Source organism: Sphingomonas bacterium, from assembly GCF_903642285.1.
Lineage (GTDB): Bacteria > Pseudomonadota > Alphaproteobacteria > Sphingomonadales > Sphingomonadaceae > Sphingomonas.
In genome coordinates this window covers 1-52,586 of sequence record NZ_CAHJWJ010000022.1, presented here as the reverse complement: position 1 = coordinate 52,586, position 52,586 = coordinate 1, and the positions used below count along the sequence as shown (strand labels likewise).

Annotated in this window: 47 protein-coding genes, 1 tRNA gene and 1 pseudogene; 27 read left to right on the top strand and 22 right to left on the bottom strand. The window is 68.0% G+C overall.

Going from position 1 to position 52,586, the window contains the following annotated elements; all coding sequences use genetic code 11:
- Positions 1-87, bottom strand: a tRNA-Leu gene (locus HUU99_RS11800).
- A gap of 111 nt (positions 88-198) precedes the next feature.
- Here HUU99_RS11800 and HUU99_RS11795 point away from each other — a divergent pair.
- The 6 genes from HUU99_RS11795 to gltB all read left to right on the top strand — a co-directional run bounded on the left by HUU99_RS11795 (position 199) and on the right by gltB (position 8,823).
- Positions 199-1,152 carry an NAD-dependent epimerase/dehydratase family protein gene (locus tag HUU99_RS11795; RefSeq protein ID WP_174286780.1) on the top strand — a complete coding sequence of 318 codons (954 nt, stop codon included), beginning with the start codon at positions 199-201 and terminating at the stop codon, positions 1,150-1,152.
- Positions 1,153-1,179: 27 nt separating this feature from the next.
- Positions 1,180-1,989, top strand: a complete 810-nt coding sequence (locus tag HUU99_RS11790; protein ID WP_174286779.1) for an undecaprenyl-diphosphate phosphatase — start codon at positions 1,180-1,182, stop codon at positions 1,987-1,989.
- Positions 1,990-2,121: 132 nt separating this feature from the next.
- The gene (locus HUU99_RS11785; protein ID WP_174286778.1) at positions 2,122-3,552 is read left to right on the top strand and encodes an NAD(P)-dependent oxidoreductase; all 1,431 of its coding nucleotides are present in this window, start codon (positions 2,122-2,124) and stop codon (positions 3,550-3,552) included.
- Entirely contained in the window at positions 3,549-3,845 is a 297-nt protein-coding gene (locus HUU99_RS11780) for a nucleotidyltransferase domain-containing protein (protein ID WP_174286785.1), read from the top strand. The genes HUU99_RS11785 and HUU99_RS11780 overlap by 4 nt, the downstream gene beginning before the upstream one ends.
- Positions 3,842-4,321, top strand: coding sequence for a hypothetical protein (locus tag HUU99_RS11775; protein WP_174286777.1), 480 nt, complete (start codon positions 3,842-3,844; stop codon positions 4,319-4,321). The genes HUU99_RS11780 and HUU99_RS11775 overlap by 4 nt, the downstream gene beginning before the upstream one ends.
- Positions 4,318-8,823, top strand: a complete 4,506-nt coding sequence (gltB, locus tag HUU99_RS11770; RefSeq protein WP_174286776.1) for a glutamate synthase large subunit — start codon at positions 4,318-4,320, stop codon at positions 8,821-8,823. The genes HUU99_RS11775 and gltB overlap by 4 nt, the downstream gene beginning before the upstream one ends.
- Positions 8,824-8,837: 14 nt before the next feature.
- Here the strand turns inward: gltB and HUU99_RS11765 are convergent, their stop codons facing one another.
- Both HUU99_RS11765 and HUU99_RS11760 read right to left on the bottom strand, forming a co-directional pair.
- Entirely contained in the window at positions 8,838-9,305 is a 468-nt protein-coding gene (locus tag HUU99_RS11765; protein WP_174286775.1) for an AAA family ATPase, read from the bottom strand.
- A 22-nt stretch (positions 9,306-9,327) separates the two neighbouring features.
- Positions 9,328-9,510: a hypothetical protein gene (locus tag HUU99_RS11760; RefSeq protein ID WP_174286774.1), complete on the bottom strand. Its 183-nt coding sequence runs from the start codon at positions 9,508-9,510 to the stop codon at positions 9,328-9,330.
- Between the two features lie 41 nt (positions 9,511-9,551).
- On the opposite strand from HUU99_RS11760, the gene HUU99_RS11755 reads away from it, so the two are divergent.
- Positions 9,552-10,223 carry a glutathione S-transferase family protein gene (locus HUU99_RS11755; protein WP_174286773.1) on the top strand — a complete coding sequence of 224 codons (672 nt, stop codon included), beginning with the start codon at positions 9,552-9,554 and terminating at the stop codon, positions 10,221-10,223.
- Between the two features lie 57 nt (positions 10,224-10,280).
- On the top strand, positions 10,281-11,027 hold the full coding sequence (locus tag HUU99_RS11750; RefSeq protein ID WP_368039957.1) for a DUF72 domain-containing protein: 747 nt from the start codon (positions 10,281-10,283) through the stop codon (positions 11,025-11,027).
- On the opposite strand, the gene pepN is transcribed toward HUU99_RS11750, so the two are convergent.
- Positions 11,024-13,627, bottom strand: coding sequence for an aminopeptidase N (gene pepN, locus HUU99_RS11745; protein ID WP_174286772.1), 2,604 nt, complete (start codon positions 13,625-13,627; stop codon positions 11,024-11,026). The two genes, HUU99_RS11750 and pepN, sit on opposite strands and share 4 nt — an antisense overlap.
- 236 nt (positions 13,628-13,863) lie before the next feature.
- Between pepN and HUU99_RS11740 the strand changes: the two genes are divergently transcribed.
- A complete protein-coding gene (locus tag HUU99_RS11740; protein WP_174286771.1) occupies positions 13,864-14,691 on the top strand; it encodes an NAD(P)-dependent oxidoreductase in 828 nt (275 codons plus the stop codon).
- On the opposite strand, the gene HUU99_RS11735 is transcribed toward HUU99_RS11740, so the two are convergent.
- The 4 genes from HUU99_RS11735 to HUU99_RS11720 all read right to left on the bottom strand — a co-directional run bounded on the left by HUU99_RS11735 (position 14,601) and on the right by HUU99_RS11720 (position 20,160).
- Positions 14,601-15,521: a DMT family transporter gene (locus HUU99_RS11735; protein ID WP_174286770.1), complete on the bottom strand. Its 921-nt coding sequence runs from the start codon at positions 15,519-15,521 to the stop codon at positions 14,601-14,603. The genes HUU99_RS11740 and HUU99_RS11735 overlap by 91 nt on opposite strands.
- Positions 15,518-16,519 carry a threonine aldolase family protein gene (locus tag HUU99_RS11730; protein WP_174286769.1) on the bottom strand — a complete coding sequence of 334 codons (1,002 nt, stop codon included), beginning with the start codon at positions 16,517-16,519 and terminating at the stop codon, positions 15,518-15,520. Before HUU99_RS11730 ends, HUU99_RS11735 begins: the two co-directional genes overlap by 4 nt.
- Positions 16,520-16,718: 199 nt before the next feature.
- Positions 16,719-18,875, bottom strand: a complete 2,157-nt coding sequence (locus tag HUU99_RS11725; RefSeq protein ID WP_174286768.1) for a transglycosylase domain-containing protein — start codon at positions 18,873-18,875, stop codon at positions 16,719-16,721.
- Between the two features lie 226 nt (positions 18,876-19,101).
- Positions 19,102-20,160, bottom strand: coding sequence for a YeiH family protein (locus HUU99_RS11720; protein WP_254603144.1), 1,059 nt, complete (start codon positions 20,158-20,160; stop codon positions 19,102-19,104).
- 130 nt (positions 20,161-20,290) lie between these two features.
- On the opposite strand from HUU99_RS11720, the gene HUU99_RS11715 reads away from it, so the two are divergent.
- Entirely contained in the window at positions 20,291-20,875 is a 585-nt protein-coding gene (locus HUU99_RS11715; RefSeq protein ID WP_174286767.1) for an NADPH-dependent FMN reductase, read from the top strand.
- A 54-nt stretch (positions 20,876-20,929) separates the two neighbouring features.
- Positions 20,930-21,499, top strand: coding sequence for a hydrolase (locus HUU99_RS11710; RefSeq protein ID WP_174286766.1), 570 nt, complete (start codon positions 20,930-20,932; stop codon positions 21,497-21,499).
- A gap of 100 nt (positions 21,500-21,599) precedes the next feature.
- On the opposite strand, the gene HUU99_RS11705 is transcribed toward HUU99_RS11710, so the two are convergent.
- Complete coding sequence (locus HUU99_RS11705; protein ID WP_174286765.1) at positions 21,600-22,841, bottom strand: M20 family metallopeptidase; 1,242 nt, start codon at positions 22,839-22,841, stop codon at positions 21,600-21,602.
- A 79-nt stretch (positions 22,842-22,920) separates the two neighbouring features.
- Here HUU99_RS11705 and HUU99_RS11700 point away from each other — a divergent pair, with 79 nt between their 5' ends.
- On the top strand, positions 22,921-24,963 hold the full coding sequence (locus HUU99_RS11700; RefSeq protein WP_174286764.1) for a S9 family peptidase: 2,043 nt from the start codon (positions 22,921-22,923) through the stop codon (positions 24,961-24,963).
- Positions 24,964-25,085: 122 nt separating this feature from the next.
- Here HUU99_RS11700 and HUU99_RS11695 read toward each other — a convergent pair whose 3' ends face one another.
- Genes HUU99_RS11695 through HUU99_RS11685 form a run of 3 tightly spaced genes read right to left on the bottom strand, consistent with a single transcriptional unit; the run spans position 25,086 to position 27,239 of the window.
- A complete protein-coding gene (locus tag HUU99_RS11695; RefSeq protein WP_254603143.1) occupies positions 25,086-25,889 on the bottom strand; it encodes a TrmH family RNA methyltransferase in 804 nt (267 codons plus the stop codon).
- Positions 25,886-26,818: an oxygen-dependent tRNA uridine(34) hydroxylase TrhO gene (gene trhO, locus HUU99_RS11690; protein WP_174286763.1), complete on the bottom strand. Its 933-nt coding sequence runs from the start codon at positions 26,816-26,818 to the stop codon at positions 25,886-25,888. Before trhO ends, HUU99_RS11695 begins: the two co-directional genes overlap by 4 nt.
- A gap of 43 nt (positions 26,819-26,861) precedes the next feature.
- Positions 26,862-27,239, bottom strand: coding sequence for a ribonuclease HI (locus HUU99_RS11685; RefSeq protein WP_174286762.1), 378 nt, complete (start codon positions 27,237-27,239; stop codon positions 26,862-26,864).
- Between the two features lie 278 nt (positions 27,240-27,517).
- Between HUU99_RS11685 and HUU99_RS11680 the strand changes: the two genes are divergently transcribed.
- From HUU99_RS11680 to HUU99_RS11665, 4 genes and pseudogenes are all read left to right on the top strand, one after another.
- Positions 27,518-28,732: an NAD(P)/FAD-dependent oxidoreductase gene (locus HUU99_RS11680; RefSeq protein WP_375380087.1), complete on the top strand. Its 1,215-nt coding sequence runs from the start codon at positions 27,518-27,520 to the stop codon at positions 28,730-28,732.
- A gap of 51 nt (positions 28,733-28,783) precedes the next feature.
- Positions 28,784-30,526, top strand: coding sequence for a DEAD/DEAH box helicase (locus tag HUU99_RS11675; RefSeq protein ID WP_174286760.1), 1,743 nt, complete (start codon positions 28,784-28,786; stop codon positions 30,524-30,526).
- Positions 30,527-30,677: 151 nt separating this feature from the next.
- Positions 30,678-30,809 (top strand): annotated as a pseudogene (locus HUU99_RS11670) (YaiI/YqxD family protein); the annotation flags it as partial.
- Between the two features lie 137 nt (positions 30,810-30,946).
- Complete coding sequence (locus HUU99_RS11665; RefSeq protein ID WP_174286781.1) at positions 30,947-31,405, top strand: YaiI/YqxD family protein; 459 nt, start codon at positions 30,947-30,949, stop codon at positions 31,403-31,405.
- Positions 31,406-31,408: 3 nt separating this feature from the next.
- On the opposite strand, the gene HUU99_RS11660 is transcribed toward HUU99_RS11665, so the two are convergent.
- Positions 31,409-32,323 carry a hypothetical protein gene (locus HUU99_RS11660; protein WP_174286759.1) on the bottom strand — a complete coding sequence of 305 codons (915 nt, stop codon included), beginning with the start codon at positions 32,321-32,323 and terminating at the stop codon, positions 31,409-31,411.
- 80 nt (positions 32,324-32,403) lie between these two features.
- On the opposite strand from HUU99_RS11660, the gene recQ reads away from it, so the two are divergent.
- From recQ to HUU99_RS11640, 4 genes are all read left to right on the top strand, one after another.
- Positions 32,404-34,182 (top strand): DNA helicase RecQ, encoded by a 1,779-nt coding sequence (recQ, locus tag HUU99_RS11655; protein ID WP_174286758.1) that lies wholly within the window; start codon positions 32,404-32,406, stop codon positions 34,180-34,182.
- Between the two features lie 184 nt (positions 34,183-34,366).
- A complete protein-coding gene (locus tag HUU99_RS11650; protein WP_174286757.1) occupies positions 34,367-34,798 on the top strand; it encodes a TIGR01244 family sulfur transferase in 432 nt (143 codons plus the stop codon).
- The gene (locus HUU99_RS11645) at positions 34,795-35,271 is read left to right on the top strand and encodes a hypothetical protein (RefSeq protein WP_174286756.1); all 477 of its coding nucleotides are present in this window, start codon (positions 34,795-34,797) and stop codon (positions 35,269-35,271) included. Before HUU99_RS11650 ends, HUU99_RS11645 begins: the two co-directional genes overlap by 4 nt.
- The gene (locus HUU99_RS11640) at positions 35,268-35,579 is read left to right on the top strand and encodes a hypothetical protein (RefSeq protein WP_174286755.1); all 312 of its coding nucleotides are present in this window, start codon (positions 35,268-35,270) and stop codon (positions 35,577-35,579) included. The genes HUU99_RS11645 and HUU99_RS11640 overlap by 4 nt, the downstream gene beginning before the upstream one ends.
- 133 nt (positions 35,580-35,712) lie before the next feature.
- On the opposite strand, the gene HUU99_RS11635 is transcribed toward HUU99_RS11640, so the two are convergent.
- From HUU99_RS11635 to HUU99_RS11620, 4 genes are all read right to left on the bottom strand, one after another.
- Positions 35,713-37,170 (bottom strand): ammonium transporter, encoded by a 1,458-nt coding sequence (locus HUU99_RS11635; protein WP_174286754.1) that lies wholly within the window; start codon positions 37,168-37,170, stop codon positions 35,713-35,715.
- Between the two features lie 13 nt (positions 37,171-37,183).
- A complete protein-coding gene (locus tag HUU99_RS11630) occupies positions 37,184-37,522 on the bottom strand; it encodes a P-II family nitrogen regulator (protein WP_174286753.1) in 339 nt (112 codons plus the stop codon).
- A gap of 140 nt (positions 37,523-37,662) precedes the next feature.
- Positions 37,663-37,866, bottom strand: coding sequence for a putative signal transducing protein (locus tag HUU99_RS11625; protein ID WP_174286752.1), 204 nt, complete (start codon positions 37,864-37,866; stop codon positions 37,663-37,665).
- A gap of 10 nt (positions 37,867-37,876) precedes the next feature.
- Entirely contained in the window at positions 37,877-38,428 is a 552-nt protein-coding gene (locus tag HUU99_RS11620) for a pyridoxamine 5'-phosphate oxidase family protein (protein WP_174286751.1), read from the bottom strand.
- Positions 38,429-38,478: 50 nt separating this feature from the next.
- On the opposite strand from HUU99_RS11620, the gene HUU99_RS11615 reads away from it, so the two are divergent.
- Complete coding sequence (locus HUU99_RS11615; RefSeq protein WP_174286750.1) at positions 38,479-38,724, top strand: type II toxin-antitoxin system CcdA family antitoxin; 246 nt, start codon at positions 38,479-38,481, stop codon at positions 38,722-38,724.
- Complete coding sequence (locus HUU99_RS11610; protein ID WP_174286749.1) at positions 38,724-39,020, top strand: CcdB family protein; 297 nt, start codon at positions 38,724-38,726, stop codon at positions 39,018-39,020. The genes HUU99_RS11615 and HUU99_RS11610 overlap by 1 nt, the downstream gene beginning before the upstream one ends.
- Positions 39,021-39,023: 3 nt before the next feature.
- Here the strand turns inward: HUU99_RS11610 and tldD are convergent, their stop codons facing one another.
- Positions 39,024-40,466 carry a metalloprotease TldD gene (gene tldD, locus HUU99_RS11605; protein WP_174286748.1) on the bottom strand — a complete coding sequence of 481 codons (1,443 nt, stop codon included), beginning with the start codon at positions 40,464-40,466 and terminating at the stop codon, positions 39,024-39,026.
- A gap of 19 nt (positions 40,467-40,485) precedes the next feature.
- Entirely contained in the window at positions 40,486-40,719 is a 234-nt protein-coding gene (locus HUU99_RS11600) for a zinc-finger domain-containing protein (RefSeq protein ID WP_174286747.1), read from the bottom strand.
- Between the two features lie 211 nt (positions 40,720-40,930).
- On the opposite strand from HUU99_RS11600, the gene HUU99_RS11595 reads away from it, so the two are divergent.
- A complete protein-coding gene (locus HUU99_RS11595; protein WP_174286746.1) occupies positions 40,931-41,857 on the top strand; it encodes an ABC transporter ATP-binding protein in 927 nt (308 codons plus the stop codon).
- A gap of 28 nt (positions 41,858-41,885) precedes the next feature.
- On the opposite strand, the gene HUU99_RS11590 is transcribed toward HUU99_RS11595, so the two are convergent.
- On the bottom strand, positions 41,886-42,113 hold the full coding sequence (locus HUU99_RS11590; RefSeq protein WP_174286745.1) for a GCG_CRPN prefix-to-repeats domain-containing protein: 228 nt from the start codon (positions 42,111-42,113) through the stop codon (positions 41,886-41,888).
- 373 nt (positions 42,114-42,486) lie between these two features.
- Between HUU99_RS11590 and nadB the strand changes: the two genes are divergently transcribed.
- From nadB to HUU99_RS11570, 4 genes are all read left to right on the top strand, one after another.
- Entirely contained in the window at positions 42,487-44,067 is a 1,581-nt protein-coding gene (nadB, locus tag HUU99_RS11585; RefSeq protein ID WP_174286744.1) for an L-aspartate oxidase, read from the top strand.
- Positions 44,068-44,335: 268 nt separating this feature from the next.
- A complete protein-coding gene (locus HUU99_RS11580; protein WP_174286743.1) occupies positions 44,336-45,442 on the top strand; it encodes a serine hydrolase in 1,107 nt (368 codons plus the stop codon).
- Positions 45,443-45,516: 74 nt separating this feature from the next.
- Entirely contained in the window at positions 45,517-48,282 is a 2,766-nt protein-coding gene (gene polA / locus HUU99_RS11575) for a DNA polymerase I (protein ID WP_174286742.1), read from the top strand.
- Between the two features lie 124 nt (positions 48,283-48,406).
- A complete protein-coding gene (locus HUU99_RS11570) occupies positions 48,407-49,915 on the top strand; it encodes a lipopolysaccharide biosynthesis protein (RefSeq protein ID WP_174286741.1) in 1,509 nt (502 codons plus the stop codon).
- Positions 49,916-49,953: 38 nt separating this feature from the next.
- Here the strand turns inward: HUU99_RS11570 and purH are convergent, their stop codons facing one another.
- Both purH and HUU99_RS11560 read right to left on the bottom strand, forming a co-directional pair.
- The gene (gene purH / locus HUU99_RS11565; RefSeq protein ID WP_174286740.1) at positions 49,954-51,519 is read right to left on the bottom strand and encodes a bifunctional phosphoribosylaminoimidazolecarboxamide formyltransferase/IMP cyclohydrolase; all 1,566 of its coding nucleotides are present in this window, start codon (positions 51,517-51,519) and stop codon (positions 49,954-49,956) included.
- A gap of 19 nt (positions 51,520-51,538) precedes the next feature.
- Positions 51,539-52,586, bottom strand: a 1,048-nt coding sequence (locus HUU99_RS11560; RefSeq protein ID WP_174286739.1) for a heparinase II/III family protein, incomplete at its 5' end; no start/stop codon positions are given.

Below are 52,586 nucleotides of genomic sequence, written 5' to 3'. Positions count from 1 at the left end.
TGGTGCCCAGAAGAGGACTCGAACCTCCACGACCTTGCGATCGCCAGCACCTGAAGCTGGTGCGTCTACCAATTCCGCCATCTGGGCACGGGGTAGGTCGGCGCGTCTAGGGGAGGGGTGGGAGCCTTGTCAACCGGGGGGCGGCTGGGGCAAGGGGGCGACGAATGGGACAGGGGTCCCGGATCGAAAGGGTGCTACGTGGACGATCGGCTGGTCACGCTGTTCGGCGGCGGCGGATTTCTCGGGCGCTATGCGGTGCCGGCGCTGTTGGCGAAGGGGTACCGCGTCCGCATCGCGCAGCGTGATCCGCGCCAGGCCTGGTTCCTGAAGCCGCAAGGCGGGCTGGGGCAGACGCAGTTCGTCGCCGCCGACATCGGACGCCCCGACACCGTGCTGCGCGCCGTCCAGGGGGCGGATGCGGTGGTGAACCTGGTCGGCGTGCTGCAGGGCGCATTCCAGCGTGTGCATGTCACGGGCGCGCGGACGGTCGCCGAGGCGGCGGCAAAGGCCGGTGTCGCCACGCTGGTCCATGTCTCCGCGATCGGGGCGGATCCGGCGTCGACCTCCGCTTATGGGCGGTCGAAGGGTGAGGGCGAGGCGGCGGTCCGCGCGGCGTTCCCTGCAGCGACGATCCTGCGGCCATCGGTGGTGTTCGGGCCCGAAGACCAGTTCGTGAACCGCTTCGCGGGCATGGTCGCGAAGACGCCGGTGGTGCCCGTGCTGCGTGCGGGGGCGAAATTCCAGCCGGTCTATGTCGCCGACGTCGCCGCCGCGGTGGCTGCCGCGATCGCGACGCCCGATATCTATGCCGGCCGGACGCTGGCGCTTGGCGGCCCCGATATCATCACGATGGAGGGGCTGATCCGCTATATCGCCCGCACGATCGGCCGCAGCCCGGCGATCGTGGCGCTCCCCGACATGGCGGGCGCGATGATCGCACGGGCCGGGTTCCTGCCCGGTGCACCGATCAGCTGGGACCAGTGGCTGATGCTCCAGCACGACAATGTCGTCGGCGATCTCGGGCAGGGGCAGGAGGACGGGCTGGCGGCGATGAGTCTGACTCCGACCCCGCTCGCCGCGGTCGCGCCGGACTGGCTGGTTCGCTACCGCCGCCAGGGCCGCTTCGCACGCCGCGTCGAAGATATCGCCTGATCCGATCCGCTCCACCTGGAGAATGCCGTGACCGACCTGCCGACCGTCCTCCTCCTCGGCATCGTCGAGGGGATCACCGAATTCCTGCCCGTATCTTCCACCGGCCATCTGATCCTCGCGGGCGCGCTGCTCGGCTATGACGAGGCGCAGTGGAAGGTATTCAACGTCGTCATCCAGCTGGGCGCTATCGCCGCGATCGTGGTGCTGTACTGGCGGACGTTCTGGGCGGTGCTGATGGGGCTGGCGAAGCGCGAGCCGCAATCGATCCGCTTCGTGCGCAACATCCTGGTCGCGTTCCTGCCCGCCGCGGTGATCGGGCTGGCGCTGCACAAGCAGGTCGAGGCGCTGCTCGGCAACGCGCTCGTCGTGTCGATCGCGCTGATCGTCGGCGGATTCGCGATCATCCTCGTCGAGCGGCTGGCCCCCAGGGCGCGGATCGAGGGGGTCGCCGCCATTCCGATCGGCACCGTGGTCGGTATCGGGTTCCTGCAATGCCTAGCGATGATCCCCGGGGTCAGCCGTTCGGGCGCGACGATCCTCGGCGCGCTGGCGCTCGGGGTTGAGCGGCGAACCGCGGCGGAGTTCAGCTTCTTCCTCGCGATCCCGACGATGCTCGGGGCGAGCGCGCTGGAATTGTTCAAGAATCGGCATGAGCTGGCGAATGGCGCGGGGGTCGGGCCGGCGGCGATCGCGATCGGAATGCTGGTGTCGTTCGTCGTCGCGTTGCTGGTCGTGCGGTGGTTCGTCGGGGTCGTGACGAACCATGGGTTCGTACCGTTTGCAGTGTATCGTATCGTTGCGGGCGGCGCGGCGTTTGCGTGGCTGATGCTGCGATAGAGCCGTACCGGGCATATAATTACGGTGCACCAGGACCTCGGTAGCGGGTTTTCCGATCTACGGATATATTGGGTCAGTAATCCTGTCTTGTTCTTTCGGCGCGCTAGGGTAGGACGATTCCCGGAGGGCCCGATGGCAACCGAATCGATGCTGAAGTTCGTCGACCGCGCGCAGACCTATCCGGTGAAGCGCGAGGCGGACTTGCGCGCCGAGGATTTCCGCGAGATCGCCGATCGCTATCCGGTGCCGGGCGCCGAGGAGCAGGCCGGGCGGTGTTCGCAATGCGGCGTGCCGTATTGTTCGGTGCATTGCCCGCTCCACAATCACATCCCCGACTGGCTGCGCCTGACCGCGGAGGGTCGGTTGCGCGAGGCGTATGAGCTGAGCAACGCGACCTCGACGATGCCCGAAATCTGCGGGCGCATCTGTCCGCAGGACCGGCTGTGCGAGGGCAATTGCGTCATCGAATTCTCGGGCCACGGCGCGGTGACGATCGGCGCGGTGGAAAAGTTCATCACCGACACCGCGTGGGAAAACGGCTGGGTCGAACCGCTTGTCCCGGGGCGCGCGCGCGGCCAGTCGGTGGGGGTGATCGGTGCAGGACCCGCCGGACTGACCGCGGCGGAATATCTGCGCGGCAACGGGTATGACGTGCATATCTACGACCGGCACGACCGGGCGGGTGGGCTGCTGACCTATGGCATCCCCGGCTTCAAGCTGGAAAAGCCAGTCGTGATGCGCCGGATCGAACGGTTGGCGGCGGCGGGTATCGTGTTTCATCAGGGCTTTGCCGCAGGCGCGGATGCGAGCCTGGACGATCTGCGCCGCCGCCACGACGCGGTATTGATCGCGACGGGGGTCTACCGCGCCCGCGCGCTCGAGCTGGCCGGCGCGGACGCCGACGGCGTGGTCGCCGCGCTCGACTATCTGACCGCATCCAACCGCAAGGGGTTCGGCGACGACGTGCCTTTGTTCGATGACGGCACGCTCAGCGCCGAGGGCAAGCATGTCGTCGTCGTCGGTGGCGGCGACACCGCGATGGACTGCGTCCGTACCGCGATCCGGCAGGGCGCGGCATCGGTCAAATGCCTGTATCGTCGCGATCGTACGAACATGCCCGGATCGCAGCGTGAAGTCGCGAATGCGGAAGAGGAAGGCGTCGAATTCGTCTGGCTGTCGCAGCCTGCGGCGATCGAAGGCCGGCAGGTCCGGGTCCGCCGGATGCGGCTCGGCGCACTCGATGCGAGCGGACGGCGCGCGCCCGAAGTCGATCCGGGCGGCGATATCGCGATCCCGGCGGACATGGTCGTCAAGGCGCTCGGCTTCGATGCCGAGGACCTGCCGACGCTGTTCGGCGCTGGCGGGTTGGGGGTCAGCCGCTGGGGCACCGTGCTGGTCGACGGCAAGACGCTGATGACCAGCCTGGACGGGGTGTTCGCGGCGGGCGACATCGTGCGCGGGGCCTCGCTGGTGGTATGGGCGATCCGCGACGGCCGCGACGTCGCGGCGAGCATGCACGCGTGGCTGAAGACGAAGGCGGCGAGCGAGCGGGTGGCGGCGTGAGGCTGACGGCGGAAGAGGTGGCGGCGATCAAGTACGCCGCGCGCGAGGCTTTCGGAGACAGCGCGGTCATACGCCTGTTCGGGAGCCGAACCGACGATGCGGAGCGCGGGGGGGACATCGACCTGCACGTCGAGATCGATTCGCCTGCCGATGAATGGTACGCGCGCGGCGTCTTCGAGGACCGGCTGTTCCGTCGCATCGAGCCGCAGAAGGTGGACCTGATCGTCAGCAAGCGTGGCGGGACCCCGCGCGGTTTCGAACGCATCGCCTATCGTGACGGGATCGTGCTGTGACGCCCGAGCAGGACGTGTTGGCGGATCAACTGGCGGCGATCGCCGCGGTGACCACATCGGCCCGCCAGACACTGCCGCTGATCGGCGCAATGCCGCTCGACGATGAGGCCTTCGCCGCGATGACCCCGATCCAGAATATGGCGGCGACCGCGATGCTGAAGCAGTTCGAGCAACTCGAAGGCCTGTTGTCAGGGCTTTTCCGTGCTGTGCTGCGCCTTCTCGGCGTACGTCTGAAGGGGTTGTACGCGCAGGATATCGGCAATCGGATGGCAGAGCTCGCGATTCTCGACGATGCTACGCGTTGGGTGGCCATCGTGAAGCTGCGCAACGAGCTGGTGCATGAATATCCGCTCGGCTCGTCGGATCGCTATGACCGTTTTGCGACAGCGCACGATGCGTTTCCCTTTCTGTTCGATGCCGCCGAACGGGCCGCGCAGGTCATCGCCGATCGACGGCTGTTGGAGCCCGGCACATGATCGATCAACGCGCCCGCCTGGCCGCGGAGGGCATGTACCGCCCCGATTTCGAGTCCGACGCTTGCGGGGTCGGGCTCGTCGCCGCGACCGATGGCACCGCGTCGCGCCGCGTCGTACAGTCGGCGATCGATGCGCTGAAGGCGGTGTGGCACCGCGGCGCGGTCGATGCGGACGGCAAGACGGGGGACGGCGCCGGGCTGCATGTCGACCTGCCGATCCGGTTCTTCGACGACGCGATCGCGGCGGGGGGGCACAAGGTGCTGCCCAACCGGCTGGCGGTCGGGATGATCTTCCTGCCGCGCACCGATCTGGGCGCGCAGGAAAGCTGCCGTACGATCGTCGAATCGGCGATCATCGAGGCGGGCTATGCCATTTATGGCTGGCGGCAGGTGCCGGTCGACGTATCGGTGATCGGGCTGAAGGCGCAGGCGACGCGACCGGAGATCGAGCAGATCATGATCGCCGGGCCGCTGCCCGAAGAGGCGTCCGCGGAAGAGTTCGAGAAGAATTTGTACCTCGTCCGCCGCCGGATCGAGAAGCGCGTGATCGCCGCGCAGATCCAGGGCTTCTACATCTGCAGCCTCAGCACGCGGTCGATCGTCTACAAGGGGCTGTTCCTCGCGGAATCGCTGTCGCTGTTCTATCCCGATCTGCAGGACCAGCGCTTCGAGAGCCGGGTCGCGATCTTCCACCAGCGCTATTCGACCAACACCTTTCCGCAATGGTGGCTGGCGCAGCCGTTCCGCTGTCTGGCGCACAACGGCGAGATCAACACGATCCGCGGCAACAAGAACTGGATGCTGTCCCACGAGATCCGGATGGCGTCGCTCGCGTTCGGCGAGAATTCGGAAGACATCAAGCCGGTGATCCCCGCGGGCGCATCCGATACCGCCGCGCTCGATGCGGTGTTCGAGGCGATCTGCCGGTCGGGCCGCGACGCGCCGACCGCCAAGCTGATGCTGGTCCCGGAGGCGTTGGACGAACGCGGCGACACGCCCGACGCGCACGCGGCGATGTATCGCTATTACGCCAGCGTCATGGAGCCATGGGACGGCCCCGCCGCGCTGGCGATGACCGACGGCCGCTGGGCGGTCGCCGGGATGGATCGCAACGCGCTGCGGCCGTTGCGGTATACGCGGACGTCCGACGGACTGCTGATCGTCGGATCGGAAAGCGGTATGGTGGTCGTGCCCGAAAGCACGATCCTCGCCAAGGGGCGGCTCGGGCCCGGTCAGATGATCGCGGTCGATCTCGACGAGGGCGTCGTGCTGGAGGACCGCGCGGTGAAGGACCGGATCGCGGGTGAGGCGGATTACGTCGCGATCACCGGCGCGTTCGTGACGATCGACGATTTGCCCGCGTCCGACGCGATCATGCGCTACGACCGTGCCGAACTGGCGCGGCGTCAGGTCGCGGCGGGGCAGACGCTGGAGGATATGGAGCTGATCCTGTCGCCGATGGTCGAGGCCGGCAAGGAAGCGATCGGATCGATGGGCGACGACACCCCGCTTGCGGTCATCAGCGACAAGCCTCGGCTCATAAGCCAGTTCTTTCGCCAGAATTTCAGCCAGGTGACGAACCCGCCGATCGACAGTCTGCGCGAGCGCCACGTTATGTCGCTGAAGACCCGGTTCGGGAATTTGGCGAACATTCTCGATACCGAGGATCGGCGGACGCGCGTGCTGGTGCTCGATTCCCCGGTGCTGACTTGCGCGGCGTGGGACCAGTTGAAGGTGCATTTCGGGTCCGCGGTGGCGGAAATCGATTGTACCTTCGATGCCGGTGGCGGCCCCGAACGGCTGCGCGCCGCGATCCAGCGGATCAGGAACGAGGCCGAACAGGCGGTGCGCCAGGGCAAGAGCGAGTTGTTCCTGACGGACGAGCGCGTAGCGGAGGACCGGGTCGCAATCGCCGGCGTGCTCGCCGCGGCGGCGGTGCACACGCATCTCGTGCGCAAGGGGCTGCGCTCCTATGCATCGATCAACATCCGCAGCGCGGAATGCCTCGACACGCATTATTACGCGGTGCTGATCGGCGTCGGCGCGACGACGGTGAACGCGTATCTCGCCGAAGCGTCGATCGCCGATCGGCATGCGCGCGGGCTGTTCGGCGACCTGTCGCTCGACCAGTGCCTGGCGCGCCACCGCACCGCGATCGAGGAGGGGCTGCTCAAGATCATCTCGAAAATGGGTATCGCGGTCATCTCGTCCTACCGCGGCGGGTATAATTTCGAGGCGGTGGGGCTAAGTCGCGCGCTGGTGAACGACCTGTTCCCGGGGATGCCCGCGAAGATCAGCGGCGAGGGCTATGCCTCGCTCCATCTGAACGCCATACTGCGCCACGATCTCGCGTTCGACGCAAGTGTCGTCACGTTGCCGATCGGCGGCTTCTACCGGCAGCGTAGCGGCAGCGAGACGCATGCCTATTCGGCACAACTGATGCACCTGCTCCAGACCGCGGTCGCGACCGACAGCTATTCCAGCTATCTGCAATTCTCGCGCGGGGTCAGCGACCTGCCGCCGGTCTATCTGCGCGATCTGCTGCAATTCAACTTTCCGGCGGAAGGCGTCGCGGTCGACCAGGTCGAGGCGATCACCGAAATCCGCAAGCGCTTCGTGACGCCGGGCATGTCGCTTGGCGCGTTGTCGCCCGAGGCGCACGAGACGCTGGCGATCGCGATGAACCGGATCGGCGCGAAGGCGGTATCGGGCGAAGGCGGCGAGGCGCGCGAGCGCTACACGCCGTACGCGAACGGCGACAACGCGAATTCGGGGGTCAAGCAGATCGCCAGCGGGCGCTTCGGGGTGACCGCAGACTATCTGAACGCCTGCGAAGAGATCGAGATCAAGGTCGCGCAGGGTGCCAAACCCGGCGAGGGCGGGCAGCTGCCCGGCTTCAAGGTCACCGAATTCATCGCGAAGTTGCGCCACGCGACTCCGGGGGTGACGCTCATCAGCCCGCCGCCGCACCACGACATTTATTCGATCGAGGATCTGGCGCAGCTGATCTACGATCTGAAGCAGATCAATCCGGTCGCGCGCGTGTGCGTGAAGCTGGTGTCGTCCGCGGGAATCGGCACCGTCGCGGCGGGCGTCGCGAAGGCGCATGCCGATGTGATCCTGGTCGCGGGGCATGTCGGCGGGACGGGGGCCTCGCCGCAGACCAGCATCAAATATGCCGGCACGCCGTGGGAAATGGGGCTGTCCGAAGTCAACCAGACGCTGACGCTCAATGGTCTCCGCGGGCGCATCCGGTTGCGCGCGGACGGGGGGCTGAAGACCGGGCGCGACATCGTGATCGCGGCGATCCTCGGCGCCGAGGAGTTCGGAATCGGCACGCTCAGCCTCGTCGCGATGGGCTGCATCATGGTCCGGCAATGCCACAGCAACACCTGCCCGGTCGGCGTCTGCACGCAGGACCCCCGGTTGCGCGACAAGTTCGTCGGCACGCCGGAAAAGGTCATCAACCTGATGACCTTCATCGCCGAGGAAGTGCGCGATATCCTGGCAAGGCTCGGTTTCCGAAGCCTGGACGAGGTCATCGGCCGCACCGAACTGCTCCGGCAGGTCAGCCGCGGTGCGGAACATCTCGACGATCTCGACCTCAATCCGATCCTGGCCAAGGTCGATGCGACCGATGCCGAGCGGCGCTTCTCGCTGTCGACCTTCCGCAACGCGGTGCCCGACAGCCTGGACGCGCAGATCATCAAGGATGCCGCCGCGGTGTTCAGCCGCGGCGAGAAGATGCAGCTGACCTATTCGGTGCGCAACACCCACCGCGCGGTCGGCACGCGATTGTCGAGCGAGATCACCCGCAAATTCGGCATGTCGGCGCTGGCCGATGGTCACGTGACCGTGCGCCTGCGCGGATCGGCCGGGCAATCGCTCGGTGCCTTCCTGTGCAAGGGGATCACGCTCGAGGTGTTCGGCGACGCCAACGACTATGTCGGCAAGGGGCTGTCCGGCGGACGGATCGTCGTTCGTCCGGCGGTGTCGTCGCCGCTCGCCAGCCAGGACAATACGATCATCGGCAACACCGTGCTGTACGGCGCGACCTCGGGCAGCCTGTTCGCGGCGGGGCAGGCGGGGGAGCGGTTCGCGGTGCGCAATTCGGGTGCGACGGTCGTCGTCGAAGGCTGCGGCGCGAACGGGTGCGAATATATGACCGGCGGCGTCGCGGTGGTGCTCGGCGGGGTGGGTGCGAATTTCGGCGCGGGGATGACCGGCGGGATGGCGTTCGTCTACGATCCGGACGATGCGTTCGGCCGACGCGCGAACGGCGACAGCATCGTCTGGCAGCGGCTCGCATCAGCGCATTGGGAGGGCGTGCTGCGCGCGCTCGTCGAACGCCATGTCGCAGCGACCGACAGCAAATGGTCGAAGGGCCTGCTGGAGGATTGGAACCGCGTCGCTGCTCATTTCTGGCAGGTGGTGCCGAAGGAGATGCTGACGCGGCTGGCCAATCCGCTGGACGATGCCGTGGAACTGGTCGCGGCGGAGTAGGCTTGGCAGGCGCGTTAAGGCACTACCATTGAGACACGGGACAATCCCTCCGCCAGCGTAGGTTCTTCAAACTGTCGCTCGACCGAATATATGCTGTCCTCGGGTACGATCTTATCCGGGTCTCGGCGGCGATTTCGCTCCAGCGCGATCGTCAAGGGGATGCGGATCCATATCGCTTCGACGGGAACGTGGTAGCGCTGCGCCATCTGTATTATGGGTTTGCGGTGTCGGATACCTGGTAGCGCAGCATCGAAATAGATGACCCCTTGGTCAGGACGCTGTCGATCGATCCAGGTCGATTTTCCGGCACCTTGGAGGCCACACACAATAACGACCCGATTGAGGGGCAGGGTCGCATCGGACAGAGCCGAGTCCAAAGCGGCGAACGCACATTCCCACGCCGCCGCGTCGCGTTCCGGCGACCAGACCCGCCCCTCGCCCGCAGTTTCCAAAAAGTCATCGGGATTTATTCGGCGTGTCATGATCGATGCTGATAGGGTCTCGTCACCGCGGTGGTTCGGGTCGCTTCCAATCGTCTCGTTTCAGCGCGCGGCGTAATGTGATCCCGAGCGCGTCTTCTGGCGTCGTTTGCCACCGCTCCGCAAGCAAATGCAGGTCAGCTTCGATTTCCGGGTGGTCGATGTGAATCACACCGTCGATGATCCTGACGCCTTCATCGTCGTCCATGCCACTTCCCTCCAGTCGCGTGCTCTCCTACCACGATTTGCATGTGGCAACTCTTCCAATTCCCCTTATGCCCGTTCAGCCGCAAGGTGCGCCTGCTGCTGGGGGAGAAGGGCGTCGGCTACGAACTGGTGCGCGAATCGCCGTGGCTGCGGCGCGACGAGTTTCTCGACATGAACCCGACCGGGCAGACGCCGGTGATGACCGATGCGTCTCGCGGTATCCTGCTGATCGATTCGATGGCGATCTGCGAATATCTCGAGGAGACGGTCGACAAGGCGGCGATGATCAACGGCCCGTCGATCAACCGCGCGGAGATCCGTCGGCTGGTGTCGTGGTTCGACACGCAATTCTACCGCGACGTGACCGGGCCGTTGCTTCACGAACGCATGGAGAAGCGGCTGTCGCAGCAGGCGAGCCCCGATGCCAAGGCGCTGCGCGAGGCGATGAAGGCGGCGATCCGGCATCTCGATTATACCGATTATCTGCTCGATCACCGCAACTGGCTCGGCGGGGCGACGCTCAGCCTCGCCGATCTCGCGGCGGCGGCGCAGATTTCGGTGACGGATTATCTGGGCGGGATCGATTGGAAGAGCCACGAACAGACCGCGCGCTGGTATCGCGGGCTGAAGAGCCGGCCGAGCTTCCGCCCGCTATTGTCGGAACGCATGGAGATGGTCGGGCCGCCGTCGCATTACGACAATGTCGATTTCTGACGCAGGCGATCGCGCGTCGATCGAGGATTTCCTCAACATCGACATCCGGTCGACACGATCGTCGCGGCCGAACCGTTTCCGGAAGCGGCTGTTCTGAGCGCGCGGGTCGGCGTCGCCGGCTGGTCGATCCCGACGGCGCTCGCGGATCGCTTCGCCGACGATGGCACGCATCTCGAACGCTATGCCCGGGTGTTCGATTGCGTCGAGATCAACAGCAGCTTCCACCGGCCGCATCGCCGAACGACGTATGAACGCTGGGCCGCGAGCGTTCCCGCCGGATTTCGCTTCGCGGTCAAGGTCCCGAAGGCGATAACGCACGAGCGGCGGTTGGTCGATTGCCCCGACCTGCTCGCGCGCTTCGCAGACGAGGCAGGCGGGCTCGGCGAGCGGCGCGGACCGACCCTGGTACAGTTGCCACCGAGTCTGGCTTTCGACCCATCCGTCGCCGCTCGCTTCTTCGACGATCTCGCCGGGTCGCTTGCCGGCCCGATCGTCTGCGAGCCGCGCCATCCGAGCTGGTTCGAGGCCGCGGCCGACGCGCTGCTGACGGCACACCATATCGCACGCGTCGCCGCCGATCCCGCGCGTGTGGCGGGGGCCGACCGACCGGGCGGCTGGTCCGGCCTGCGCTATATGCGGTGGCACGGTGCGCCGCAGGTCTATCGGTCGGCCTATGACGATGCCGTGATCGACCGCCACGCCGATGCCGCGCGGTGCGGCGAAAGCTGGACGATCTACGACAACACCGCCGCCGGGGCTGCGCCCGCGAACGCGCTGACGCTGATGGCCCGGCTGGCCGGTTAGGCCAGGCTTTTCGACGCCTGCTCGAACAGATCCTTCGATACCCCCGGCACGCGCACGATCCGTTCCAGCGCGCCGCGCATCGCCTGCGCACGTGTGCCGTCGAACCGACGCCAGCGCGCAAGCGGCGGGAGGAGTTTCGCCGCGGTCTGCGGATTGAGCGTGTCGAGCGCGATCAGCTGATCCGCCAGGAACACGTAGCCCCAACCGCCCGCGGCATGAAACGCACGCTGGTTGGCCGAGAATGCGCCGATCAGCGACCGCACGCGGTTGGGATTGGCCAGCGAGAAATCGGGATGGCGCGCCAGGTCCGCCACCATCTGCGGCGTGTCGGTGCGTGACGACAGCGCCTGGGTCTGGAACCATTTGTCGAGCACCAGCGGGTTGTCCGAATGCCGGTTATAGAAGATGTCCAGCGCCGCCTCGCGCTCGGCGAAATCGCCCCCCGCGAGAATCGTCAGCGCCCCCTGGCGATCGGTCATGTTGTCGGCGGCTTCGAATTGACGGAAGGCGAGCGTGCCGATCGCTCGCGCGCCGTTCGCCGCCAGATAGCCGAGCGCGACCGATCGCAGCCGGCGCTTGCCCTTCGCCTCCGGCGTATATGCATACGCCGCCTGTTGCGTGACATGGTGCAATTGTCGCCACTGCGCCGCCAGCGCATGGCCGATCTCGCGACGCAGCCCCTCGCGCGCGGCGTGGATCGCCTCGGGATCGACCACCGTCAGCTGGTCGCCGATGAAATTCTCCGACGGCAGCAGCACGACTTCGGCGAGGAACGCCGGGTCGAGATCGGCATCGTCCAGCGTATGGCGGACCGCGTCGATGACGCGGCCATGATCCGCCGTGCCGTTCGACGCGCCGGCGACCAGCGTGTCGAGCATCAGCTGCTGCATCGCCTCGTACCGCGCGAACGGATCGTCGTCATGCGCGCTGAGGAAGGCGAGGTCGGCGGCGCTGCGGTCGCTTTCGACGATGACGGGTGCGGAAAAACCGCGGTTGATCGACAGGACGGGGCGCTCGGCCAGCCCATCGAACGCCATCGTCGCCTCGGCCGTGTCGAGAATCACCAGCCGCTCGTCGATCAACGGCGCGCCGCTGCCCGCCCCGAACAGCTTGACCCGCAGGGGCAGCGGCATCGGCACCTTGTCCGTCTGCCCCGGGGTCGGCGGAACGCGCTGCGCCAGATGCAGCGTCGCCCGGCCGGCCTCGACCGCCAGCGACGCGGAGACGCGCGGCGTGCCTGCCTGCGAATACCAAAGGCGGAACTGCGACAGGTCGATGCCGCTCGATTGCTCCATGCACGCGACATAATCCTCGCATGTCGCGGCCGTCCCGTCGAAGCGATCGAAATACAGGTCGCACGCCTTTCGGAACGCGACCGGGCCGAGCATCGTCGCCATCATCCGGATCAGCTCCGCACCCTTGTTGTAGATGGTGGCGGTGTAGAAGTTGCTGATCTCCTGATAGCTGTCGGGGCGCACCGGGTGTGCGAGCGGGCCGGCATCCTCGGGGAATTGCGCGGCGCGCAGGCTCCGCACATCCTCGATCCGCTTGACCGCGGCCGAGCCCTGGTCGGCGGAAAAACCCTGGTCGCGAAAGACGGTGAAGCCTTCCTTCAACGATAGCTGGAACCAGTCGCGGCAGGTGACGCGGTTGCCCGACCAATTGTGGAAATATTCATGCGCGACGACGGCGGCGATCGCGTCGTAATCATAGTCGGTCGCGGTATCGGGGTCCGCGAGGATGTAGCGGCTGTTGAAGATGTTCAGCCCCTTGTTTTCCATCGCGCCGAAGTTGAAATCGTCGACCGCGACGATGTTGAACACGTCGAGGTCATATTCGCGGCCATAGACCTGCTCGTCCCACGCCATCGCGGTCTTGAGCGAGGCGAGCGCGTGGTCGGTCTTGAGCAAGTCGGCGGCGCGCACCCAGATGCCGAGCCGCACCGTGCGCCCCGACCGCGTCGTGAAGCTGCCGCGGTTCTCGGCCAGGTCGCCCGCCACCAGCGCGAACAGGTAGGAGGGCTTGGGGAAGGGGTCGTGCCATTCGGTCCAATGCCGCCCATCGTCCGACGTGCCGCTCGCGACCGGATCGCCGTTCGCCAGCAGGACCGGGTAGCGCGCCGCATCCGCGGTCATCCGCACGCGGTATTCGGAGAGCACATCGGGGCGATCGGGAAAGAAGGTGATCCGCCGGAACCCCTCCGCCTCGCACTGCGTGCACAGGTTTCCGCCCGAGGCGTAGAGGCCCATCAGCTGCGTGTTGCGATCGGGCGCGATCTCCACCTCGGTCTCGACGACATGCGCATCGCCGGGCAGCGGAACCACCAACTGCTCGCCCTCGATCCGCCAGTCGTCGATCGTCACCCCATCGACGCGCACCGCGATCAGCTGCTGTCCCGCGCCGTCGAGCCGCAGCGGATCGGCGTGCTTGCCGTTGCGGGTCACGCTCAGTGCTGCCTTTACCCGCGTGGCGGCAGCGGCGAGAGCGAAATCGAGCGCGATCTGCGGCACGAGCCAGGCGGGCGGGCGGTAGTCGGATCGCCGGGTGACGGCGGGCCCGTGAGCGGGGGATTGGGCGACGCTGTGCTGGATGTCGAGCATGGCCCCGATATAGCCGGTAGACAGGGTATCGCTACCCCCGGCTAAGGGCGTATTCCGCTCGGCTTGATTCTAACCCTACCCATCCAAGACCCATCCCGGCGAAGGCCGGGGCCCAGTTGCCAGACGATCGTGGCGGCACGACGCACGCCGCCATGGGAACCGTCGCTACCGGGCCCCGGCCTTCGCCGGGTGGGGCAGACTTGGGCATCGGCGCGATCATGCGATAGGGACGCCGCATGCGCAGTCTCCTGATCTTCGGCATGGGCTATACCGCGCGCGCCATCGCCGCGGTGCTATCCGACTGGCGGATCGTCGGGACGACGCGCGACGGGCGGGACGGGACGATCGCCTTCGCCGATACCGCCGCGGTTGGCCGTGCGCTGGCGGCGACGACGCACGTCCTGTCGTCTGTGCCGCCGAAGGGCGAGGTCGACCCCGTTCTCGCGCACTACGGCAACGCGCTCGGCGGACGCTGGCTCGGCTATCTGTCCTCAACCGGCGTCTATGGCGATACCGGTGGCGCGTGGGTGGACGAGACCGCACCGATCGGCGGCGGGCGGCGAAGCGCGCGGGCGGCGGCGGATGCGGCATGGCTGGCGGGCGGGGCGCGGGTGTTCCGGTTGCCGGGAATCTACGGCCCCGGCCGCTCCGCACTCGATCGGGTCGCGAGCGGGCGGGCGCACCGGGTCGATCTTGCGCATCAGATCTTCAGCCGGGTGCATGTCGACGACATCGTCGCGGGGGTAGTCGCGGGGTTCGATGCGCCGGCGGGGGCGTACAACCTTTCCGACGATCGACCTGCCAGCCAGAACGACGTGATCGACTTCGCCGCTTCGCTGCTCGGCCTACCGCCGGTGCCGTTCGTCGATCTCGCCACGCTGTCGCCGATGGCGCGCGGTTTCTATGCGGAGAACCGGCGCGTCGCGAACGGGCGGGCGAAGCGCGTCCTCGACTGGACTCCCCGATATCCCGATTACCGCGGGGGCCTTCGCGCCCTCAGCGCGATCACCAGCCCGATTGCGGTCAACACGCCACCGGCGGCGGCCAGCAGCGACCAGCGATAGCCCTCGAACAAGGTCGACAACAGCATCGCGATCACGGGGACGATGACGCTGGCATAGGCCGCCTTGGCCGGCCCGATCACGCGCAACACCCCGAAATACAACGGGAACGCGATCGCCGAACCGAACAGCCCGAGATACACGATCCCCGCGACATAGCCGATCCGCCATTCCATCACGGGGGTGCCGGTCAACAGCAGAGCGACGACCGCATCCATCGCCGCGCCCATCAGCATCGCCAGCGCGAGCGTCGGCATCATCGGATAGCGTTTGGCCGTACCCGTCGCCTGCAGCACGTTCGCGGCGGAGGCGGACAGCGTGGCGAGCAGGGTGATGCCGATCCCGACAAGCGTCTCGTGCGGCCCGCGTGCGCCGCTTCGCGCCTCGTGCAGGAACAGCAACGCGACCCCCGCCATCGCGATCAGCGATCCGACGACCAGTTGCCGCCCCATCCGCTGGCCTAGGAACAGCCATGCCAGCACCGCATTCGGCACGAGCAGCAGCGCGAAGACCACCGCGACCAGCCCGGAGGTGATATGCGCCTCCGCCCGGTAGACGAAATTGAAGTTCAGACAGAATTGGCTGAGCCCGATCGCCGCGGCGAACAGCCAGCCGCGCGGCGGTAGCCGAAGGGATTCACCTCGCGCCGCGGCATAGATCGTCATCGCGATGCCCGCGACGAGGAAGCGGTAGCTGACCGACCAGCTCGGCGGTACCGTGCCCAGCTGGTCGCGGATCACCAGCCAGGTCGATCCCCAGATCAACGTCACGATCGCGAAGGGGACCAATATGGCGACCCGCGTCGATTGCGGGGCCAGGGTCCCGCCGGTCACAGCGCGCGGATCGCCGCGGCCAGCGTGTCGATCGCGGTGCGGTCGCTATCCCAGGCGGTGACGAGCCGCGCCTCGCCCGGTGCCCAGTCGTAGAAATCGAAGCCTTGCGCGCGCAAGGCCGCCGCTTCGTCCGAAGTGACCCGCAGGAACACTTCGTTCGCTTCGACCGGGTGGACCAGCCGTTCGCCCGCCGCCGCCGCCAGCACCGCCGCGCCTTCATTCGCCGATCGCGCGCAATCCAGCCATACATCGCCGTCCAGCATCGCAAGCAGTTGCGCCGCCAGATACCGGCCCTTGGACAGCAGCAGCCCCGCCCGCTTGCGCCGGCGAAGCGTCGCGTCGGCAAGGTCGCGGCGGAAGAACACGAGCGCCTCCGCATCCATCCCGCCATTCTTCACGAAGCCGAACGACAGCGCATCGACCCCGGCACGCCATGTCAGGTCGGCGACCGACGCGCCCGTCGCGACCACGGCGTTGGCGAAGCGCGCGCCGTCCATATGGAAGCCGAGCCCGCGCGCCTTCGCCAGCGCACCGATCGCCGCGACCTGATCGGGGGTGTAGACAGCACCATATTCGGTCGCATTGGTGATCGAGATCGCATGCGGCTGGACGCGGTGGACATCGTTCGCGATGGCGTCGACCACCGCCTCGATGGCGGCGGGGTCGAGCTTTGCCGCGGGACCGTCAGCGAGCAGCAGCTTGGCGCCGTGCGTGTAGAATTCGGGCGCGCCGCCCTCGTCGTTCTGGATATGCGCGTCGCGGTGGCAGACGACACCGCCATAAGGCGGGCAAAGCGCGGCGAGCGCGAGGCAGTTCGCCGCGGTGCCCGTCGGCACCCACAATACGCGGACCTCGGTTTCGAACAAATCCCCAAACCGCGCATCCAGGCTCTTGCTCCAGCGATCGCCGTCATAGGCGGTATCGAGCGTGTTGGCGCTGGCCAGCGCGGCGAGGACCTGTGGGTGCGCCGCGGCGGCGTTGTCGGAGAAGAAGCGCATGGCACGCGCTTTATGGGATGGGGACAGGAGGTCAATCGGCTGAGCTCGATTGCGTTGGCCTGGGGGAAGAATTGCCCCTCCCCGGCGAAGGCCCGGACCCAGTTGCCGGACGTTCGTAACGGCTGGGGTGCCCTTCGTTACAGCGGCCTTTGCATCTGGGCCCCGGCCTTCGCCGGAGGATGATCCAAGCCGCGTGTCGCTACTCCTCCGTCCGCCCCCGTTGGTCCCCCGTCGGCGCGGGCACCGGCGTCGGCGCAGGCCGATCGCGGCCCCCGCGCAGCGTGATCGATCCGTCATTGCCCATGCGCAGATCGAGCCCGCGCACCTTTTCCGTCGCGCGCTGGACGACATCGTCGACCGCGCCGCCGATTGTCCCCTCGATCAGATTGCCGACATCGTCCGGCGGGATCGCGTCGGGATCGACCGCGTCGTCCACCGGCGCGACGACCGGACGCAGCCCCAGCGCATCGGTCATGAACGCGCGCCACACCCGCGCCGGGATACCACCCCCCGACAGCCCGGGATTGGGCGTATTGTCGTCGTTGCCGACCCACACGCCGACGACCAGGTCCTTCGCGAAGCCGACGAACAGCGCGTCCTTGCTGTCCGACGTCGTCCCCGTCTTGCCGAACGCGTCGATCGGCAGGTTCGCCTGTCGCCCGGTGCCGGTGCGGATCGACGCGCCGAGAAGATCGAGCATCTCGCTATGGATATTCGCCGGCATCGTCGTCGCGCCGCCGGTCAGCGATTGATACCAGCTCTTCTGGCGTTCGTCCTGAAGCCCGCGCGCCTGCACCGGATAGCGATCGTCCGCCACCGCGGCGAAGGCGGCGGTCAGTTCCAGTAGCGAGACGCTCGAACTGCCGAGCCCGATCGTCGCTTCGTTGGGGATTGGGGTCGAGATGCCGAGATCGCGCGCCGCCTGGATGACCGCCTTCACCCCGACCTTCTGCGTCAGCCGCGCCGCGGCGACGTTGGAGGAGCGCGCGAACGCCTGGCGCAGCGTGATCTCGCCCGCGTAGCGGCCGTCCGCATTGTGCGGTTTCCAGTCGCCCATCGTGACCGGCTTATCGAGAACCGTCGAATCGGGCGTCATCCCGGCGCGCATCGCGGCGAGGTAGACGAACAGCTTGAAGGTCGATCCCGGTTGCCGCCTGGCCTGGGTCGCGCGGTTGAAGGGGCTTTTGCCGTAATCCTTGCCGCCGACCATCGCGACGACGCGGCCGTCGGGGCGCATCGCGACCAAAGCGATCTGCGCCTGGCGCAGCCCGGCGTTACGGACCGCATGCTCCGCCATCCGTTGCAGCCTGGGGTCGAGCGTCGTCGCGACGGTGGCCTTGGTCTTGATCTCCCCCGCCTCGTCGCGCGCCTCGGGCATGACCCAGTCGGCGAAATAGGTGCCCGAGGGAAGCTGCTCCGGCTCGTTCGCCAGCACGTTCTGCGGGCGGACGTCGTCCGCCTCGTCCCTGGTCAGGAAATGCGCGGCGACCATCGCGTTCACGACTACCATCTCGCGCGCCTGCGCCCCGTCGAGATTGCCCGTGGGCGCGAGCTTCGACGGGGCCTTGACCAGCCCGGCCAGCATCGCCGCCTGGCCGATGCTCAGATCGGCCGGCTTGCGCCCGAAATAATGCTTCGCGGCGGCGGACAGGCCATAGACATTGTCGCCGAAATACACGTTCGAGAGGTAGCGCGACAGGATCTGATCCTTGGTCAGCCACGCCTCGAGCCACAGCGCGATCATCGCCTCGCGGATTTTTCGCCCCGCGGTGCGATCCGAATCGAGGAACGCGTTCTTCGCCAGCTGCTGCGTGATCGTGCTGCCGCCCTCGCGCACGCCGCCGCCGCGCAGATTGTGCCACGCCGCGCGCGCGACGCCGTGCGGATCGATACCCCAATGCGAATAGAAACGCCGGTCCTCGATCGCGAGGAACGCCTGCACCACGTGCGGCGGCAGGTCCTTCGCATCGACCGCCGGCCCCAGCAGCGCGCCGCGCCGCGCGATCGGCGTGCCGTCGGCCGCGGTCAGCGTGATCGAGGGCGGGGTCGGCGGCTCGAGCGATTTGGACAGGGGCGCGGTGATCGCCAGCCAGCCGATCGCGACGATCAGCAGAACCAGCAACGCCGCCAGCCCGCGCAGGAACCAGCGCCAGCGACCGGTGCGGCGACGCGGCGGCGGCGGGGGTTCAACGGGGCCGAACCCCGCCAGTTGCGCGTCCCAGTCCTGGAACCGGTCGTGCAGCGGGATCGTAGTACGTTCGCCGTCGGGGGCGACCCGGGGGGGCGGTATCGGAGTGTAACCGGGCTGAGCACCGGTCGGCCGAGGACGCAGCAGGTCGTGGTCGCGGTCGGCCATGCGCTGTATTATCCTGCTACGACAGTCGCTGCAAGCGGGCGCGGAGCATAGGGATAGGCCGGACTCCTGTAATTGCCACCCCGGCGAAGGCCGGGGCCCAGGTGCGAGACGATGGCGACGGCGCGATGCCCTTCCTTACGTGAACCTCGGCAACTGGGCCCCGGCCTTCGCCGGGGAGGCGAAATTTGGGTTGGGGAGGGGCTTTTCGCGTTCGACCGGCCCCACCTCATCCCACCAGATACACCGCCGCCAGCAGCGCCAGCGCGAACGCGACCAGCGTCGCCGCGAGGATCACCAGCAGCGGCCGCGGCCCCGCCTCCAGCAATTGCGACAAGGGCGAGCGGACCGCGGTCGCCGTCACCGCGGCAGCGAGCAACCCGGTCGCCGCCCGCTCCGCCCCGCTCGCGACGATCGCCGGAATGATCCCGAACGAATTGACCCCCGCCAGCACGAAGAAGCCGACGACGAACCAGGGGATGCCAGGCCTCTTCGCATCCCCGCTTCCACGCGGCAGAAACACGGCGACCACCGCCAGCGCAGGTGCCAGCAGGGCGACGCGGGTCAGCTTTACGATCGCGGCGATCTCGCCGGCATTCTTCGAATAGGAATAGCCGGCACCCAGCGCCTGCGCGACGTCGTGGATCGATGCGCCGAGCAGGAACCCCGCCTTCAGGTCGGACAGGCCGAACGCGTGCGCGACGAGCGGGTAGAGCACCATCGCGGTCGCGCTCATCGCCGATATGCCGACCAGCACCAATGTCAGCTGCGCCTGGCTCGCGCGCCGTTCGCCGAGCGTCGTCGCCAGCGCCATAGCCGCGGACGCGCCGCAGATCGCGACCGCGCCGCCCGCGAGCGTCCCGAACGCCGCATCGAAGCCCATGCGCCGCCCGATCAGCACGCCCGCGCCCATCGTGCAGACGACGATCCCGACGACCGCGAGCAGCGCGACCGGCCCGAGCGCGTAGATCTGCCAGACGGTGATCCGCACCCCCACGAGCACGATCCCCCAGCGCAGCAGCGAGCGCGACGCGAACGCCAGCCCGGGGGTCAGCCGCACGTCCGCCGACAAGAAATTGAGCGACAGCCCGATCAGCAATGCCATCAGCGTCAGCGGCGCGCCGTAATGATCCGAGATGAACCCCGCCGCCAGCGTTCCCAGCAGCACGATCGACAGCCCCGGCAGATACCCGCGCCATGTCGTCTTCGGCGAAGGCTCGATATCGCCGTACAGGTCGGCGGCCATCGGCAGCGCGCGCTGCGCGATCGGGCGGTGGGTGATGGCCATCGACCCTCCTATCGTCCTAAGGACGATAGCTGAACCCCCCAAGGGTGCGACGGTGGACCGTGACGGTCCGGCGATACCGCTATCGCCGCGGCCCGTGGGAAGAGCATGCCGCGAGGAAAGGAAGCACGAAATGATCACTGACCCGACCCAACCGCTCGTCGTCGGCATCGGCGGAACGATCGGCGGCGTCTCCTCGACCGAGCGTGCGCTGCGGATCGCGCTCGATGCGGCATGCCAACAGGGATTCCGCACGCGCATGTTCGGCGGCGCGGACATGGCCAAGCTGCCGCTCTACGACCCCAAGGCGTCGAGCCGTACCCCGGAGGAGCAGGAATTCGTCGAGACGGTGCGCCAGGCCTCCGCGCTGATCATCGCGTCGCCGGGCTATCATGGCAGCATCTCGGGCGTGGTGAAGAACGCGCTCGACCTGCTTGAGGAGACCGCACGCGACGAAACGCGACCCTATCTGGCGGATATGCCCGTCGGGCTGATCGCCACGGCATATGGCTGGCAGGCGACGGGATCGACGATCGCGGCGCTCCGGTCGATCGTCCATGCGCTGCGCGGCTGGCCGACGCCGTTCGCCGCGGCGATCAATTCCGCGATCACGAAGTTCGACGACGAAGGCGGCGCGAGCGATCCCGCGGTCGTCGAACAATTGCGGCTGATCGGTCGCCAGGTCGCACGCTTCGCGCCGCTGGCGGCGGGGGTGTAGGAACGCGGGGGGCGGGCGATCGTTCGGACCGGACTTGCCATTGGAGTGCCGATCATGCCCGTCTTCGATCCAGCCGCCACCGCGCTCGTCCTGATCGATCTCCAGCAGGGGATCGTCGCGATGGACGTCGCGCCCAGGCCGTCGCACCAGATCGTCGCCGGAGCGAAGGACATGGCCGCGCGCTTTCGCGAAGCCGGCGCGCCCGTGGTGCTGGTCCATGTCGGTTTCCGGAACGACGCCGAACGGCCACCGCGCAACGTCGATCAGCCGATGGCGATCCCGCCGGGCGGGACACCGCCGCAGTGGATGGCGCTGGTCGAGGGGCTGCACCAGGACGGCGACGTCGTCGTGCTGAAGCATCATTGGGGCGCGTTCACCGGCACCGATATCGACCTGCAACTGCGCCGCCGCGGGGTGAAGACGATCGTCCTGGCGGGAATCGCGACGAACATGGGTGTCGAATCGACCGCGCGCTCTGCCTGGGAGCTGGGCTATGATCTCGTGATCGTCGAGGATCTGTGTTCGGGGCGCTCGGCCGACCTGCACGCGTTCGCGGTGACAAATATCTTCCCGCAATTGTCACGCGTCGTCGTGGCGGAGGACGTGGCGTTCGAACACGCCTGACCGGTTCGTCATGCCGGGCTGGTCCCGGCATCCAGAGCCGCGGGCGATGTCGCTTGTGACTCAGGACCCCGGCAACAAGGCCGGGGTGACGGTGGTGGACCTACCCCTCGAAGCCGGCATGCAAAAACCGCTCCGCGACCGAGCAATGCAGCGCGACGCCCTTGGCCATCACCGCTTCGTCGATCGTCATCCGCGTATTGTGCAGCGGCGGGTTGGTCGCTGGATCGCTGCCGTCCGGCGCGACGCCGATGAACGTGATCGCGCCCGGCATCCGGCGAAGGACGTAGGAGAAATCCTCCGCCCCCATCATCGGCGCGGGCATCCGGTGATAGCCGTCCTCGCCGCCGAGCGCGATCGCGGCGCGTTCGACCAAGGCCGCGCCGCGCGGGTCGTTCACGGTGACCGGATAGCCCGTCTCGATCCGTGCTTCGCCCACCGCGCCGTGCGCCAGCGCGACATGCTCGACGATCCGGTGGAACGCCGCATGCATCGTCGCGCGCGTGTCTTCCGACAAGGTGCGCAGCGTGCCGAGCATCGTCGCCTCGCCGGGAATGACGTTATGCGCGGAGCCGGCGTTGATCTTCGTGATCGACAGCACCGCGGGGTCGCTCACCGAAATCCGCCGACCGATGAACGTCTGCAGCGCGGTCACGATCTCGCACGCGATCGGGATCGGGTCGATCCCGTCCTGCGGCATCGCGGCATGCCCGCCGCGCCCGGTAATCGTCGCGTGCAGCGTATCCGCCGACGCCAGCATCGCGCCCGGCCGCCCGACGACCAGCCCGGCGGGCATATTCGGCGAGATATGGAGCGCGAACGCGGCGTCGGGCGCGGGATCGCCGAGCAGCCCGTCGTCGATCATGAAACGCGCGCCGTGATGCCCCTCCTCGCCCGGCTGGAACATGAAGACGACCGTGCCGGGCAGGGTCTCGGCCCGCGCGCACAATGCCCGCGCCGCGCCGACCAGCATCGCGGTGTGCGAATCGTGACCGCACGCATGCATCGCGCCGGCGTTGCGCGACGCGAAGGGCAGGCCGGTCTCCTCCTGCATCGGCAGTGCGTCCATGTCGCCGCGCAGCAGTACGGTGCGCCCGTTGTCCCCGGCCGCACCCCGCCCGCCGCGCAGGATCGCGACGAAGCCCGTCGTCGACGGCCCCTCGCGGATCTCCAGCGGCAGCCCGGCGAGCGCGGCCTTCGCCTTCTCGGTGGTGCGCGGGCAGTGGAGCCCTACCTCAGGATCGGCATGGATCGCGCGGCGCAGTTCGATCAGGTCGGGCAGTTCGTCCGTGCCCGCGGCGGCCCAGTCGGTGGTCCAGCGGTCGGCGGTGTCCAGGCTATCCATGGGGGGCTCCTTCGCCCCGCTATTTGCACCCATCGGCGGGCGATTGCCAGTTGGCACCGCTTGCGCTTTAACCGCTCGCATGAAGCACATAGTCACCGCGAGCGTGCTCGCCCTCGCCGCAGCCGCCACGCCCGTCACGGCGCGCCAGCTCACCATCGCCGACGTCACGATGCTCTCGCGTGTCGGATCGCCCGCGGTGTCGAAGGACGGGCATTGGCTCGTCTGGCAGCAGCGCGAGACCGATCTCGCCGCCAATAAGGGCCGCTACGACCTGTGGCGGCTCGACCTGACGCGGCGCGGTGCGAAGCCGGAAAAGCTCGCCGCCGAGCCGGACGTCAATGAGACCAGCCCGCAATTCGCGAATGACGGTCGCACCGTCTATTTCCAGTCGGACAAGGGCGGAGACGACGCGGTCTGGTCGATCGCGATCGACGGCACTGCACTACGCAAGCTCACCGGCTTCCAGGGCGGGTTCGGCGGGTTCAAGGTCTCGCCGACCGGCGACAAGTTGCTCGTCTGGGCGGACCGCCTGCCCGGTGCGCCGACGCTTGCCCCGGCGCTCGCGAAGAAGGACCCGAACGCGGGGCAGGCGCGCACCTATGACCAGCTGTTCGTTCGCCACTGGGACACCTGGGCGGACGGCACCCGGTCGCAGCTCTTCGTCCTGCCGCTGACGAAGGACGGCGCGCCGGGCGATGGCGTCGCGATCGAGCACGGGCTCGTCGGCGACACCCCGTCGAAGCCCAATGGCGGGGCCGAGGAGATATCCTGGGGCGCGGACGGCCGCACGGTCTATTTCGCGCTGCGCGAGGCGGGGCGGATCGAGGCGCTGTCGACCAATCTCGACATCTTCTCGGCACCCGCGGACGGCTCCGCCGCGCCGGTCGACCTGACCGCCGCCAACAGGGCGACCGATACGCTGCCGACCGTCTCCCCCGATGGCCGCAGCCTCGCCTATGTCGCGATGAAGCGCGCCGGGTTCGAGGCCGACCGGCAGGTGCTGACGGTACGCGACTTGGCGAGCGGGCAGGTGCGTGCGGTCACGCAAGGATGGGACCGGTCGATCGGTTCGATCGCATGGTCGCTCGATTCGCGGATGGTCTACGTCACCGCCGAGGACACGCAGGACAATCCTATCTGGTCGGTCGATCCCGCGAGCGGCAAGATCGCGCGGCTGACGGAGCAAGGCAATGTCGATGCCGTCGTGCCGACCGCGAAGGGTGTCGTCTATGCGATGAACAGCCTCGTCGCGCCCGACGATTTCTATGTGGCTGTCGGCAAACGATCGACGAGGCTGACGTCGGTCAATGCGGACAAGCTCGCCGGCATCGATCTGCCGACCGTTACCCGGTTCAGCTTCATAGGCGCGAAGGGCGACAAGGTCTGGGGCTATGCGGTCCGGCCCTACGGTGCCTCGGGCAAGGTGCCGATCGCGTTCATGGTGCATGGCGGGCCGCAGGGATCGAGCAACGACAGCTGGTCCTATCGCTGGAACCCCGCGGTGTTCGCCGGCGCGGGCTACGGGCTGGTCGCGGTCGATTTCCACGGGTCGACGGGATACGGTCAGGCCTTCACCGACGCGATCAGCAACGACTGGGGCGGCGCGCCGCTCGACGATCTGAAGGCGGGGCTGAAGGCGGCGACCGACAAGTTCGGCTGGCTCGACGCGGGCAATGCGTGCGCGCTGGGTGCGTCCTATGGCGGCTATATGATGAACTGGATCGAGGGCAAATGGGCCGACCGGTTCAAGTGCATCGTCCAGCATGACGGCGTCTTCGACGCGCGCGCGATGGCGTACGAGACCGAGGAGCTGTGGTTCGACGAATGGGAACATGGCGGACATCCCTATTACGAGGACCCGCAGGCGTTCGAGAAATGGAACCCGGTCAATACCGTCGCGCAGTGGCAGACGCCGATGCTGGTCATCACCGGCGAGAAAGATTTCCGCATCCCCTACACGCAAGGGATCGCCGCCTTCACCGCGCTGCAGCGGCGGGGGATACCGTCGCGGCTGGTGGTGAATCCGAACGAGAATCACTGGGTGCTGAAGCCGCTGAACAGCCGCCAATGGTATGGCGAAGTGCTGGGGTGGATGGATCGCTGGACGGGGAAGGCCAAGTAGGACCGGTCTACTACGCCACCCCGGCGAAGGCCGGGGCCCAGTTGCGCCGGTTTTGGTAACGAAGCACATCGCGCCGCCACGATCGCCTGGCAACTGGGCCCCGGCCTTCGCCGGGGTGGCGTTCAACGGCGATCCGAGTTCATCAAATGATGCAGCACGATCCCGCTGGTCGTCGCGACGTTGAGCGAATCGAACCCCCCCGCCATCGGTATCCGCACCCCATTTGCCCGCGCCAGCATCGCTGCCGGTAGCCCCGGCCCCTCCGCCCCGAATAGCGCGGCGATACGCGGACCCGGCACGACCTCTGCGAGCGTCCGTTCGCCGGTGAGGCCGAGCGCCAGCACGTCGAAGCCTTGCGCCTGGAGCAGTCCGACCAGATCCTCGCCGACCGACGCCACCGCGAACGGCACGCTCAGCACCGCGCCCACCGACACGCGGATCGCCTTGCGGTACAGCGGATCGCAGCAATCGCCGTCCATCACCACCGCGTCCGCGCCGAACGCGGCGGCGTTGCGAAAGATGCCGCCCATATTATCGTGGTTGGCGATGCCGCTCAGCGCGACGACGGTGGCCCGCTCGGGCAGCGACGCCAGCAGCGCATCGGCGGACAAGGGCTCGCGCCGCTCGCCGATCGCCAGGATGCCGCGGTGGAGGGGAAACCCGGCGATCGCGTCGAGCACGCGCTGGTCGGCGGCATAGACCGGTACGTCGTCCGGCACCTGCGCGATCAGGTCGGCAAGCGCCGCCACCCGGTGCGCGGCGATCAGCACCGACCGCGCGGCGAACCGCGTCGAGGCCAGCAGCATCGCCAGCACCACGCGTCCCTCCGCCACGAACAGCCCCTGCCGCCCGACGAGGTCGCGCTCCCGGATGTCGCGGTACGCGGCGATCCGCGGATCGTCGGGATCGGCGACGCCGAGGATCACGATTGTGGAGCATAGGTCGCGCCGACATGCGCCGCGCCGCGCGCTTCGGCCAACAGCGTCTGCCGGTGACGTTCGGCATAGCCCGCCCGCGCGACCGAATCGCGCGTGCCATGGCAGGCCGGGCAGGCAACGCCTTCCTCGTAGAGCGGCGAGGCGCGATCTTCGGGCGAAACCGGCATCCGGCATCCGCGGCACAGCGTGTGGCTGCCGGGCGCGAGCGCATGCCCGACCGCGACGCGCTCGTCGAACACGAAGCATTCGCCCTGCCAGCGGCTCTCCGCCTCGGGCATTTCTTCCAGATAGCGCAGGATGCCGCCCTTCAGGTGGAACACGTCCTCGACACCCTCGCGCTTCAGGTACGCGGTCGCCTTCTCGCAGCGGATGCCGCCGGTGCAGAACATCGCGATCCGCTTCCCCGCCAGGTCTTCGCGGTGCGCGGCGACCCAGGCCGGGAAGTCGCGAAAACTCGCCGTGCCCGGATCGATCGCGCCGGCGAAGCTGCCGACCTTCACTTCATAGGCGTTGCGCGTATCGATCACGACCGTGTCCGGATCGTCGATCAGCGCGTTCCAGCCAGCGGGGGCGACATAGGTGCCCGCGTCCGCCAGCGGATCGACCGCTCGTCCGATCGTCACGATCTCCGCCTTCACCCGCACCTTCAGCCGGTGGAACGGCACCGCGGCGGCTTCGGCATATTTAACCTCCAACGTGTCGCAGCCGGGCAGCGTGCGGACATGCGCCAGCACCGCATCGATCGAATGCGGCGCGCCCGCGATCGTCCCGTTGATCCCTTCGGTCGCGAGCAGCAATGTGCCCTTCACGCCGTTCGCGCGGCAGATCGCCTCCATCCGCCCGCGCAACGCGTGCGGATCGGGGAAGCGCGCGAAGCGGTACAGCGCGGCGACGCGGAGGGGGGCTGGCTTGGTCATGGCGAGCGACCGCCGCTACCGCAAAGCGCCGCACGGGTCGAGGTCAGCGGCGTCCGTGCAGCGCTTCCAGCGCTTGTCCCGCCAGGTTCCGCGCGCGCGCGATCCGGCGGATGCGGACGCGGGCGAAGGTCGCCATCTCGGCGAGAAACGAATCGCGGTGCGCGCGCAGGACTTCGCTCCCGCACCGTGCGCCGTTCGCCTGCGCCACGATCCGTGCGGAGTCGCCGACCAGCACGATATCGGTCGCGCCGAGGTCGTGCGCCACGCCCAGCGCCTGTCGCGCGGCCAGCCATTCGGCCTCGTCGTTGCTGCCGATCCCGAGGTCGGTCGCGACATACCCAACCCCGCGCGCGACGACAGCGGTCTCCATCGGCCCCGGATTGGGCCGGCACCCGCCGTCGAAGAAGAGTTTGAGGGGCATCGCGCTTCCGGTTATCGCGCATCTGCGCCGCCCGCCACCATCCCCACGCCGACGAAGGCCGGGGCCCGGTTGCGAGCTGCGGGCGGCAGCGCGATACGCTCTATCACATGAACCTTGGCAGCTGGGCCCCGGCCTTCGCCGGGGTGGGGTGAAACGGCGAGCGTTTCCCTCTTCGTCATGCCGGGCTCGTCCGGGCATCCATCGTGCCGGAATCCACCGGCAGTCGTACACGCGGCACGATGGACCGACGCAAGGCCGGGGTGACGGGGGATCAGCCGATGGCGCGCACTGTCCTTCCCCGCGCCACCTGCTATCGGCACCCCATGACCTATGACGCGATCATCCTCGGGGCGGGGGCCGCCGGGCTGATGGCGGCGAGCGTCGCGGGGCAGCGTGGCCGCAAGGTCCTGCTCGTCGATCACGCCGACGAGGTTGGGAAGAAGATTCTGATCTCCGGCGGCGGGCGGTGCAATTTCACCAACAGCGCGACCGCGCCCGACCGCTATCTGTCGGCCAACCCGCATTTCGCGCGCTCCGCGCTCAGCCGCTACACGCCCGCCGATTTCCTCGCGCTCATCGACGCGTACGGCATCGCCTGGCACGAAAAGACGCTCGGGCAGCTCTTCTGCAACGGCTCCGCGCGGCAGGTGATCGCGATGCTGCTCGACGAATGCGCGAAGGGGAAGGTCGACCTCGCGCTCGGTCAGCCGGTGCGCGGCGTGACCCACGCCGATGCGCGGTTCGGCGTGCAGATCGGCGACCGCACCGTCACCGCGCCCGCGCTGGTGATCGCGACCGGTGGCCCGTCGATCCCGAAGATGGGGGCCACCGGGTTCGCCTACGACCTCGCCCGTCAGTTCGGCCTCAAGGTCGTCGAGCCGCACCCCGCACTCGTACCCCTGACGCTGGGCGGCGAGGAGACCTTGTTCCGGTCGCTGTCGGGCGTCTCCGCCGACGTCGTCGCGCGCTGTGGCAAGGCGGCGTTTCGCGAGGCGGCACTGTTCACGCACCGCGGGCTGTCAGGGCCCGCGATCCTGCAAGTGTCTTCCTATTGGCGACGCGGCGCATCGGTCGCGATCGATTTCCTTCCCGGTGCCGCCCCCGGCTGGCTCGCGGCGGAGAAGCGCGCGCGGCCCCGCACGGCCTTGCGCCGCATCCTGGGCGCGCACCTGTCCGACCGCCTCGCCGAGACGCTCGCCGATCGGCTCGCCATCCCGGGCGAGCTCGGCACCGCGACCGACCGCGCGCTGGCGGAGGCGGAACGCCGGCTGTCCGCCTGGTCCTTCACCCCCAATGGCAGCGAAGGCTATGCGAAAGCGGAGGTCACCGCGGGCGGAATCTCGACCGCGGAACTGTCGCAGCAAACAATGCAAGCCAAACGCGTGCAAAACCTGTATGCGGTCGGCGAAGCGGTCGATGTCACGGGGTGGCTCGGCGGCTATAACTTCCAATGGGCGTGGGCGAGCGGATGGGCCGCAGGCCAGGCGCTCTGACCTCGGTTGCGCCTTGCCGTGGTGGCGGCGCGCCCCATCTTTGGACGATCTATGTCATTTGAAACCATCCCCCCGCTTCTGTCGGAAGCGCTCGCCGCGCGTGGATACGGCGCGCTTACCCCCGTCCAGGCGCAGGTCATCGAGGCCGAAGCCGTCGGCTGCGACCTGATCGTCTCCGCGCAGACCGGCTCGGGCAAGACCGTCGCGTTCGGTCTCGCCTTCGCCAACGAACTCATGACCGACGGCCAGTTGCCGCCCGCGCGCCTGCCACTCGCGCTCGTCGTTGCACCGACGCGCGAACTGGCGTTGCAGGTCAGCCGCGAATTGGCCTGGCTCTATGCGAAGGCGGGTGCGCGCATCTCGACCTGCGTCGGCGGGATGGACGCGTCGAAGGAGCGCCGCAGCCTGGCGCACGGTGCGCACATCGTCGTCGGCACGCCCGGCCGCCTGCGCGATCACCTCGAACGCGGCGCGCTCGACCTGTCTGGCTTACGCGCCGTCGTGCTCGACGAGGCGGACGAGATGCTCGACATGGGCTTTCGCGAGGATCTGGAGCAGATCCTCGACGGCACCCCCGACGGTCGCCGCACCTTGCTCTTCTCCGCCACCATGCCGCGACCGATCGTCGCGCTCGCCAAGCGCTACCAGCGCGACGCGGTACGCATCTCGACGGTGGGCGAGGATCGCGGGCATGGCGACATCCAGTATCAATGCGTCACCGTCTCGCCGTCCGACATCGAGCATTCGGTCATCAACCTGCTGCGTTTCCACGAGGCGGAGACCGCGATGCTGTTCTGCGCGACGCGCGACAATGTCCGTCATCTGCACGCGAGTCTCGTCGAGCGCGGGTTCGCCGCGGTCGCCTTGTCGGGCGAGCATAGCCAGAACGAGCGCAACGCGGCGTTGCAGGCGCTGCGAGATCGCCGCGCGCGGGTGTGCGTCGCGACCGATGTGGCCGCGCGCGGGATCGATCTGCCCACGCTGTCGCTCGTCGTCCATGTCGAGCTGCCGCGCGATGCCGAGACGTTGCAGCATCGCTCGGGCCGCACCGGTCGTGCGGGGCGCAAGGGCACCGCGGTGCTGGTCGTGCCCTATCCGCGCCGCCGCCGGGTCGAGGGCATGCTGCGCGGCGCGCGGATCGCGGCGGAATGGATCAACGCGCCGACCGCGGACGACATCCGCGCGAACGACCGCGAACGCCTCGTCACCGCCTTGCTCGCGCCGGTCGAGATCGACGACGAGGACCGGACGCTTGCCGAACGGCTGATGGCGGAGAAAAGCCCTGAGGACATCGCCGCCGCGCTTGTCCACCTGCACCGTGCGGCGCTGCCGTCGGCGGAGGAGCTGATCGACGCCGGTGCCGCGGCACCCCGCGAACGCGATTCGCAGACCAATGCAGGCCCACGCGCCGGGTTCGACGATACGGTCTGGTTCCGGATGGATGTCGGCCGCCGCCAGAACGCCGATCCGCGCTGGCTGCTGCCGCTGATCTGCCGCCGCGGTCACGTGACCAAGGCGGAGATCGGCGCGATCCGCATCGCGCAGAACGAGACGATGATCGAGGTGCCGCGTACCGCCGCCGCGCGTTTCGCCGCGTCGATCGTGCGTACGGCCAAGCCCGATGCGGACGACGAGAGCGGCATCGCGATCGTCCCCGCCGAGGGCGGTCCGGGTGCCGCCGCCGCGCCGCCGCGCGAACCGCGCCGCGTGATGTCGGTACGCCCGACCGGGGGGGGCGGGCAAACCCCCCGCCACCAGGCGAAACCGCATCGCGGACGCCCGGGCGCGCGCTAAATCTTCGCGGTAGCGCAATCATCCCCCCCGGCGAAGGCCGGGGCCCGTTGCCACGGTTAATGCTGTCGCTCGCAGACCTTCGGTACCGATGCATTCCCGACTGGGCCCCGGCCTTCGCCGGGGAGGGGTAAAAGGGGCGATCAGGAAATCTATGACCGCCCCCCGAATCCTCGTCGACGCCGACGCCTGCCCGGTGAAGGACGAGATCTACAAGGTCGCCTGGCGGTACGCGGTCCCCGTCGCGATCGTCGCCAATCAGCGCATCCGGATCCCCGACCATCCGCCGCTCGCCTGTCCTCCCACCCCGGCGAAGGCCGGGGCCGAGTTGCAATGCAGCTGGTAATGGCGTGCTGACGCCACCATTACCGTTTCCTCGCCGGGGTGGAGCTTGGGGGTGGCAGCAGGGGTGATCGGAGCATGATGACGCCACGCTTACGAATCCTCGTCGACGCCGACGCCTGCCCGGTGAAGGACGAGATCTACAAGGTCGCCTGGCGGTACGCGGTCCCCGTCGCGATCGTCGCCAATCAGCGCATCCGGATCCCCGACCACCCGCTGATCGAACGCGTGGTCGTCGGCGACGGCTTCGACGCCGCGGACGACTGGATCGCCGGACAGGCTACCCCGGCCAGCATCGTCGTCACCGCCGATATCCTGCTGGCGGACCGCTGCCTGAAGGCGGGCGCGACCGTGCTGTCGTCGACCGGCAAGCCCTTCACCACGGCGTCGATCGGCGGCGCGATCGCGACGCGCGCGATCATGGCGGACCTGCGCGCCGGCGGCGACATCATCGGCGGCCCCGCCCCGTTCGGCCCGAAGGACCGCTCGCGCTTCCTCTCAGCGCTCGACACCGCGATTCAGGCGGTGAAGCGGCGATAGGCGTCAGGCGCAGGTCAGCCGGACCTGCCGCGCCGCCTTGTCGAACACGATCGCCGAACACCGCGCCAGCGTGTCCGCGCCCAGCGTGATCCGGTCGTTGCTCGGGTCATGTTTTCGTCTGGCCGTCACGACGATCTCATCCGGGTCCGGCGGCGGCGCGTTCGCATCGGGGATCGCGGCGATGCTGCCGTCCGCGACGCGGACGTGGAGCGCCGGGAGGGACAACGGCCCGATCGTTACCGGCCGCGCCAACGTCATCCCGCGGACCGGTCGGGCGATGCCGAACGCGATCTCGGCCGAACCGGTCGCGCCCGTCAGTCGCCCGTCAAACGCGCGCGCCAGACGTTCGGCGGCACCGGCATTGGCGATCGTCAGCGGATGGTTCGGATCGAAACGCACACGCATCGGCGCGCCGCCCACCATGATCTGGCCGGATAACGATTCCCAGCTGGCGAACATGCCGGTCCCGCCCGCCATCGGCAGCGCGATCGTCCGCTCGCTAGGAAGGGCCGGATGCAACGCGAACCTTATGATGGACGCGGGTATTCCGGCCGGGCCGATCACCGCATCGATGCCAGCCGCGTAAGGCCGCGCCGTCCAGATGACACGCTGGTTCTGAAAAACGCCGTTCAGCCCGAATTTCGCGGTCTGTGTCCGACCGTGGATGGTCTGATTGCCGACGTGATATATGACGTCGAAGCCGAGCATCCCGCCGCCCTTCAATCCTGCCTTCGCCGCATATTCCGGAGTCAGCAGCGGATGTCCCGGCGCGCCGGGATCGATCCGCATTCGACCCGGAACGCCCTGAACGGTGATCGGCACTAAGGTATTCACCTCGACCGTCCGCTCGGCGGGTGCTGCGGCGACGAGCAGCAACCCCGGACCGGCCCATGCCAGCATCGCCCACTTCGTCGACATCCGCCGTTCTCCTCACGCTCGTCGCCAATATGACGATTCCAGGCTCGACCTCCCCCAGCGCTGCCCCTAGGTCGGACGCGATGATCCCCGATCCGCTGCCCGACCTTCACCGCATCTTCGGCTTCCCGGCGTTTCGCGGCGTCCAGGCGGATGTCGTGCACCGTGTGCTGGCGGGCAAGCGGACCCTGGCGGTGATGCCGACGGGCGCAGGCAAGTCGTTATGTTACCAGCTGCCCGCGACGATGATGCCGGGCTGCTGCGTCGTCGTCAGCCCGCTGATCGCGCTGATGCACGACCAGCTGCGTGCGGCGACCGCGGTCGGCATTCGCGCCGCGACGCTGACGTCGGTGGACGAGAATCGCGCGGAAACGATCGCGCGGTTCCGCAATGGCGCGCTCGACCTGCTCTATGTCGCGCCCGAACGCGCCTCGAACGCGTCGTTCCGCGAGTTGCTGTCGGAAGCGCCGCTCTGCCTCTTCGCGATCGACGAGGCGCACTGCGTCAGCGAATGGGGGCATGACTTCCGCCCCGACTACCGGCTGCTCCGTCCGCTGCTCGACGCGTTTCCCGACGTCCCCCGCCTCGCGCTGACCGCGACCGCGGACGCGCATACGCGTGCCGATATCCTGCAACAGCTCGGCATTCCCGCCGACGGGCTGATCATATCCGGGTTCGACCGGCCCAATATCCGCTACACCATTGCCCCCCGCGACCAGGTGACGCGGCAGATCACCGACGTGATCGCCGCGACCCCCGGCCCGGGCATCGTCTATGCGCAGACCCGCGCCGCGACCGAGAAACTGGCGGATGCGCTGGCGAAGACCGGCCGGCCGACGCGCGCCTATCATGCCGGTCTCGACCCCGCGATCCGCGCGCGCAACCAGGCGGCGTTCGTAGCCAGCGAGGACATGGTGATCTGCGCCACCGTCGCGTTCGGGATGGGGATCGACAAGCCCGACGTCCGCTTCGTCGTCCATGCCGGGCTGCCCAAATCGATCGAGGCCTATTATCAGGAAACCGGCCGCGCGGGGCGCGACGGCGATCCTGCGGTCGCGCATCTGTTCTGGGGCGCGGAGGATTTCGCGCGCGCGCGCCAGCGGATCGGCGAGGTCGAACCCGAACGCCAGGCGGGCGAGCGGACGCGGCTCGCCGCCCTGGGATCGCTGGTCGAGACGCCGGGATGCCGCCGCCGAATCCTGCTCCGGCATTTCGGCGAGACGCTGAGCCAGGATTGCGGCAATTGCGACAATTGCCTGACGCCCCCCGGGGCCATCGACGTCACGGAGGTGGCGAGGAAATTCCTCTCCGCGGTGTTTCGCACGGGGCAGAGCTTTGGCGTCGGCTATATCGAACAGGTCCTGACCGGCCAGTCGACCGAGCGAAGCCTGATGAACGGGCACGAGGCGCTGGGCGTGTTCGGCATCGCTTCCGGGGCCGAGGAGGCGGCGCTCATCAAGCCGGTATCGCGCGCGCTGCTGCTGCGCGACGCGCTTCGCACCAACGACCATGGCGGGCTCGAATTCGGCCCCGCCGCACGCGGTATCCTGAAGGGTGAGGACGAGGTGCGCGTGATCGTGCCGCCCAAGCGGACCGCGCGGCGGCGAGGGGCAGGCACCGACAATGCCGTCGACGATCCCCACAACGGGCCGCTGTTCGAGGCGCTGCGCACATGCCGGCGCGATCTGGCGAAGGAAGCGGGGGTGCCGCCCTATGTGATCTTCCACGATTCGGTCCTGCGCGACATGGCGGCGCAGCGGCCGGGCAGCCGTGCGGCGCTGGCGGTGCTGTCGGGGATCGGCGCGCGCAAGCTGGACGCCTATGGCGACGCATTTCTGAAGGTTATCCGGGAGGCTGGGTGAGCGATTCGTCATCCCGGGTTCGTCCCGGGATCCAGAGCCACAACGGTATCGCTCGCGGCCCTGGATGCCGGGACAAGCCCGGCAAGACGGGAAAATGGGTAGCGACGCGGCGCATGTCGTCGGCGCGCACCTCACCGCACATTCCCCACTGACGATCGCATCCCGATCGCCTAAGGCCGATGGAATGACCGACCTTCGCCCGCTCAACGACCGCATCGCCGTCGCCCCGCAGATCGACCCCGCCGACATCGCCGCGATCAAGGCCGCGGGCTATGTCGCGATTGTCAACAATCGGCCGGACGACGAGGATGCGGGTCAGCCATCGGGCGCGGATATCCGTGCCGCGGCGGAGGCGGCGGGGCTTCGCTATACCGCGATCCCGGTCACGCATGCGGGGTTCGGCCATGCGCAGATCGACGCGATGGTGGCCGCGATCACCGCGGCGGACGGCCCGGTGCTGGCCTATTGCCGGTCGGGCACGCGGTCGTGCAACCTCTGGGCGCTGGCCGCGGCGAAGGCGGGGCGCGATCCGACCCTGATCGCGGCGCAGGCGGCGAATGCGGGCTATGACGTGTCGGGCCTGCGCGCGATGCTGGACACGCTGGCGGCGCGATGACCGCCGTCGTGATCGGGGCGGTCGTGTTGCTGGTGGCGACCGGTCTGGGACTCGTGATGCGGCGCGCGCGTCCGGCGCGGATCGACAGTCCGGAACAGGCCGCGACCGCGGTGGAGGGTGCCATCCCCGGCTTCGCGGTAGCGGGTGCGGTCGTCGGCGCGGACGGGGCGGGGGCGCTGGCGGTGTCGCACGACAACCGGGTCGCGGTGGTCGTTCCCGCCGGGCGCAGGGTCGTGGCGCGTGAGATCGGCTGGACCGCGGTTCGCGCGACCGCGGACGGGATCGTGGTGGAGACGGGCGATCGCGGGATCGGCGGCGTCGCGCTGACGGGGGTCGACGTGCTGGATATCCGCCGCCTGGCCCCCGCGTCGGCGGGACCATCCGCCGCCGCGCTCGCGTCGCGCGGGATCGCGACCGGTGCGCTGATCGACGATCCGGCCGCGGCCGAAGCGCCGGCGAGCGGGAGCCTATGATCCCGGCCTATTACCACCGCTTCATCGACTGGATCGGCGACGGCACCGGGCTGCCCGACACGTTGCTGCACGTCCACGCCGGCATGGCGATCCTGATGCTGGCACGGATCGCGACTCGTCGTTCGCTCGGCAGCTTCGTGCCGCTCGCCTTCGTCGCGCTGGCGGAAGGCGCGAACGAGGTGCTGGACCGGATGCATTTCGGGTCGTGGCGCTGGCCCGATACGACCAGCGATATCGTCAATACATTGTTCTGGCCGACGGCGATCTGCATCGGCGTTCGGCTGCGCCCGTTGGGGCGGCGGCGTTAGGGGGTCACGCGCCCTCGTCGCCCCAGACCTGCGATACCAAAAAAACCCGGTGCATCGCTGCACCGGGCTCAGGTCGTCCGCAGGAGGAACGTCGGTGGGGGCGGGTTATCCGCCCCCGGTGGTGGTGCCGAACTCAGTGGTGATAGGCGCGCTCGCCATGTTCGGCGATGTCGAGCCCTTCGTGCTCGGCGTCGATCGCGGCGCGCATGCCCCAGGTCTTGTCGACCAGCAGGAACAGCAATGTCGCACCGATCGACGACCAGGCCAGCGTCACGATGACCGCCTGGCACTGGATCCACAGCTGCGCCGGCATATGATAGGCACCGGCGATCATCGCACCGGGCTTGGCCGCATAATCCGCGATACCCTGGCCGCCCAGATACGGCGCGTCTAGGATACCCGTCATGATCGCGCCGGTGACGCCGCCGATGCAGTGCACCCCGAACACGTCGAGGCTGTCGTCATAGCCGAAATAGGACTTTACCTTGCTGACGAAGAAGAAGCAGATCGGCGAGACCATCAGCCCCAGCACGACCGACCCCATCGGCCCGGCATAGCCCGATGCCGGCGTCACCGCGACCAGCCCGGCGACGACCCCGGATGCCGCGCCGAGCAGCGACGGCTTGCCGCGAACGACCTGTTCGACCAGCAGCCACGACAGCCCCGCCGCGGCGGTCGCGACGAAGGTGTTGATGAACGCGACCGCGGTCACCCCGTTCGATTCGAGGTTGGACCCGGCGTTGAAGCCGAACCAGCCGACCCACAGCAACGATGTGCCGATCATCGTCATGGTCAGCGAATGCGGCGGCATCGGCTCCCTGGGATAGCCCGATCGCTTGCCGAGCATGATGCACATGACGAGGCCGGTGATGCCCGCATTGATATGGACGACGGTGCCGCCCGCGAAATCGAGCGCGCCCTTTTGGAACAGCCAGCCCGCATCCGCATTCTGCAAGTCCAGCGCCGCCGCGCCCTTCAGCGCTGCGGCGGCGACCGCATCGGGCCCGCCCCAATACCAGACCATGTGCGCGATCGGGAAATAGACCAATATCACCCACAAGGCGGTGAACAGCATCAGCGGCGAGAACCGCACGCGCTCCGCGATCGATCCGATGAACAAGGCGGGCGTGATGCACGCGAAGGTCATCTGGAAACAGATATACGCATATTCGGGGATGTAGACGCCGTTCGAGAAGGTCGCCGCCCGGCTGTTCGTCGCATCGACGCCCATCAGCAACGCCTTCGACAACCCGCCCCAGAAGGCATTGTGTCCGGTGAACGCGAGCGAATAGCCGAAGGTGACCCACATCACCGCGACCATGCACACGATCATCAGCACCTGCGTCAGCACCGACAGCATGTTCTTCGTCCGTACGAGCCCGCCATAGAACAAGGCCAGCCCGGGTACCGCCATCATCAGCACCAGCAGCGAGGAGACCAGCATCCACGCGGTGTCGCCCTTGTCGACGGTCGCCTTCGGGATCGGGCTTGCGGCGACCGCGGCCGCGGTGCCTTGCGCGAACGCGGGATGCGCGAGCAGCAGGGCAATCGCGGCGGCACCGACGCCCGATGTCAGTCGCGTCGATTTCATGATGTTCCCCCCGTCAAAGCGCGGCATCGTCGGTCTCCCCGGTGCGGATCCGCACCGCCTGGCCGACATCGAGCACGAAGATCTTGCCGTCGCCGATCGCGCCGGTGTTCGCCGCGGCCTGCATCGTCTCGACGACACGCGACGCCAGATCGGTCGCGCAGACTACCTCGATCTTGATCTTCGGCACCATGTTGGTGCTGTATTCCGCGCCGCGGTAGATCTCGGTCTGACCCTTCTGTCGGCCGAATCCCTTGACTTCGGTGACCGTCATCCCCGCCACGCCGAGCGCGGTGAGCGCTTCGCGCACCTCGTCGAGCTTGAACGGTTTGATGATCGCGATGACCAGCTTCACGCACGCCCTCCCTTTTGCCCGGAAGGTCCATCGCAATCATCGTGCCACTGCGAGACGCAACCGATTCCCTAAAGGAAGGTTACGATTGCATGACGGATGCCGATCGCTTTTCGGGCATGCGCGACCGCAGTGCCGAAAAATCAGGCAGCGGCGACGACGATCGCCTTCGCCGCGGCAAGGTCGTCCTCGTTGACCATCACCCGCACGGGGATCAGCAGATAACTGCCGTCGCCGATCGACGTCTCCCCGTCGAAGGCGATCGCGGTGATGCCTTCGCTGTCCAGACGACCGATCAGGATATGCGCTTCGTTGCGGCTGAAGCGGCCGAGTTCGACGATGCTCATCGGCGGGCGGTCACGCCGCGGGGATCCGCGTCTGGACGCGTACCGGCAGCCCGTCGATACTTTTGGTCCTGCCGGCGATCTTCGCCAGCCGTTCCTCGGGTATCTGTTGGGCATGGAATTTGGTCAGCGTGTCGCGCGAGCGATTCAATGTCATCCGCGGCACGCCCCAGCCGCAGCTGACCTGCACGCTGTCGATCGTGATCGCGAACACCTGCCGGATCCCCGGCAGGCGCGGGAAATGCGCGGCGAGCGCTTCGAACCCCTCGTCCTGCGGCAGCACTGCGGTGCCGTGGCCGTAGAGGCGAAGGATCGACGCAGGATTGTCGAAGGCGCAGAACATGACCGTGATCCGCCCGTCCGCCGCCAGATGTGCCTGCGTCTCGTTTCCCGAACCGCCGAGATCGACATAGGCGACGCGGGCCGGGTCCAGTACGCGGAAGCTGTCGAGGCCCTTGGGACTGAGATTGATACGGGCGCCGTCTGCGGCGGTCGCGACGAAGAATATCGGCTGTTTCGTAATAAATGCGCAATGATTGTCGTTCAGCGCGGAGAAGAATTCCATCGGTCATGCTCCCGATTGACGCGCAGTAAGTAGGCGCATAACTTGTCCACATGAAACATGATCCGATCGCATCCGGCAAGCGGAAATCCGTCAATCTATCGATCGATACCGGCGTAGTGGCTGCCGCACGCGAGGCTGGCATCAATTTGTCGCAGGTCAGCGAATTGGCGCTGCGAGCGGCAGCGAAGGTGGAACGTGATCGGCGCTGGCGCGAGGAAAATCGGGAATGGGCGGAGTCGGTCAACCGCTGGGTTGAGGAACATGGTCTACCGCTGGAAAAGTACCGCTTGTTCTGATGCCGCAGTTCGACGTGTACCGCACGCGCGAAGGCGATCTGCTGCTCGACTGCCAGTCCGATGCCCTGTCTCATCTCACCACCCGACTGACGGCCCCGCTGCTACCGGCGAGCCAGTCGCCGGATCGACGCGCGCGCCTCAATCCCGAATTCGCAATCGATGGTGAAACCTACATCATGGTGACCCAGTTCGCGGCGGCGGTCAGCGCACGCGTCCTTGGTACGAAAATCACCAATCTGGCAATTCACCGATTTGAGATCATCGGTGCGTTCGACATGATGCTGACGGGCGTTTAACCCTTACCCAGTCGCCGTCCCGCCCACGGTCAGCCCGTCGACCAGCAACGTCGGCTGCCCGACGCCGGCGGGCACGCTCTGCCCGCCCTTGCCGCACACGCCGATGCCCTCGTCCAGCGCGAAGTCGTTGCCGATGCCGCGCACCTTCGTCAGCGAACTGGGCCCGTCGCCGATCAAGGTCGCGCCCTTGATCGGTGCGCCGAGCTTTCCGTCCTCGATCAGATACGCCTCGGTGCAGCTGAACACGAACTTGCCCGACACGATGTCGACCTGCCCGCCGCCGAACGCCTTGGCGAAGATGCCCTTCCTGACCCGCGACAGCAGCTCGGCGGGATCGTCCTGCCCGGCCTTCATGAAGGTGTTGGTCATCCGCGGCATCGGCGCGTGCTGGAAACTCTCGCGCCGGCCGTTACCGGTCGGGGCGACGCCCATCAGCCGCGCATTCAGCCGGTCATGGATATAGCCCTTCAGGATGCCGTCCTCGATCAGGATATTCTCCTGCGTCGGCGTGCCCTCGTCGTCGATCGTCAGCGAACCGCGCTTGTCGGCAAGGCTGCCGTCGTCGACCACGGTAACGCCCTGCGCGGCCACGCGTTCGCCGATCCGGCCCGAGAACGCGCTGGTCCCCTTGCGGTTGAAATCGCCCTCCAGCCCGTGACCGATCGCCTCGTGCAGGAGGATGCCCGGCCAGCCATTGCCGAGCAGCACCGTCATCTCGCCCGCCGGTGCCGCGACCGCGTCGAGGTTGGTCAGCGCCTGCGCCAGCGCCTCGTCGATCGCGCGGTTCCATGTGTCGGGCGCGAACAGGTCGGTATAGAGATAGCGGCCGCCGATGCCGTAGCTGCCGGTTTCGCGACGGCCGTTCCGCTCGGCGACGATCGAGACGTTCAGACGCACCAGCGGGCGGACGTCGGTCGCGACGAAGCCGTCGGCGCGGACGATCTCGACCACCGCCCAGCTGCCGGACAGCGACACCGAAACCTGCGCGACGCGGGGATCGCGCGCGCGCGCCGCGGCGTCGATCGTCTGACAGAGGTTCACCTTGTCCGCGAAGGGCACGAGGTCGAGCGGATCGGCGTCGGTGTAGAGGTGGCGGTTCGTGCGTGCGGGCGGCGATGCCTTCGCGGCCCCATGCCGATCGGCACCGGGCTCGATCAGCGCCATCGTCTCCGCGGCGCGGCGGATCGCGGCGGGGGAGAGTTCGTTGGCGTGCGCGAACGCGGTCGTCTCGCCCGAAACCGCACGCAGGCCGAAGCCGCCTTGCGTATCGTAGCTTGCGGTCTTCAGCCGTCCGTCGTCGAACCCGAACGCCTCGCTGCGGCGATATTGGAGGTAGAGTTCGCCGTCGTCCGCATTCGCGAGCGCCTTCGCGGTCAATGCCTGCGCCTGTTCGGGATCGAGCGCGTCGCGGTAGAGGAACCGGCGGGGGTCTGTGGGAATGCTCATGCCATCGAATATAGGCAGATCAGCGTCCCGCGCCATCCCCGTGATCCTTGAGCGTCGATTGATCCGCGCCGTCCGCCGGGCCACCCGTCAGGATGAAGCGCCGATCGCAATAGCCGCAATCGACATAGCCGGACTCGCTGATCTGCAACCACACCCGCGGATGGCCGAGCGCGGCACCGCCGGGGATATCGCTCGCCCCGTCGCACGCGACGCGGGGCTGGGTGACTCGGATGGTTTCGGGGGGCGGCTGCATCGGGGAGGGCGATAGCAAGGCAGGGCGGAATGCACAATTCCCTCTCCCCTTGTGGGAGAGGGAGGGGCCCGCTGCGAAGCAGTGGGAGAGTGAGGGGGTCGTGGTCATACGCTATCCCCCTCACCCTTCCGCAGCTTCGCTGCTCCCTCCCTCTCCCACAGGGGGAGAGGGAAAGGTTGATGCATACCCCCGCCAAGCCTATCGCCCCGGCATGACCGAAGCCGCGATCAGCATTCAGAACCTCTGCAAGACCTATGCGGGCGGCAAGCGCGCGCTGGACGATGTCAGCCTGGCCATTCCCCGCGGGCAGATCTTCGGGCTGCTCGGCCCCAATGGCGCGGGCAAGTCGACGCTGATCAACATTCTCGCCGGGCTCGTCAACAAGACCGACGGCACCGCCGCGATCTGGGGCTTCGACATCGACCAGCACCCGCGCAACGCCAAGGCGTCGATCGGAATCGTCAACCAGGAGATCCTGTTCGACCCGTTCTTCACGCCGTTCGAGACGCTGGAAATCCAGGCCGGGCTCTACGGCGTGCCCAAGGCGAAGCGGCGGACGATGGAATTGCTGCGCGCGGTGCATCTGGAGGACAAGGCCAATGCCTATGCGCGCACCTTGTCGGGGGGCATGAAGCGGCGGCTGATGGTGGCGAAGGCGATGACGCATTCGCCGCCGGTGCTGGTCCTCGACGAGCCGACCGCGGGCGTCGATATCGAGCTTCGCCAGCAATTATGGACCTATGTCCGCGGGCTCAACGAACACGGGGTCACCGTCGTGCTGACGACGCATTATCTGGAAGAGGCGGAGCAGCTCTGCGACCGGATCGCGATCATCAACAACGGCCGGGTCATCGCCAACGAGCCGACCCGCGAGCTGGTGGGCAAGGCGCAGGAAAAGATCGTCGCAGTGATCGTCGACCGCGACGTCGCGGCGGTGCCGGAAGCGATTTGTTTCCAGAAGATCGCGCTGAAGGACGCGCGGACACTGGAGATCACCTACGACAAGAGCCGGGTTAACGCGGGCGAGGTGCTGGCCGCGGTACAGGGCGACGGGTTCGGGATCGTCGACGTATCGACCAAGGAAGCCGATCTGGAGGACGTGTTCCTCAGCCTGACCCGCGCCGCCAACGCGGCGTAGCGCGGATCCGCGCTACGCCGGTCTGATCTTAACGATAGCGCCAGCCGCCCTGGAAGCGCTCGCGGTGCTGCCAGTAGCGATGGCCATCCCAATAGCCGCGACGGCCATCGAAATAGCCGGCCCGATTGGGAAAGCAGCGACCGCGCGGACCGGCATGGAAGCCCGGGCCGCAGCCGTCGCGCGCGTCGGCGGGGGCGACGGCGACGACGCCCGTGCCGAGGGTGGCGGCAAGCGCGATGGCGAGAATGGTTTTCATGGATATCTCCGATGACGTTACGCTGACGACCCAACGGGACCGCGCAGATAAAACGCGGGTTTCGCAGGACCGTTCCGTGGGCGAAACTGATGGGTAAGGTTCGGTGCCGATCGCCACGCCTCGGCAACCTGTCGCCTCCCTCCCTCCTTCGCCGGGGGGGAGTAGCTTGGACGTGCGCGACATCACCGATTTGCTGCCATCCCCATCCCCCTGTCCTACACCCCCCGTTTCGTGCGACAGCGCGCGTCATGTTTCGGACCGCCGTTTCCGCCCGCCGCGCCCCGCCGACCCGCACGCCACCTCGGGCGGGGCGATTCCGACCCGGACGTAGCGTGTGGTTCGTCCACTTCCGCGCCGTTTCGGGGGATCGCGCTTGAATCAGTCGGACGTTCTCATCGTCGGTTCGGGTGCGGCCGGGCTGACCGCCGCGCTCAATCTCGCCGACCGGTTCACGGTCACCGTGCTGGCCAAGGGGGCGCTGAACGAAGGCTCCACCGCCTGGGCGCAAGGCGGGATCGCCGCGGTGCTGGAACCCGGCGACACGTTCGAGAACCATGTCGAGGATACGATGGTCGCGGGCGCGGGGCTCAACGACCGCGGTATCGTCGAGATGGTGGTCGAGGGCGCGCCCGCCGCGATCGAGCGGTTGACGCAGCTGGGCGTGCCCTTCGCGACCGAGGGCAACGCGCTGCACCTGACGCGCGAGGGCGGGCATTCGCATCGCCGGATCGTCCATGTCGACGACGCGACCGGCTGGGCGGTGCAGGAGGCGCTGCAACGCGCGTGCGACGCGCATCCCAACATCACGCTGGTCCCCGATCAGGTCGCGATCGATCTGGCGACTGGCCGTCACGAGCAACGCTATTCGGGCGCCGGCCATGTCTGGGGGGTCTATGCGGTCGATCGCGGCACCGGGCGGGTGAACCTATACACCGCGCGCGCGACGGTGCTGGCCACGGGCGGCGCGGGACGGACCTATCTGTTCTCCACCGCCCCGCGCGGCGCGACCGGGGACGGCATCGCGATGGCGTGGCGGGCGGGCTGCCGCGTGTCGAACATGGAATTCATGCAGTTCCACCCGACCTGCCTCTACGATCTGGAGGTCAAGAATTTCCTCATCACCGAGGCGGTGCGTGGCGAGGGCGGGCGGTTGGTGAACCCCAAGACCGGCAAGCGCTTCATGACCTATTACGATCCGCTGCGCCTCGAACTCGCGCCGCGCGACGTGGTGGCGCGCGCGATCGATGCCGAGATCAAGCGCTACGGGCTCGACTACGTCCATCTCGATATCAGCCACATGCCCGCCGATTTCATCCGCGGGCATTTCCCCAACATCCATGAAAAGCTGATGGGACTGGGGATCGACATGACCCGCGCACCCATCCCGGTGGTGCCGGCGCAGCATTACACCTGCGGCGGCATCGTGATCGACCGCGACGGCCGGACCGACCTGCCCGCGCTGTACGCGGCGGGGGAATGCACCCAGTCGGGGCTGCACGGGGCGAACCGGCTCGCGTCCAATTCGCTGCTCGAATGCTTCGTCTTCGGCGAGGCGGTCGCGCGAAGCATCGCGGGCGATTGGGACACGCTGCCCCCGGTCCCAGCGATCCGTGCCTGGGACGAGAGCCGGGTCGAGGATTCGGACGAGGAGGTCGTCATCAAGCAGACCTGGACCGAGATTCGCCGCTTCATGTGGAATTATGTCGGCATCGTCCGCACCACCAAACGCCTGGAACGCGCGGCGCACCGGATCAAATTGCTGAACGACGAGGTCGCCGAATATTACGCACTTTTCCGCGTGACCCCGGACCTGATCGAGCTGCGCAACCTGTTGCAGACCGCCGACCTGATCGTTCGATCGGCGCTGCACCGACATGAGAGCCGGGGGCTGCATTACACGCTGGATTGGCCCGAGACGCTGGCGATGGCGCAGGATACGGTGCTGGTGCCTTAAGGAAGGGCCGCGGCCACGTCCCCCCCGGCGAAGGCCGGGGCCCAGGTGCCGCGGTCGAGGTAACGAAGCGCGGGAACGCCGTTACCAATGTCTCGCAACTGGGCCCCGGCCTTCGCCGGGGAGGGGGGCGGTGGCGGCCTCATTCCATTCACCCGATTCGACCCACCCCGCTTCAGGCGCGGTTCATCGCAGCGCGCCCAACTGGCGGTTTCCCATGAAATTCCACCCGGTAATGCTGCGCCCTCGAACAAGGGGCACGGCCATCAACATGCGATCGACGCGCCCGGTGGGCCGGATCATCGTCGCCGCGACCGTTCTCGCAACGCTCGCGGCGTGCAGTCCGTCGCGTCCCGGTGCCAGCGCCTCCGCGCCCGGTCGTGCCGATCCGGTCGCGGTGTCGCTGCCGGTCCCGCCGCCGGTGCCGATCGTCGCGCATCCGGCACCCGTACAGCTGGCGCGTTCGATCGAGGCGCTGCACGCCGGGTTCGAAGGCAAGATGGGCATCGCGGTGCGCGGCGTCGACTCCGGATGGACGGTGCAGGCCGGCGGTCGGCAGTTCCTGCCACAGCAATCGGTATCGAAACTCTGGGTCGCGATCACGTTGCTCGACCTGCGCGACCAGGGCAAGGCGCGGCTCGACGATCCGGTCGTCGTGCGGCCCGAGGACCTGACGCTGTTCCACCAGCCGATCGCGATGCTGGTGAAGGGCGACGGCTATCATACGACGGTCGGCGAACTGCTCCGCCGCGCCCTGACGATGAGCGACAATACCGCCAACGACCGGCTGCTCAGCTATGTCGGCGGCCCCGCGGCGGTGCGGTCGATGATCGAGCGCAAGCGGCTGGGCGGCATCCGTTTCGGCCCGGGCGAACGGCTGCTGCAGGCTCGGACCGCCGGGCTGACCTGGCAGCCGGGCTATGCGGTCAGCGGTGCGTTCGAGCAGGCACGCGGCCGCCTGTCGCCCGCGGCGCGCGCCGCCGCGCTCGACGCCTATGTCGCCGATCCGCCGGACGGTGCGGAGCCGGTGGCGATCGTCGATGCGCTGGCCCGGCTGGCGCGCGGCGACCTGCTGAGCGAGACCTCGACGCGGGTGCTGCTCGACACGATGGGCCAGTCGATCACCGGTCGCGCCCGGTTGCGCGCCGCTCTCCCAGCCGGATGGAAGATCGCGCACAAGACGGGCACCGGCCAGGATCTGGGCCAGCGCAATGCCGGATTCAACGATGTCGGCCTGCTGACCGCGCCCGACGGGCGGCGCTTCACGATCGCGGTGATGATCGGCGACACCCGCGAATCGATGTCGGCGCGCCAGCAGCTGATCCAGTCCGTCGCGGCGGCGGTGGCGGGCTATGCGGCGGGGGGAACGGCTGGCTGAGGCTGCCTAAATCCTCCCCGTGCCGGGGAGGATTTAGTGGTCCCTCGCCCCATCCTCCGCTAGGTTCGACCGCGATGCCTCATCTCTATCTCGTCGACGGCTCCGGCTATATCTTCCGCGCCTATCACCGCCTCCCGCCGCTGACCAACAAGCATGGCGAGCCGGTCGGGGCGGTCTATGGCTATACCACGATGCTGTGGAAGCTGGCGGACGAGGTGCACGCCGCCGACGGCCCGACCCACATGGCGGTCATCCTCGACAAATCGTCCAAGACCTTCCGCAACGATCTGTACGACCAGTACAAGGCGCACCGCCCGCCGCCGCCCGAAGATCTCGTCCCGCAATTCCCGATGATCCGCGACGCGACCCGCGCCTTCTCGCTACCTTGTATCGAGACCGAGGGGCTGGAGGCGGACGACATCATCGCCTGCTATGCCAAGGCGGCATTGGCACAAGGGTGGGAAGTGACCATCGTCAGCTCCGACAAGGACCTGATGCAGCTGATCGAGCCGGGGCTCGACCTGTACGACACGATGAACAACCGCCGGCTGGGCGCCGAGCATGTCGCGGAGAAGTTCTTCGGGATCGTGCCGACGCAGCTCGGCGACGTGCTGGCGCTGATGGGCGACAGCGTCGACAACGTGCCCGGCGTGCCCGGCGTCGGTCCCAAGACTGCGGCGAAGCTGATCCTCGAACATGGCGATCTGGAGGCCGTGCTGGCCGCCGCGCCGTCGATGAAGCCCGGCAAGCTGCGCGACAACCTGATCGAACATGCCGAGATGGCGCGGCTCAGCCGGGTGCTGGTCGACCTGAAATGCGACGTCGCGCTGCCCGAACCGCTCGACGATCTCGTACTGCAGGGTATCCCCGACGCGCCGCTCCGGGCGTTCCTCGAACATCACGGCTTCAAGTCGCTTCTCGCCAAGCTCGGCACCGCGGGCGGCGTGGCGGATGCGCCGGTGCCCGAATCCGTCAGCGTGCCGCATCTGGAGGACCCGCCCTGCGACCATGACGGCTACGAGACCGTCACCACGCTCGCCGATCTCGAACGCTGGTGCGCCGTGGCGCGGCACCAGGGCTGGATCGCGGTCGATACCGAGACGACGGGGAAGGACCCGATGCGCGCCGATCTGGTCGGCGTGTCGATGGCGCTGCACCCCAACCTCGCCTGCTACTTGCCGCTCGGCCATGGCGGGCATGACCTGCTGTCCGAAGTGCCGGTGCAGATCGACCGCGCCGAGGCGCTCGGGGTGCTGAAAGACCTGTTCGAGGATCCGTCGGTCCTGAAGATCGGCCACAATCTGAAATACGACCTCATCATCCTGGCGCGACTCGGGATCGGCGTTGCGCCCTATGACGATACGATCGTGATGAGCTTCGATCTCGACGCCGGGCTGCACGGCCACGGCATGGACGAACTGGCGGCGACGCATCTCTCGCACAGCTGCATCGCGTTCAAGGACGTGGTCGGCGTGGGCAAGAGCCAGCGCGGCTTCCACGAGATCGATCTGAAATCCGCCACCCGCTACGCCGCGGAGGACGCCGATGTCACGCTCAGGCTGTGGCGGCGGTTCAAGCCGCGGTTGCCGGCCGAAAGCGCGACCCGCGTCTACGAGATGGTCGACCGGCCGCTGGTATCCGTCGTCGCGGGCATGGAACGCCACGGTATCCGCGTCGACCGCGAGAAACTGGCGGCGCTGTCGGCGGATTTTACCGTGAAGCTGGCCGAACTGGAGACGGTGATCCACGCGCTGGCGGGCGGGTCCTTCACCATCGGCAGCCCCAAGCAGCTGGGCGACGTGCTGTTCGAGCGGATGGGGATCAAGGGAGGGCGCAAGGGCAAGTCGGGGGTCTATTCGACCGACTTCACCGAACTGGAACGGATCGCCGCCGACAAGGACTCGCCCGGAGCCGAAATCGCGGCGCGGGTGCTCGACTGGCGCCAGCTGGCGAAGCTGAAGAACACCTATACCGATGCGCTGCAGGAGCAGATCGATCCGGCGACGGGCCGCGTCCATACCAGCTACAGCCTGACCGGGGCGCAGACGGGGCGGCTGTCCTCGACAGACCCGAACCTCCAGAACATCCCGATCCGCACCGAGATCGGCCGCCAGATTCGCGACGCGTTCGTGGCGGATCCGGGCAACGTCATCCTGGCGGCGGACTATTCGCAGATCGAGCTGCGGCTGGCGGCGCACATGGCCGACGTGCCCGCGCTAAGGGCCGCGTTCGCGAACGGCGACGACATCCATTCGCTGACCGCGCAGGAATTGTTCGGCGAGGTCAATCGCGACACCCGCGGCCGGGCGAAGACGATCAACTTCGCGATCCTCTACGGCATCAGCCGCTGGGGGCTGGCCGGGCGGCTCGACGTGACCGCGGACGAGGCGCAGGCGATGATCGACCGCTATTTCGATCGTTTCCCCGGCATCCGCAACTACATCGCGGCGACCACCGAGTCCGTCCGCGAGAAGGGGTTCACCACCACGCTGTTCGGACGCAAGACGCATTTCCCGCGGATCAAGTCGAAGGTGCAGCACGAGCGCCAGGGCGCGGAACGCGCCGCGATCAACGCGCCGATCCAGGGGACGTGCGCGGACATCATCAAGCGCGCGATGACCCGGATGGGGCCAGCACTCGAAAACGCGGGGCTCGGGCACGTCCGGATGCTGCTGCAGGTGCATGACGAACTGGTGTTCGAACTGCCCGAGGGCGATGTCGCGGCGGCGAGCACGGTGATCGAGCGTGTGATGGCAACCGCGGCGGAGCCGGCGGTGGTGCTGTCGGTACCGCTGGGGATCGAGATCGGGACGGGTCTCAGCTGGGGCGCGGCGCATTGAGCAACGCCATTGTCTTTCTTCATGCCGGACTTGATCCGGCATCCATCGTGCCGCGCATCGTCAGGCTGGTTGGCTCGCTTCACGATGGACCCCGGCTCAAGGCCGGGGTGACGGAGGAAGCTATGTGACCGAACCAAAGGAAGACATCGATGCGCTCACCAAGGGGGGCCGCACCAACATCGCGGGCTTCGTCCTGCGCCTCGCCGCGCGTATCCCCTTCCTGTTCATCGCCGGGCGGATCTACGGTCCCGATCTCGTCGGGCGCTTCGCCATTGCCGTGGTGGTGGTGGAACTCGCCGCTCTGGTCGCGACGCTCGGACTGAAGCGCGGGCTGGCGCAGGCGCTCGTCGACAGCGACCAGCCGCAGGTCGAGGTCGTGTGGAACGCCATGGCCGTCGCATTCCTTGCGGCGGTCGCAGCCAGCGCCTTTCTATGGCTGTTCCCGGAAATCATGTACCCGAACTCGGCGATCTGCGGGCTTGACCGGTATCTGCCGTGCGTCATTGTCGCGGTCGCCTGGTCCGATGTCAGCCTGGCCGCGCTGGCGTTTCGCCACGACGTCAAGGCGACGGTGACCGCACGCGCGGTCGTCGAGCCGTGGACGATCTCGGTCGCGGCCTGGGCCTTTTCCTTCGTTGCGCACCGCGACGGGCTGGTGCTGTCCTATTGCACGTCGATGACCGCGGCGCTGATCGCCAGCCTCGTTCCGTTCCTGCGCACGTACGGGCTTCCCAGAGGCTGGCAGCCGCGGATCGCGCCGCTGCTGACGCTGGCGCGCAAGAACGTGCCGCTGGCGGGGGCGGACGCGCTCGAATGGGGGACGCGCAACGTCGACCGGTTCATCCTCGGCGTGCTGTTCGCGCCGAAGATCGTCGGCATCTATTACATGGCGCAACAGGTCGCGAGCCTGCCGCAGAAGCTGAAGACCAGCTTCGACCCGATCCTGGGGCCCGTCATCACGCAGAGCCTGGCGATCGGCGACAAGGCCGCGATCGCGCGGCAGGTTCGCCAGGTCGCGTTCTGGATCATCGCGGCGCAAGGGGGCCTCGCGCTGATGGGATCGATCCCGGGCAAGGCGGTGATGGGCGTCGTCGGCCCGCAATTCGTCGCAGGCACCGCGGCGCTCGCCTTCCTGCTGATCGCGGAAGTGCTCGCCTCGTCGGGCGCGGTCAGCGAATCGGCGCTGGTCTATGTCGCGCGGCACCGCAATCTGGCGATCTCGATCCTGACGCTGGCGTTCCAGATCGGTCTCAGCTTCGCGCTGATCTTCGCCATGCGGTGGCTCGGCTGGCCGACGAATTGGCAGGCGGCGGGGCCTGCGGTGGCGCTGATGATCTCACTGGGGGCGATGAGCGTCGCCAAGATGCGGCTGTTGTCGGTGATCCTGAAAGCACCGGTCTCGCCGTGGCGCTGGCCGCTGGTCTGGGCCGCGCTGGCGGCGATCGCGATCGGCACCGGTTTCACGCTGCTGCCGCACGACTATGAATGGGCCGAATTGCTGATCGGCGAGCCTGCGATCGCGGCGACGTACCTGTTCGTGCTGTGGCGCTACGCCTTCGGCCCCGCCGACCGCGCGCTGTTCGGCACGATGCCGCGCGCGGAGGAGGCGACGCTGCCGCTGTCGGCGGTTTAAGGCCCGTCCCGTTCCTGCGTCCGCACGAACATGGCGGCTCAATGCCTGAAGTGACGCATCCCTGTGAACACCATAGCCAGACCCGCCGCATCGGCCGCGGCGATGACATCGGCATCGCGGATCGATCCGCCCGGCTGGATCACCGCGGTCGCGCCGGCCTCGACCGCTGCCATCAACCCGTCGGCGAACGGGAAGAACGCGTCCGATGCCACCGCCGAACCGGTCGTCCGCGGCGTCGCCCAGCCGGACTTGTCCGCGGCGTCCCTCGCCTTCCACGCCGCGATCCGCGCCGATTCCAGCCGGTTCATCTGCCCCGCGCCGATGCCGGCGGTCGCACCGTCCCGGGCATAGACGATCGCGTTGGACTTGACGTGCTTGGCGACCGTCCAGGCGAAACGGCAATCGGCCAGTTCTTGGGGGCTCGGTGCCCGTTTGGTGACGACGGTTGGTTCCCCCGGAGTCCCCGAATCGCGACCTTGCACCAGCCAGCCACCCGCGATCGACTTCGCGGTCAGCCCGGATCGTGCGGGGTCCGGCAGGTCGCCCGTCAGCAGCAGGCGCAGATTCTTCTTCGCGGCAAACAGCGCGATCGCTTCCTCGTCGGCATCGGGGGCGACGACGACTTCGGTGAAGATGCCGGTGATCGCGCGCGTCGTCGCGGCATCGAGCGGCCGGTTGACCGCGATGATCCCGCCGAACGCGGACACCGTATCGCAGGCGAACGCCGCTTCGTACGCCGCGCCCAGCGTGCCGGCGGTCGCGACGCCGCAGGGGTTGGCATGCTTCACGATGACGCAGGTCGGCGCGGCGTCGCGGAATTCGGCGATCAGTTCCAGTGCGGCATCGGCGTCGTTATAGTTGTTGTAGCTCAGTTCCTTGCCCTGCACCTGCCGCGCCTGACCGATGCCGCGCGCCGCGGGTCCGGCGGGGCGGTAGAAGGCCGCCTGCTGGTGCGGGTTCTCGCCATAGCGCAGCACGACGGGTGACTTCAGTACCAGCGGCAGCGTATCGGGGAACATCTGGCGCTGGTCTGCAAACGCGAACCAGCTGGCGATCATCGCGTCATATTCGGCGGTCCGGGCAAACGCCTTGGCGGCCAGGCGCTTGCGATCGTCCAGCGTCGTCGTGCCGCCCGCGACCAGCGGATAATCCGCCGGATCGGTGACGATCGCGACGAAGGCGTGGTTCTTCGCCGCGGATCGGACCATCGACGGGCCGCCGATGTCGATATTCTCTATGACGGTCGGCGGGTCCGCACCCTTCGCGACCGTCGCCTCGAACGGGTAGAGATTGACGACCACCAGATCGATCGCGCCGATCCCGTGTTCGTCCATCGCCGCGACATGGGCGGCGTCGTCGCGCACCGCGAGCAGTCCGCCATGCACCATCGGGTGCAGCGTCTTTACCCGCCCGTCCATCATCTCCGGGAAACCGGTGAGATCGGACACGTCGCGCACCGTCAGCCCGGCGTCGCGGAGCGTCTTCGCGCTGCCGCCGGTGGAGACCAGTTCGACGCCGTTGCCCGCCAGCGACCGGGCGAGATCGACCAGCCCCGACTTGTCGGAAACGGAAAGCAGCGCGCGGCGGATCGGGATGTCGGTCATGGCGCTGCGCCGTGGCGCATCACGACGCGCGCTTCAAGGCCCAGCTCACGCTCGCACCGCCGGCCGGGGTCTCGCCGGATACCACGATCTGCTGCGTGTGCAGCGGTCGGCCGCTCGCATCGACCCACACGCTGTCCTCGATCCCGAGCGTTCCGCCGCGGCAGCGGAACTGCCACAACGCCCCGTTACCTGATCCCTGGCCCGGCAGCCGCAGGATCGCCGCCAGTCCGTCGGCGGTCGGCGATGCCTGTACCCCGTGGCCGAGATGGAAGCGGATCGCGAACGCGGTGTTGCCTCGCCGCCGCCGTCCTTCGGGCAGCAACGCGTCCTCGCCGCGCAACTCGCGTCCGTCGCCGGTCAGCATCAGTTGCCGGCGATGCGCGAAGCCGTAGCGGCGGACATAGCCGTCGTGGCTGGCCTCGATGCGGCTGGCGGCATCCGATTCCTGGCGGCTCAGCTCGACCGTTGCGACGCCGCGGCCGAGCGTGCCGTCGGCATGGATCGCGGTCGAATTGCTGTCCGCGATCGTCAGCGTCGAATGCGCCGCGGTGGTCCGCAGCCCCTCGAGCAACGCCGCCGGCATCCCCGCCTGCGCCGCCCGCGCGCCGCCGCAATTCACGATCAGCCGTGCCGCGCCGTCGGAGAACTCGAAGGCGAGCGTCGACGCGCATCCCCCCTCGACCAGTCGCGCGACGGGCGGCGGCGCGGCATCGACGACCAGTACCGCCGTGCCCGCCGCCAGCCGCTGATACCCCCAGTCGCGCGCCTGGCGCAGCGGCCGCGTTCGGATGCCGGTCGCCTCGACGATCGCGGCGACGCGGGTCGCCCCGACCGGGCCGCCGCCCTGCCAGCTCGACAGCGCCTTGTCGCCCAGCGTCACCCCCAGCAATGCCGGCACCGCCTGGCCCAATGCGGTCGCGACCGCGACGGGCAGGTCGATCCGCCGCGCGGCATAGGTCTCGCGCAGCATCGCGAGCAGCTCGACCGTATCGAGCAGCGCCGCCGGGCTGCGCGACACCGCGCCGCCATCGTCGCTCAGCCCGCTCCCCAACGCGCGCGCCAGCCCC

What these genes read in the sequence shown, in the direction of transcription:
- HUU99_RS11645 (WP_174286756.1), top strand. Translation starts at nt 34,795, where the DNA reads ATGACCGCCGTCGTGATCGGGGCGGTCGTGTTGCTGGTGGCGACCGGT.
- HUU99_RS11710 (WP_174286766.1), top strand. Translation starts at nt 20,930, where the DNA reads ATGCCCGTCTTCGATCCAGCCGCCACCGCGCTCGTCCTGATCGATCTC.
- HUU99_RS11665 (WP_174286781.1), top strand. Translation starts at nt 30,947, where the DNA reads ATGACGCCACGCTTACGAATCCTCGTCGACGCCGACGCCTGCCCGGTG.
- HUU99_RS11675 (WP_174286760.1), top strand. Translation starts at nt 28,784, where the DNA reads ATGTCATTTGAAACCATCCCCCCGCTTCTGTCGGAAGCGCTCGCCGCG.
- HUU99_RS11725 (WP_174286768.1), bottom strand. Translation starts at nt 18,875, where the DNA reads ATGGCCGACCGCGACCACGACCTGCTGCGTCCTCGGCCGACCGGTGCT.
- tldD (WP_174286748.1), bottom strand. Translation starts at nt 40,466, where the DNA reads ATGAGCATTCCCACAGACCCCCGCCGGTTCCTCTACCGCGACGCGCTC.
- pepN (WP_174286772.1), bottom strand. Translation starts at nt 13,627, where the DNA reads ATGCTCGACATCCAGCACAGCGTCGCCCAATCCCCCGCTCACGGGCCC.
- HUU99_RS11730 (WP_174286769.1), bottom strand. Translation starts at nt 16,519, where the DNA reads ATGCGCTTCTTCTCCGACAACGCCGCCGCGGCGCACCCACAGGTCCTC.
- recQ (WP_174286758.1), top strand. Translation starts at nt 32,404, where the DNA reads ATGATCCCCGATCCGCTGCCCGACCTTCACCGCATCTTCGGCTTCCCG.
- HUU99_RS11740 (WP_174286771.1), top strand. Translation starts at nt 13,864, where the DNA reads ATGCGCAGTCTCCTGATCTTCGGCATGGGCTATACCGCGCGCGCCATC.
- HUU99_RS11685 (WP_174286762.1), bottom strand. Translation starts at nt 27,239, where the DNA reads ATGCCCCTCAAACTCTTCTTCGACGGCGGGTGCCGGCCCAATCCGGGG.
- purH (WP_174286740.1), bottom strand. Translation starts at nt 51,519, where the DNA reads ATGACCGACATCCCGATCCGCCGCGCGCTGCTTTCCGTTTCCGACAAG.
- HUU99_RS11760 (WP_174286774.1), bottom strand. Translation starts at nt 9,510, where the DNA reads ATGGACGACGATGAAGGCGTCAGGATCATCGACGGTGTGATTCACATC.
- HUU99_RS11635 (WP_174286754.1), bottom strand. Translation starts at nt 37,170, where the DNA reads ATGAAATCGACGCGACTGACATCGGGCGTCGGTGCCGCCGCGATTGCC.
- HUU99_RS11640 (WP_174286755.1), top strand. Translation starts at nt 35,268, where the DNA reads ATGATCCCGGCCTATTACCACCGCTTCATCGACTGGATCGGCGACGGC.
- HUU99_RS11600 (WP_174286747.1), bottom strand. Translation starts at nt 40,719, where the DNA reads ATGCAGCCGCCCCCCGAAACCATCCGAGTCACCCAGCCCCGCGTCGCG.
- HUU99_RS11660 (WP_174286759.1), bottom strand. Translation starts at nt 32,323, where the DNA reads ATGTCGACGAAGTGGGCGATGCTGGCATGGGCCGGTCCGGGGTTGCTG.
- HUU99_RS11715 (WP_174286767.1), top strand. Translation starts at nt 20,291, where the DNA reads ATGATCACTGACCCGACCCAACCGCTCGTCGTCGGCATCGGCGGAACG.
- HUU99_RS11700 (WP_174286764.1), top strand. Translation starts at nt 22,921, where the DNA reads ATGAAGCACATAGTCACCGCGAGCGTGCTCGCCCTCGCCGCAGCCGCC.
- HUU99_RS11610 (WP_174286749.1), top strand. Translation starts at nt 38,724, where the DNA reads ATGCCGCAGTTCGACGTGTACCGCACGCGCGAAGGCGATCTGCTGCTC.
- polA (WP_174286742.1), top strand. Translation starts at nt 45,517, where the DNA reads ATGCCTCATCTCTATCTCGTCGACGGCTCCGGCTATATCTTCCGCGCC.
- gltB (WP_174286776.1), top strand. Translation starts at nt 4,318, where the DNA reads ATGATCGATCAACGCGCCCGCCTGGCCGCGGAGGGCATGTACCGCCCC.
- HUU99_RS11620 (WP_174286751.1), bottom strand. Translation starts at nt 38,428, where the DNA reads ATGGAATTCTTCTCCGCGCTGAACGACAATCATTGCGCATTTATTACG.
- HUU99_RS11625 (WP_174286752.1), bottom strand. Translation starts at nt 37,866, where the DNA reads ATGAGCATCGTCGAACTCGGCCGCTTCAGCCGCAACGAAGCGCATATC.
- trhO (WP_174286763.1), bottom strand. Translation starts at nt 26,818, where the DNA reads ATGACCAAGCCAGCCCCCCTCCGCGTCGCCGCGCTGTACCGCTTCGCG.
- HUU99_RS11705 (WP_174286765.1), bottom strand. Translation starts at nt 22,841, where the DNA reads ATGGATAGCCTGGACACCGCCGACCGCTGGACCACCGACTGGGCCGCC.
- HUU99_RS11765 (WP_174286775.1), bottom strand. Translation starts at nt 9,305, where the DNA reads ATGACACGCCGAATAAATCCCGATGACTTTTTGGAAACTGCGGGCGAG.
- HUU99_RS11615 (WP_174286750.1), top strand. Translation starts at nt 38,479, where the DNA reads ATGAAACATGATCCGATCGCATCCGGCAAGCGGAAATCCGTCAATCTA.
- HUU99_RS11595 (WP_174286746.1), top strand. Translation starts at nt 40,931, where the DNA reads ATGACCGAAGCCGCGATCAGCATTCAGAACCTCTGCAAGACCTATGCG.
- HUU99_RS11680 (WP_375380087.1), top strand. Translation starts at nt 27,518, where the DNA reads ATGGCGCGCACTGTCCTTCCCCGCGCCACCTGCTATCGGCACCCCATG.
- HUU99_RS11755 (WP_174286773.1), top strand. Translation starts at nt 9,552, where the DNA reads ATGTGGCAACTCTTCCAATTCCCCTTATGCCCGTTCAGCCGCAAGGTG.
- HUU99_RS11580 (WP_174286743.1), top strand. Translation starts at nt 44,336, where the DNA reads ATGCGATCGACGCGCCCGGTGGGCCGGATCATCGTCGCCGCGACCGTT.
- HUU99_RS11650 (WP_174286757.1), top strand. Translation starts at nt 34,367, where the DNA reads ATGACCGACCTTCGCCCGCTCAACGACCGCATCGCCGTCGCCCCGCAG.
- HUU99_RS11590 (WP_174286745.1), bottom strand. Translation starts at nt 42,113, where the DNA reads ATGAAAACCATTCTCGCCATCGCGCTTGCCGCCACCCTCGGCACGGGC.
- HUU99_RS11785 (WP_174286778.1), top strand. Translation starts at nt 2,122, where the DNA reads ATGGCAACCGAATCGATGCTGAAGTTCGTCGACCGCGCGCAGACCTAT.
- HUU99_RS11720 (WP_254603144.1), bottom strand. Translation starts at nt 20,160, where the DNA reads ATGGCCATCACCCACCGCCCGATCGCGCAGCGCGCGCTGCCGATGGCC.